Genomic DNA, 55,455 nt, shown 5'->3' with positions numbered 1-55,455 from the left:
CCACCGACCGAAAGGCCCGCCTCTTCACCCGTGAAGGTTTGCGCCCGCCGTGTGCGGCTGCGCCCCTCGTCGATCCAGATATTCCGCATGATCCTGTACATCCAGCTGTCGAGTCGCGTGCCATCCTGCCACTGTGTGCGGGAAGCCAGCGCCCGTTCCACCGTCAGTTGGACTAGGTCGTCGCCATCGACGCGGTCGCGCGCCAGCCCGACTGCAAAGCGGCGCAGCCTGGGGAGCAATGCGACCATCTCGTCTTCAAAGCCGCTGGCGATGGGTCCTGGCCTTCCTATTCGGCGCTTCGTGTGGATGAAACGGGTGGCCCGCGTCGTTCCATCCCTGTTAAGCGCAAAAAAGTCACCGGGTGAACGATGAACCGCCGCAATTACCACCTTGTCCTGGCTTCGCTGCTGCTCGCCGCTCCCGCGGCGGCACAGCTTTCGGTGCCCGGCGTTCCGCTGCCCACCGGGCCGGTCGGACGCGTGATCGACGGAGTGACCGGTGCGATGGATCCGGTGCTGGCCGATGCGGGGCGGCAACTCGCCTCGCTTCGCGCAACCCGGTTCGAGAAGCTGGTGCGCGCAAATCCTCAGTCGCTTGAGCTGACGCGCGACGGCTACCCGGCCCGGCGCGGAGAGATCCTCGTGTTCGATCCCAATCCGATCGCGCTCGAAGGGTTGAAGGCTGCAGGGTTCCGAGTTCTCGGCACCGAAACGTTCGACGGGCTCGATGTCAGCACCATGCGCCTCGCCGTACCGGGCAGTGCGAAGCTGCGCGATCTGGAAGTGATCATCGGCCGCGTTGCGCCGGGAATCGAGTGGACCCCGGACCATCTATACGAGCAATCCGGCCGCGGCGGCGCGGCGGTAGCCGCAACGACGAGCGCGCCGATCAATACCCGGATCGGCATCATCGACGGAGCGCCCGGCGCCGGCCTCGCGGTCGCGGCCAGCAAAGGATTCGCCAAGGGCGCGCCGGTCGCCAGCGACCACGGCAGCGCGGTGGTGTCGCTGCTCAAACGGGCGGGCGCGCGCAACATCGCTGTGGCCGATGTCTACGGCAACGACCCGGCGGGTGGCAGCGCCACTGCGGTCGCTCGCGGGCTGGGTTGGCTGGTTACGGGAGGCGCCAAGGTCGTCACCGTATCGCTGGTCGGGCCGAACAACGCCTTGCTCTCCCGCGCGATCGCTTCCGCCTCGGCGAAGGGCGTCGTGGTGGTGGCCGCCGTCGGCAACGACGGACCTGCCGCGCCCCCGGCTTATCCGGCCAGTTATCCATCGGTGGTCGCGGTGACGGGTGTCGACGGACGGAACCGGGCGCTGATCGAGGCTGGTCGGGCGCTCCATCTGGATTATGCGGCGCCGGCTGCCGACATCTCGGGCACCGACGCGCGGGGCCGCGCGAAGAAGCTGCGGGGCACCTCGTTCGCCGCTCCACTGGTCGCCGCCCGTATCGCCGCGGCGGGCGGCTCGAACTGGCGCTCCAGGGTCGATGGAGAAGCCCGCGATCTCGGCAAGAAGGGCCCCGACGGCACATACGGGCGCGGGCTTGTTTGCGAAAAGTGCCGCTGAAATTCAGTTGGTTAGCAAAAATTTTTGAATGGTGATGGATGGATCGGAACGCCCCTTCCGTTTTCTCTTCGACGGCCGGTCAGTGAACTGGCCTTCGGACTGAGAATAACGAAGGAACGCACCATGAAGATCATTCTCACCACGACCGCCGCGCTGCTCCTGACCGCAGTGCCCGCGCAGGCCCAGCTCCTCGGCGGCGGCGGCCTCGGCGGAAATATCGGCGGTAGTATCGGTGGCACGCTCGGCGGCATGGGTTCGCTCGATATGCCCACTCGCTCGGTCGAGAGCGTGACGCGCGGGGCCGGGTCCGCCACCGGTTCGACCGAGGGTTCGCAGTCGGTCGATCGCAAGTCGGGCCGCGTCTCGGCCAACCGCAAGGGTTCGGCGCAGGGCTCGGGTTCGCTCGACCAGACCGTCGCCAGCCCGGTCGGCAACCTCGCCGGATCGGGTTCGGGCAGCGCGCAGGGTAGCGGCGCTGTCGGCGCCGACGCGCAACTCATCGGAACCGACGCGGTTCGCGGACTGGGCCAGAGCGCGGTCGGCACGGCCCGCGGCGTTGCCTCGACGGCGCGCGGCACTGTGAGCGGGGCGGCGAGTGCCGCCGGTAGCGCAAGCGGTTCCGCTTCGGGTGCCGCCAGCGGGATGTTCTCCGGCGCTGCGGGTCAGCTCGCGCTGGCCGGTAGTGCAGCCGGGCAGGCGGCCGGGACGTTCGACATCTCGCGCGGAATGCCGGTGACGGACGACGACGGCGACCGGATCGGTGTGGTGAAGCAGGTCATCGCGGACGGCCGCGGGCGGGTGCAGCATCTCGTCGTCCAGACCGAGGACGGCCCGGCGACGGTGCCGGCCGGCAACTTCACCGGCTCGGGCTCGCTGCTGATCTCGGCCATGGGTGAAGGCAAGCTCGAAAAGACCGCGCGCAAGCAGGCGGAAGCCACTGAAGCTGCGGAATAAAGCAAGTACCCGCGGCTCCGCCGCCCACCTTCCCGTAAGGCGGGGCCACTCCCGGGAAGCCCGGGTCGACCACGCGGTCGGCCCGGGCTTTTCACGTCATGTCGCAAAACTCGCGACAAACATCTTGAATCGCAGCGTTAACTGTGATTCTGTCGCTTTCGTGACACGGGAAGGGCATCGCATAGAATCGCCGAAGGAACGGTTGGCGCGGGGCATCGCGCTGGCCGTGCTCCTGATCCTGGGCGCCATGGCAATCCTGGGGCCGAGCGGACTGCTCGCCTGGGGGGACAACCTGCGCCTGCTCGACGAGCGCCGGGCGCAGATCGCCTCGCTGACCCACCAGCGCAACGAACTGAAGCTGCAAGTCGATGCGCTCAACCCGAACCACGCCGATGCCGACTTCGCGGGCGAGTTGATCCGCGAGAAGCTCAACGTCCTTCACCCGGACGAAGTCGTCATCCTGCTCAAGCCCGAAGGCGAACGCTAGGCGCCACCGCGCCCGACGCTACGTCGGGCGGGTTTTCGTATGCACGCGCATTGCGCCCCGCCATGGCTTGCGCCATAGGCGCGCAGTACCTCGCTGCCTCCCCAGCAGCCCCAAAGTCGAGGAACCGAACACTTGGCCAAGACCGCCAGCAAGGGCACCGCGCCCGCAAAGTCCGCCGCCGCGAAGAAGGCGAAGATCACCGACCAGGCGAAACTGGATTTCGTGCTGCACTCCCTGCAGGAAGAGCATGCGAAATCGTTGCGGTACAACGCGAAGGACGAGGAACTTCTCAACTTCTACGAGCAGATGCTGCTCATTCGCCGCTTCGAGGAGCGGGCGGGGCAGCTCTACGGCCTCGGACTGATCGGCGGCTTCTGCCATCTCTATATCGGGCAGGAAGCGGTCGCGGTCGGGCTTCAGTCCGCGCTGACCGAGGGCCTCGACAGCGTCATCACCGGGTACCGCGACCACGGGCACATGCTCGCCTACGGGATCGATCCCAAGGTCATCATGGCCGAACTGACCGGGCGCGAGGCCGGGATCAGCAAGGGCAAGGGCGGCTCGATGCACATGTTCTCGACCGAGCATCGCTTCTACGGCGGGCACGGCATCGTCGGCGCGCAAGTCTCGCTCGGTGGCGGTCTCGCGCTCGGCCACCAGTATCGCGGCGATGGCGGCCTGTGCCTCGCATACTTCGGCGACGGCGCGGCGAACCAGGGGCAGGTCTACGAGACGATGAACATGGCGGCGCTGTGGAAGCTGCCGATCGTGTTCGCGATCGAGAACAACCAGTACGCGATGGGCACGGCCGTTTCGCGCAGCTCGGCGGAAACCGAATTCTACCGCCGCGGCACCGCCTTCCGCATTCCCGGCATGGACGTGAACGGGATGGATGTGCTCGAGGTGCGCCAGGCTGCCGAAGTCGCCTTCAAGCACGTGCGGGACGGCAAGGGTCCGGTTCTCATGGAGCTCAACACCTATCGCTATCGCGGCCACTCGATGTCCGACCCTGCCAAGTACCGCACGCGCGAGGAAGTGCAGGACCAGCGCGAACACAACGATCCGATCGAACGGGCGAAAAAGGAACTGATGGAGCGCGGCGTGGCCGAAGAGAAGCTGAAGGACATCGACAAGCGCATCCGCACCGCCGTGTCCGAATCCGCCGATTTCGCCGAGAGCTCGCCTCAACCCGGGACCGCCGAACTCTACACCGACGTTCTGGTGGAGTCCTACTGATGGCGCTCGAACTCAAGATGCCCGCGCTCTCGCCGACGATGGAAGAGGGCACGCTCGCCAAGTGGCTGGTCAAGGAAGGCGACAGCGTTTCCGCCGGCGACATCCTCGCCGAGATCGAGACCGACAAGGCGACGATGGAATTCGAAGCGGTCGATGAAGGCACGATCGGCCAGATCCTCGTCGCCGAGGGAACCGAGAACGTGAAGGTCGGCGCGGTTATCGCGACGATGGCGGGAGAGGTCGGTGAGGTCGCAAGCGCTCCTGCTGCGCCCGAACCGGCGGCGGCGCCTGCCCCCGCTCCCGCTCATGCCGATGCACCGGCGGCCGACGCTCCGGCACCCGCGAAGCGCGAGCCAGTCAGCGATCCCTCCGTCCCGACCGGCACTGCGATGAAGTCGGTGACTGTCCGCGAGGCCCTGCGCGACGCGATGGCCGAGGAAATGCGCGCCGACGACCGCGTGTTCGTGATGGGCGAGGAAGTCGCTCAGTACCAGGGCGCCTACAAGGTGACCCAGGGACTGCTGGACGAATTCGGGCCGAAGCGGGTGATCGACACCCCGATCACCGAATACGGCTTTGCCGGTATCGGCACCGGAGCCGCGATGGGCGGCCTGCGCCCGATCGTCGAATTCATGACGTTCAATTTCGCCATGCAGGCGATCGACCACATCATCAATTCGGCGGCCAAGACCAACTACATGTCGGGCGGGCAGATGCGCTGTCCGGTGGTGTTCCGCGGACCCAACGGCGCGGCGAGTCGCGTCGGCGCGCAGCACAGCCAGAACTACGGACCGTGGTACGCCAGCGTCCCCGGCCTGATCGTGATCGCGCCCTACGATGCGGCCGATGCCAAGGGCCTGCTCAAGGCCGCGATCCGCAGCGAAGATCCGGTCGTCTTCCTCGAGAACGAACTCGTTTACGGCCGCAGCTTCGACATTCCCGATCTCGACGATTACGTCCTGCCGATCGGGAAGGCGCGTATCGTTCGCGAGGGCAGCGACGTGACGATCGTCAGCTATTCGATCGGCGTCGGTCTTGCGCTCGATGCCGCGGAAACCCTCGCCGGCGAGGGCATCGAAGCCGAAGTGATCGACCTGCGCACGCTGCGCCCGCTCGACAAGGAAGCGATCCTCACCTCGCTCGCCAAGACCAATCGCCTGATCATCGCCGAAGAAGGCTGGCCGACCTGCTCGATCGCATCCGAAGTGATGGCGATCTGCATGGAGGACGGCTTCGACCATCTCGATGCACCTGTCCTGCGGGTTTGCGACGAGGACGTTCCGCTGCCCTATGCCGCCAATCTCGAGAAGCTCGCGCTGATCGATGCCCCGCGGATTGCCGAGGCGGCGCGCAAGGTCTGCTACCGCAACTAGCCGTAGTAGTCGGCGATACCTTCGAACCGGTCGCACTCCGCGACCGGTTCGAAGATGGATGTGGCGAGCCGCGAGAGTGCGCCGCGAACCTGCTTCATAATTGAATAGAGGTGTGTGCGATCAACCGCCGGCCGCCGATCGCCTTGATCAAACGGAATGGTGGATACGCTAGACCTGTCGCCACGGGGCGATCAGATCTCCACGAACAGCGACCGGGTATATTCCAGTTCTGGACCGTCGATGCCGACCACGCCAAGGAAAGACGGGGTCTGGTAATTGATCGTCAGTGTCATCTTGCGCGTGCCCGGGATCAGTTGCGCCGGAACACCGGCCTTGTTGACCGTGACCTGGGTGTGTTGAAGGTTTAGCATGTATGGCTTTGTCGTCGCGACTGCGAGGCCGACGTCCTGGATCTGCGAATCAGTCAATTTGTTGTCGGTCTGATATTCGACCGAGATGTTGCGCGCGGTTTCAGCGATCGAATCGCGCATCGCATTGTAGGACTGCATCCAGATGCCCACCTGGAATACGCCAAGCAGCATCACGAGGAATGCGGGCGCGATGAGCCCGAATTCCACCACGACCGATGCACGGTCGTCGGCGGCGAGGCGATGAAGGCGGTGCGCAATCACGACACCTGCACCGTTCGTTCGACGTTGTAATCGAAACCGCTGCCGATGCCGAAATCGGTCCACAGGGGCTCATAGTAATCGGACAGTTCGATGTGCAGGTAGGTCGCGAGCATATCCTCGCTGCACCCGATCGGAACCGTCGTCGAAAGCGTCGTTTCGGTGCCGCAGCGATACTGGAACTGCACCTGGATCGACGCATTTGCGGGCAGGGCTTGCGACAGTTCGGTCTGGATTGCCAGCCGCTCACCATCCGTATCGGGGGCGGTGACGGTCACGATTTCGGTCGCCAACTCGGCGGTCGACTGCAGGCGGCTCTGCTTGGCGACCATGGTCGCCACTTCGAACCCGCCGATCGACAGAGTCAGGAGCGCGGGCGCGATCACTGCGGTTTCGATCAACATCGTCCCGCGCAGGTCCCGGCGAAGGCGCTTAAACAGGCGCAATGGAGCGATCACGCGACGAGCCTCACTCGGTCGTTGGTCGTGAGCACCGCGTCGCTTTCGCTCATGCCCGCGGGGCAGAAGCTCGTCATTTCGACGTTACCGGTCAGCGTGATCGTGTTGGCCACGAGCATGAGGCACTGGCTGGTAACACCGGCCGAACCCATGATGTCGAGGTTGCTCACGGGCAGGTAGACCGTGCCATTGAGGATGGTGCTCGAATTGCCATTGATCTTGTTGTGCGCGTTGCCGGAGGAGTTGCGATCCTCGAAGATCAGCATCCCCGCGAGTTTCACTGCCTGCTCGTTGGTCAAGCCAGCCGCCTCGAGCTGCGAAACCGTCATTGCCGTCAGACTGACGTTCGCGCCGCCGTTCACTTGGAGACCAGCGCCGTTCTTGAGGACGAACAGGACACCTGCGCCGGTTACGTTGTATTGTGAGTGGATCACCAACGAGCCGCCGCTGATCACATAGATGCCCGAGTTGAACACAGTATCGCAACGGAGTGTGAGGTCGCTGTAGGTGCCCGGCTCGAGGATGGCGGGGCTACCCTTACCCTCGGTCGTAACGGCACGAGCGTTGACATAGGTCTTCGTGATCGTCGTCGTGGACTGCTCGTAGATCCTGCTGTTGCCCGATCCCGACACAACCACCATGGCGCTTTGCGTCGGACCGGTGACTTCCGTGTTGGACGCGGGGAGGCCAGACAACGTGACGTTGGTCTGGGTTTGCGTGTCATCAACGTTAGTCTTGGCACCAGCGTAAGATTGGCCGGTGTAGTTGTTGCCGTTCCTCTTGTAGTACGCGTAGCTCACTTGGGTTCGTGTCGAGATCGAATCCGCAATATATGTCGTTGTCGCCTTGCCCTTCGGGCAGGCGTAGGTCCGCGGCGTATCGTTGGTCGGCGGCGTCAGTCCCGCGAACGGGTCGGTAAGCCCTTCCTGGTTCTCGAGAACGGTATCGTTGGAATTATCCGGGTTGTCGAACCAGTCGTCGATCCCGCCTGCCGCGAGCAGCCAGCCCGCGTCGATCGTCGGGCTGCCGTTGACCTTGATTGCAAGTTCGTCGGTCGACAGTGCCGCGATGCCGCAGCCCGCGATGAACTCCGCGCTACCGCCGATAGTAACTGCACCTTCCGCGTCCGGATCGACCGCGACGAGGCAGCTGGTGTAGGTTGTGCCTTTCTCGAACGCGGCTTGCGCGCTGACGCTGACGGTCGTGCCGCTACCGGTCAGGAAGCTCGAGAATGGCAATGTGTGCGTGACCGAAGCGCTGACGGTGACGCTGTTGTTATGACCCGTCGCCCAGTCCTCCAGCGATACTTCGGCAACCGGATCGGTCTCGTCGTCGAGCGCGGCCGTGCGATCAAGGTTCGCGGCGAACTCCTGCCGGGCGCGCGTCTCGTAAGTATCCTTGGTCTCATCGCTCGTTCGCGCATGGGCACCGGCAAGCGCGGCCTGGTCGACCGCGAACTGCAACTCGGCTTTCCACATGTACCATTGCGTCATGTCGACCGCGAAACCGGCCCCGCCGATCAGCGCGGGCATCCCCGCCGCCATGATCAGCAATGCGTTGCCGCTGCGGTTCCTGCGCAGGCGCCCGAGAAAGTCGGCAAGTGCCCCCATGGTCAGCATTCCCTGTGATAGCTGCGGCCGTTCACCGGGTGCCTTAGCGGACGCAAGGTAAGCAGAATGCCAAACGACAGGGTTAATAAGGTGTTGCCACCTCGGCGGAGCGCTTGACACGGGCGGCGGCGACACCGGAAGGGCGGGCGGTGACTTTGCCCGATCCCTTGCATCCGGCCTTGCGGCTAGCCTTGGCTTGGCAACCCGCAGCGCACCGCGAAATGCTCGCCACGCTGTTCCTGTTCGATGAACGGCTTGGAACGCTTGTGGCCGGAGTGAGCGAGCCGGTTCTCGGCCAGTTGCGCCTTGCGTGGTGGCGCGAGCGCCTGAGCGAAGCGCCCGGCAATCGGCCGCGCGGCGATCCCGTGCTCGATGCCATCGGGATTCATTGGGCTGGTTCCGATGCTGCGCTCGGCGCGCTCGTCGATGGTTGGGAGGAGCTTCTGGGCGATGCCCCCCTGTCGGAAATCTCCATCGCAAAATTTGCCGATGCGCGCGCCAGCGCGTTGGCAGCTTTCGCGCGAACGGCCGATGGCTGCTCCGATGTCCGCGAGGTGGCCGATGCCGGCAAGCGCTGGGCACTCGCAGACTTCGCACTCCGAACATCACACCCGCTCGAGCGTGATCGCGCGCTTGGCCTCACGCTGGCGATCGCGCAGGGCAGACCGATGCCAAGGTCGGTGCGCGGGGTAGCGGTCCTCGATGCGCTTGCGAGGCGCTCGATCGAACGCGGGGAGCCGCTTTGCCACGGACGCGGGGCCGCAATCACAGCGTTGCGGGTTGGCATCTTCCGCCGCTAACCTATGACAGCGAAAGTGATTTCAGTTCAGGGGCGCGCATGAACAAGCTGGTACTCGGGGCATTGCTGGCGCTCGTGATGGTCGGCATCGGGTTGTTCTGGTGGCAGGGCCGGGCCGAAGTGGAGGAGGGCGCCCCGCCCCCCATCCAGCAGCCCGTCACGTCCGATCCAGCGAGCCTGCCCACGACGAACGCCGGGGACCTCAGGGGACCAGCGCCGCCCGAGGCGACCGAACTCACCCGCGAGGAGCAGCGCTTCTTCCGCTACGATCGTAATCGCGACCGGCGGGTGACCCGCAACGAGATGCTCTCGACGCGCAGCGAGGCGTTTCGCAAGCTCGACAAGGACGGCAACAACCTGCTCGACTTCGAGGAGTGGGCGGTCGCGACGGTCAATCGCTTCGAGAAGGCCGACGCGAATAGCGACCGGGAACTCGACATGGCCGAATTTCGCTCGACCGCGCCGCGTCCGACGGCACGAAAGCCGGCCTGCCGCTGCTAGGCGGGCAGGACCTCGCGACCGTCCTTCCACTCGGCCAAGTCGGCCTTCGCGCGGTCGGTATAGGCCTCCTTGCGAGCCTTCTTACGCACGTCATGCAGCGGCGGGAACAGACCAAAATTGATGTTCATCGGCTGGTAGGTCTCGGCCTCGGCATCCCCGGTTATATGCGCCAGCAGCGCGCCGAGCGCCGTCGTGCGGGGAGGGGAGCTCCAGGGTTCGCCTGTCACCTCGGCGGCGGTCATCAGGCCCGCGAGCAACCCCACCGACGCGCTTTCTACATAGCCTTCGCAGCCGGTGATCTGACCCGCGAAGCGCACGTGCTCTGCGCCCTTCAGGCGGAGCTCGCGGTCGAGCACCAGCGGTGAGTTCAGGAACGTGTTGCGATGGAGACCGCCGAGACGGGCGAACTCCGCGTTCTCGAGGCCGGGAATCGTGCGGAACAGGCGCACCTGCTCGGCGTGCTTCAACTTGGTCTGGAAGCCGACCATGTTGAACAGCGTGCCGAGCTTGTTGTCCTGCCGCAATTGCACGACTGCATAGGGCCAGCGGCCGTTGGGGTGCTCGGGCGTGGCGGCGTGCGGATTGTCCAGGCCCACCGGCTTCATCGGCCCGAAGCGCAAGGTCTCGGGGCCTCGCTCGGCCATGACCTCGATCGGCATGCACCCCTCGAAGTAGGGCGTGTTCTCTTCCCACTCGCGGAATGCGGTTTTCTCGCCGTCGAGCAAGCCCTGCACGAATGCCGCGTATTGCTCGCGGGTCATCGGGCAGTTGATGTAGTCCTTTCCTCCTTTGTCCCAGCGTGCAGCCATCCAGGCGACGTGCATGTCGATCGTATCGCGATGGACGATCGGGGCGATGGCATCGAAGAAGGCGAGGCTGTCCTGCCCCGTGGCCGCAGCGATGCTTTCCGCGAGAGCCGTCCCGGTGAGAGGACCGGTGGCGACGATGGTGCGGCCTGACGCAGGCAGGGCATCGATCCGTTCGCGCACGATCTCTACGTTGGGGAGCGCTGCCAGTTCACGTTCGATGGCGGCAGAGAAGACGTCGCGGTCGACAGCCATCGCCGATCCCGCCGGGACCCGCGCTTCCTCGCCGGCCCGCATCACCAGGCTGTCGAGGCGACGCATTTCGTGGTGGAGCAGGCCGACCGCATTTTTCGCATCGTCGTCCGAACGGAACGAGTTCGAGCACACCAGCTCCGCAAGGCCATCGCCCTGATGTGCAGGCGTGGTGCTGCCACTGCCGCGCATTTCGGACAGCCGCACCGGGATGCCGCGCTTTCCGAGCTGCCACGCCGCTTCGCTGCCCGCGAGCCCGCCGCCGATGATGTGAACCGTATCCATCCTCGCCCGTTATCGCCCGTGAGGCCCATTGACGAGGAGATTTCCCATGCCCGTGAACCACCTTGGCATTCCGGTGTCCGACATCGAACGGTCGAAGCGCTTCTATTCCGCCGCGCTCGCGCCGCTGGGTATGAAGATCACGATGGAATTCGGCCCCGGCCAGACCGAAAGCGGCGGGACCGCCGTCGGCTATGGCGAGGAAGGCGACAACGGACTGTTCTGGATCGGCGACAACGAGAAGGTAGGCGAGGGGATCCATGTCGCGTTCGACGCCGACAGTCACGAAGCCGTGCGCGCGTTCTACGACGCGGCCCTTGCCGCTGGCGGCCGCGACAATGGCGCACCCGGCCCACGCCCGCACTACGGATCGAACTATTACGCAGCCTTCGTTTACGATCCGGATGGAGCGAACATCGAGGCGGTCTGCGACAAGCCCGTCTGACGCCTCGACAATGCCCGCCGCTGCCAGCTAGGCACGCGGAAAGCAATCGAGGGGGGATTTGCGGACGTGGCCAGACGCACATTGATTGACAGCCGCCCTTGGCTCCTCGCCGGGCTCGCGATGGCGATCGCGTTCTGGGTGCTCAGCGACAGTGCGCTCGGCGGGTGGTTCCTGATCGCGCTGAAGGGCGGTTCGGTGGCGGCATTGGCTATCTATGCCCTCACTCGCGGGAAGGGACGCGATGCGAGGCTGGTAGCCGCGGTGATGGCGATCGGGGCCGCTGGCGACGTCGGGATCGAACTGTCGACCGTGGCAGGAGGAGCGCTGTTCCTGCTCTCCCACCTCGTCGCGATCACGCTCTATCGCTTCAACGCGCGGCCGCATCCGACGGCAAGACAGATCGGCGCTGCGACCTCGCTGCTGGTAGGCGTGCCGCTGGCCGCCTGGCTGCTCGCCAACGACGTCCTGGCGGTGATCTACGCGCTCGCACTCGGCGCGATGGCCGCAACGGCGTGGCTCAGCCGGTTCAGCCGCTACCATCTCGGCATTGGCGCATTGCTGTTCGTGGCGAGCGACCTGCTGATCTTCGCCCGGCTCGGCGGCGTGCTCGACCAGTCGCTCACCGAATGGTTCGTCTGGCCGCTCTACTACGCGGGACAGTTCCTGATCTGCACGGGGGTGATCCGCACCATTCGCCGCGACCATCGGGTCTGAAGACCAGGCCCGATGGTCGCAGGGCGGCCGGAGGTTACTCGTCTGGCTCGCCTACGATGTCGTCGTCCGACTGCGGCGGAGTGTAGATTTCGGTCACCTCGGAGCCCCGAGCCTCCATCTCTTCCGCGATCGCCTCTTCGGCAGCGTTTTCGGGACCTTCCTCCTCATCGAGGCGGACAGCGCTCACGACGTGCTCGTTGTCGGCGACGTTGAACAGGCGGACGCCCGCCGAACCGCGACCGATCACGCGCAGGCTTTCGAGCGGCAACCGGATCAGCTTCGCTTGGTCGGTCACCAGCATCAGCTGGTGCGCCTGCGTGGCAGGGAAGCTGGCGACCACGGGGCCGTTGCGCTTGATGTTGTCGATGTTGGTGATGCCCTGTCCGCCCCGGCCGGTACGCCGGTATTCGTAGGCGGACGACAGCTTGCCGTAGCCGTTGGCGCAGACGGTAAGGATGAACTGCTCGCGATCGGCCAGTTCGGCGAAGCGTTCCGGCGCGAGTTCGGGCTCGCCTTCCTTCTCCGCCTTCCATGGGGCGAAGCGGAGATACTGTTCGCGCTCCTCTTGTCCGGTTCCGACCTTGTGGAGGATCGAGAGCGAAACGACCTCGTCGCCGCCGAGCAGGCGCATCCCGCGTACGCCGGTACTGGTCCGGCTCTGGAATTCGCGCACGTCCTCACCATCGAAGCGGATCGCCTTGCCGCCGCGCGAGGCGAGCAGCACATCGTCGCCTGGCTCGAGCAGCGCCACGCCGATCAAACGGTCGGCGCTGCCGTCCTCGAACTTCATCGCGAACTTGCCGTTCGACGGCACGTTGGCGAACGCGTCCATCGAGTTGCGGCGCACGTTGCCCTTGGCGGTGGCGAACACGACGTTGAGCGCGCCCCAGGTGCTTTCGTCCTCCGGCAGCGGAAGGACGGTGGCGATCGTCTCGCCGTCGTCGAGCGCCGGGAGCAGGTTCACGATCGGCCGTCCGCGCGTCGTCGGACCGCCCTCGGGCAGCTTCCACACTTTCAGGCGATAGACCTTGCCCGCGGTCGAGAAGAACAGCACCGGGTTGTGCGTCGAAGTGACGAACATCTCCGACACCGCGTCCTCTTGCTTCGTCGCCATGCCCGCGCGGCCCTTGCCGCCGCGATGCTGGGCCCGGAAGGTCGAGAGCGGGGTGCGCTTGATGTAGCCGTCGAGCGTAACCGTCACGACCATTTCGTCGCGCTCGATCAGGTCCTCGTCCTCGAGGCCGTCCCACGCAGGGGCGATCTCGCTGAGGCGCGGGGTCGCGTAGAGGTCGCGGATTTCGCGCAGCTCGGCGCGCATCACGTCGTAGAGCTTGGTTCTGTCGGCCAGGATCGAGAGATACTCTTCGATCGCGGATGCAAGTCCCTTGAGTTCGTCGCCGATCTCGTCGCGGCCGAGCGCGGTGAGGCGGTGGAGCCTGAGTTCGAGGATCGCACGGACCTGCCGCTCGGAAAGCTGGTAGGTACCGCCGTGTTCGGCATCGGTCGGTTCGATCGCCTCGACCAGTGCGATGTACTGCGCGATGTCGCCGATCGGCCATTTCTTGGCGAGCAGCTTCGCCCGTGCATCGGCCGGATTCGACGAACCGCGGATCATCGCCACCACCTCGTCGAGGTTGGAGACCGCGACCACGAGGCCGAGCAAGATGTGCGCGCGGTCGCGCGCCTTTGCGAGTTCGAACTTGGTGCGGCGAGTGATCACCTCCTCGCGGAAGGTCACGAACGCCTGCAGGATGTCCTTGAGGCCGAGCGTTTCGGGGCGGCCGCCGCGGATCGCCAGCATGTTTGCCGGAAAGCTCGCTTGCGCCGGAGTGTGGCGCCAGATCTGGTTGAGCACGACCTCCGCTGTGGCATCGCGCTTCAGATCGACGACCACGCGCACTCCTCCGCGGTTCGACGTCTCGTCGCGGATGTCGGAGATGCCCTCGATCCGCTTGTCCTTCGCGGCCTCGGCGATCTTCTCGACGAGGCCCGACTTGCCGACCTGGTAGGGGATCGAAGTGAAGACGATCGATTCGCGGTCGCCGCGGGTTTTCTCGATCACGTGCCGCGCACGCATCAGGATCGATCCGCGCCCGGTCATGTAGGCGTTGCGCGCACCCGTCTGGCCGAGGATCAGCGGCGCGGTCGGGAAATCAGGCCCCGGAATGATCTGCATGAGCGCCTCGGGCGTCATCAGCGGATCGTCGATCAGCGCGAGACAGCCGTCGATCACTTCGCCGAGATTATGCGGCGGGATATTGGTCGCCATGCCGACGGCGATTCCACCCGCGCCGTTGACGAGCAGGTTGGGGAATCGCGCCGGCAGGACCGTCGGCTCCTTGCGGCTGCCGTCGTAATTCTCGGCGAAATCGACCGTGTCCTTGTCGAGATCGTCGAGTAGGCTGTTGGCAACGCGGGCAAGCCGTGCCTCGGTATACCGCATCGAGGCCGGCGGATCGGGATCCATCGAGCCGAAGTTGCCCTGACCGTCGATCAGCGGAACGCGCAGGGACCACGGCTGCACCATGCGAGCGAGCGCATCGTAGATCGCGCTGTCGCCGTGCGGGTGATAGTTGCCCATCACGTCGCCGACGATCTTGGCGCTCTTGCGATAGGGGCGTCCCGCGACGAAGCCGCCTTCATTGCTTGCGAACAGGATACGCCGGTGAACCGGCTTCAGGCCATCGCGCACGTCGGGCAGGGCACGCGCCACGATCACGCTCATCGCGTAATCGAGGTAGCTCGTTTTCATCTCGTCGACGATGTCGACGCGAGCATATTCTTCCGGCGAGGCCGGCGGGGTCAGGGTGTCTGTATCGTCGCTCAATGGTCTGCCGTTTCGGTGGCGCGCGCACAGGCGCGGAGGGCTAAGATTTGCCTAGGGGACGGGGCGCAAATTCGCCAGTTCGGTCGGCCCCATGTGGGGCTCTGGCGGGCCCTTTTCCACATATGTTTAGTGTTCGCCGACCGCAAGCTCTGACGGCTTGCTGAAACCATCGTTCAATACGCGTTCACGCCCGAATCCCTAGTTCGAATTGCATTGTCGTTCGCACCGCGTCAGTAGCGCCTGGTGTTCGGCAATCGGCTCGCCTGCGGGCCAAGCTCATCCTTGGGAGACCACTCTATGCCCACGATTCGCCCGGCCGCCTCGCGGCTTGCTCTTGCCCTTGCGCTTGCGACCACTGCCGCTGCCGGCATGACCGCGGCTGCCACGCCTGCCATCGCCCAGAAGAAGGACAAGGAGCAGCCTGCCGCGAAGGCCAATTACTCCAAGCCGTTCGTCGCGGCGTACCAGCCGCTAGCGGCCGCTCTCAACGCCGGTGGCGACCTGACCCCGCTCAAGGCTCAGGTTGCCGGGATGGTTGCTGCCGCGTCGACCCCCGATGATAAGTTCGCCGCCGGTCAGGTGACCTACAACATCGGTGCGAAGACCAGCGACATCGCCTTGCAGGAGCAGGGCCTCGACATGATGCTCGACAGCGGCCGCACCCCGGCTGCCGACCTTGCGCGCAATACCTTTGCATCGGCCCAGCTTGCCTACAACGCCAAGAACTACGCCAAGGCGCGGACCCGCGCGCAGGCGGCGATCGCGGCGGGTTACACCGGCGATGCCGAACTGATCATCGCGGAAACCTATTTCGCCGAGAACCAACCGCAGGCCGGCGTCGCGGAAATCGACAAGGCGATCGCCAAGAAGACTGCAGCGGGGCAGCCGGTGCCCGAAGCGTGGCTGAAGCGCGCGCTTGCGCAGGCTTATCAGGCCAAGCTCGACCAGGTGTCGGTGAAGTACGCGGGCCAGTACGCGCAGTACTATCCCTCGCAGACCAGCTGGGGCGATGCGATCGCCATCCAGCGGAACCTGTACAACTTCGAGGGTCAGGAACTTCTCGACCTGATGCGACTTGCTTCGCGTACCAACGCATTGCGCTCGGAGCGTGATTACGCAGATTACATCACCGCCGCCGATGCGCGCCGCCTTCCGGGCGAAGTGGACAAGGTGATCGGTGCCGGCATCGCCGCAGGCAAACTGAAGTCGAACGACGTGTTCATCGCCGAAGCCCGCACGATTGCTTCGGGCCGGGTGAAAGCCGACACGGCGGACCTGGCTGGCCTGGAGCGGGACGCCAGGGCCGGCGGAGCGACTGCGGCGACCGCGATGGCGGCGGGGGATGCCTTCCTGAGCTATGGCCAGCCGGCCAAGGCGGAGGAGTTCTACACGAGCGCTCTCGGGAAGCCGGGCGTCGATTCGGCGCGGGTTCTCACCCGCCTCGGTATCGCGCAGGTCGATCAGGGCAAGACGGCCGAAGCCAAGGCGAACTTCGCCAAGGTCCAGGGCCCGCGTGCCACGATCGCCCAGTTGTGGAGCATCTACGCCGGTCAGAAGGGCGCCTGAACCTTTTCAGACGAGTAACTCGGAGGGCGCGTGGTCGAAAGACTGCGCGCCCTCTGCGCGTTCAGCGCTGGCGCTTGGCGCGTTCAGCGCAGGCGCTTGACCCAAAGTTGGCCGCCCTCGCGCTGTTCGACCTTGAAATTCTCGAGCGATCTGAACAGGTCGCTCAAGCTCTTGAAGCCGTAGTTGCGGACGTCGAAGCTCGACCGGTTACCGGCGATCTGTCCGACCTGCTGGAGCTTGGCATAGCCCGTCTCGTCGCGCCTAGCCTCCTTGTACGCAGCGCCGATCAGCTCGATCAGATCGTCGTCCACTGTTACCGTGTCTTTCGACCGGGGTGAAACGCTGTCTTCGGTCGAAGCGGCGCGGATGAGCTGGTCGATATCGATGAAGCGCGTGCACGCGCTCTTGAAAGGTTGCGGAGTCTTGTCGCTGCCAAATCCGTAGACGACCAGACCATCCTGCCGCAGCCGGGTAACCAAGGGTGTGAAGTCGCTGTCCGAGCTCATGATCCCGAATCCGTCCACCTTGCCTTGATAAAGAAGGTCGATCGCATCGATGGTCATTGCCATGTCGGTGGCATTCTTGCCCTTCGACACGTCGAATTGCTGCTGCGGGCGGATGCCGTACTTGTTGGTGATCTCGCCCCATTTCGAGAGGCCCTGCTTGGCAAAGTTGCCATATGCGCGGCGGATGTTGACCTGGCCGAGCTCGGCCATGACGGTGAGGACAGGGTCAATCCCGGCTGGCGTCGTGTTGTCTGCGTCGATCAGCAGGGCGATGTTCTTCAGGTTATCGTTATTGTTTTCCATACGCGGTCAGATGGGCCGCTCCGCGCAGTTACGCAACCGGCTCGAACTCGCCGCTTCCCTCGTGAAGCAGGTGAAGCACGCCGTCCGAAATCGCAAAAAACGCGCCGCGCAGCCGCAGCTTCCCGCGCGATTCCAGTTCCTGGACACACGGGAAGGTGCGCAGGTTGGCGAGGCTGACCTTGACCCCTGCCATCTCCATCGCCCGCTCAGCCTCGCGGCCTTCGGTACCGTGCTTGGCGACGACATCCTCGCGCGCTTCGTCGAGCAGGTCGATCCAGTCCGCGATAAAGCCACCGTTGCCGGGTTCGGTCCCGTGCATCGACTGTGTGAGCGCCGCCTTGCACCCGCCGCACAGGCCGTGGCCCATGACAACGATCTCGCGCACCTTGAGGAACTGGACCGCGAATTCGAGAGCCGCCGACACGCCGTGATGGCCGGGCGTGGTCTCGAACGGCGGCACCATCGCCGCGACGTTGCGGACGACAAAGATTTCGCCCGGCGCGACGTCGAAGATCTGCGCAGGATCGACCCGGCTGTCGGAACAGGCGATCACCATGATTTTGGGCTCTTGCCCCGTGCCCAGCGCCGCCCAACGTTCGAGGCGCGGAGTCCAGGCGTTCTGGCGGAAGCGGCGATAGCCTTCGACAAGGCCGGCGAGCTCGAGCGAGGGAGTCGTATTCATCGCGCTGCCGATGCCGCACGGGATTGCACCTGACAACCCCCGAGCCTAAGTGCGCATCATGAACGATCTCGCGTCCGCACCGCCGATCCCCGCGCGCCCAGAGCGCCAACGCAAGCCCGAATGGATCCGGGTAAAGGCGCCGGTGAGCAAGGGCTACAACGAAACGCGTCAGCTCATGCGCGACCTGTCGCTTAACACCGTGTGCGAGGAAGCGGCCTGCCCGAATATCGGCGAGTGCTGGACCAAAAAGCACGCCACGGTGATGATCCTCGGCGACGTGTGCACGCGCGCCTGTGCCTTTTGCAACGTCAAGACAGGTATGCCGCGCATGGTCGATCCGCTCGAGCCAGAACACGTCGCCACCGCCGCTGCAAAGTTGGGCCTCGAACACATCGTCGTCACCAGTGTCGACCGCGACGACCTGCCGGACGGCGGGGCGGGGCAGTTCGTGAAGGTCATAGAGGCGCTTCGGCGCGAGACGCCGAACACGACGATCGAGATCCTGACGCCGGATTTCCGCAACAAGATGCGCCCTGCGGTCGAGGCGATCGTCGCGGCGGGCCCCGACGTCTACAATCACAACCTGGAAACGGTGCCCCGGCTCTATCCCACGATCCGGCCAGGCGCGCGCTACTACGCCTCGCTCCGATTGCTCGAGGAAGTGAAGTCGCACAATCCGCGCATCTTCACCAAGAGCGGGATCATGCTGGGCCTCGGCGAGCAGCGCCTTGAGGTTCACCAGGTGATGGACGACATGCGCAGTGCCGACATCGATTTCATCACCATGGGCCAGTACCTGCAGCCCACCCCGCGCCATGCGAAGGTCGAGGATTTCGTCACACCCAAGGCGTTCGCCGCCTATGGCGCGATCGCGCGGGCCAAGGGGTTCCTGCAGGTCGCCGCGAGCCCGCTGACACGATCGAGCTATCATGCCGGAGACGACTTCGCGGCCATGCGCGCCGCGCGCGAGGAGAAGCTGGCCAAGCTGTCGCGCTAATGCCGGGGATCCACGAAGTCTACGCGCTGCCCTATTCGGCGGAGCAGATGTTCGACTTGGTGGCCGATGTCGGTCGCTACCAGGAATTCCTGCCGTGGGTCATCGCCACGCGCGTCAAGTCGAACAGCGAGACCGAGTTGGTCGCCGACATGCTCGTGGGTTTCAAGCATTTGCGAGAGAAATTCACCTCGCGGGTCGAGAAGGAGCGACCACGCCGGATCGAAGTGTTCTACCTCGACGGGCCGATGAAGGACCTCGACAACTGCTGGAAATTCCGTCCGCTGCCAGACGGTGGGTGCGAGGTCGATTTCCGCGTTGATTTCACCTTTCGCAACGCGGTGTTCGAGGCGCTTGCGGGTCAGTATTTCGACCGGGCGTTCCGCAAGATGGTAGCCGCGTTCGAGGCGCGGGCGCACGAGCTTTACGGCAGCAGCAGCGAGAGCGCTTCAAGCGTCGCCTGACGGCGGATTTCCGACCGCGTCTGCCCGTCGAACTGCTTCATCTCGCCTTCGGGTTCCCCATCGCCTTCGCGGCAGGCGCGCGCGAACACCACCGTGCCGACCGGTTTGAGCGCTGTACCGCCATCCGGTCCAGCAACGCCGCTGATCGCGATTGCGACATCCGCGGACGAGTGGGTGAGGGCGCCCTGCGCCATTGCCCAGACGCACGCGATCGAGACTGCGCCGAACGTCTCGATGATCTCGCTCGATACGTCGAGCTCTTGCACCTTGGCATCGTTCGAATAGGTCACGAACCCGCGATCGAGGACTGCCGACGACCCAGGGATCTCGGTCAGCGCGGCTGCGACCAACCCGCCGGTGCAGCTTTCGGCGAGCGCTACGCGCCGGCCGATCGCGGCGTTCTCCTCGACGACGCGGCGGGCGAGGTCGACGATCTCGGCGGGGAGCAGGCCGCTCACGAAGCGGCCGGGCAGATCGGTGTGTTCTTGGGCTTGGTCATCGCCAGCACGAAACCGATCATCGCGCCGCTGTCGCGCGGGTTCATCACCGACGCGAGCTGCATCCCGCGTTCGACGTTGGTGCAATGCTCAGGCTTCACCGCCTCGCCGACCTTTTGCGAGATCATCGCGTCCACCAGCGGACGGACGGACTCGTCGGGGAGGGCGGCGAACATGGCGATGGGGTCGTTCGCCTTGGCCGCACCCGCCTTGCCTCCGACGTACTTCAGGATCGCCGACTTTGCGACCGGCCAAGTCTCGCCCTGGAGGGCCGCATACTTCTGCGCGAAGGTGTCGCCGCGCGTGGCGAGGAAACCGGACTTTGACAGGCGAGCGGAACACTTGCCTCGAACTCCCTCGACCACGGCGGGCACCGAATAGATCGCCATCTGCGCGACCTCGCGCTCGGTCAGGCAGGCCTTCGCCGCCTGCGCCTGAACCTGGGCGGGTATCAGCGCAGCGAGGGCAGCGGCAGCGAGCAGGGCGGGAGTGCGTTTCAAGGAAAACCTCATGCGTTGCGGATGACGGTCGCGACGGCCTGCGCGGCGATCCCTTCGCCACGGCCCGCGAACCCGAGCCGCTCGGTGGTAGTGGCCTTCACATTTACCGCGCCTGCATCGACCTCGGCAAGCTCCGCGAGCCGCTGGCGCATGGCATCCCTGTGCGGGCCGACCTTGGGTGCCTCGCAGATCAGCGTTACGTCGATGTTCCCGACCCGGTAACCCGCCGCTTTGACGAGCGACACGGCATGCTCGAGAAAGCGCGAGGAGGGCGCGCCCTTCCACTGCGCATCGCTCGGTGGGAAGTGCTGGCCGATGTCGCCCGCTCCCACCGCACCGAGCAGGGCGTCGACGAGCGCGTGGATGCCGACGTCGGCATCGGAATGACCGGCAAGGCCGAGCGTGTGGGGCACCTGCACACCGCAGAGCCACAGCTCCTCGCCCGGCGCCAGGCGATGGACGTCAAAGCCGGTGCCTGTCCGGATGGCTGGGAGCGCGTCCACGAAATCTCCTGCGAATGTCAGCTTGGCGAGCGCTTCGTCGCCCTCGACTAGCATGACGCTGCCTCCCGCCGCATGCAGGACTTGCGCATCGTCGCCCGCATCGCTCTGGTCTTGCCAATCGCGGTGCGCGGCGAGGATGTCTGCGAAGCGGAATGCTTGCGGGGTCTGGACCCGACGAAGCGCGGCCCGGTCGGTCGATCCGGCCATCGTCCCGCCGTCGTCTACCGCGAGGCTGTCGACCACCTGCAAGACCGGAATGGCGCCGGGATGCTGGTCGAGTGCGGACAGCAGGCGATCGATGACAGGGCCGCGCAACCCGGGGCGGGCCGCATCGTGGATCAATACCCGCTCTGCATCTCCGAGTGCTTCAAGCGCGAGCCGGACGGAGTCCTGCCTCGTCGCTCCGCCCGTCACCATGACGACGGGCAGTCCATTGAGCGCCGCTGCAGCCACTTCCTCGCCCCCGTGCGGGATCGCCACGAGGATTGGATCAGCCCCTGCGGCCGCCAGCGCCTCGACCGAATGCCGCACCACCGGCTTGCCGCGCCACTGCGCGAACTGCTTCGGCACCGGTTGTCCCGCGCGCAAACCTTGCCCGGCGGCAACGACGATCGCGGCGAAGGGGGGGAGGGCAGTCATCGGTGACCGCGCGCTACCGCCTTGCGCCGACCCCTTCAATCCACTATGCGCTGCCCAAATTTTAGGCATTCCACCGGACCATGAGCGCGCTACCCTCTCCGCCCCCGTTGCGGCCGATCCATGTCGGCCCCGTCACCGTCGACACGCCGGTCGTGCTCGCACCGATGACGGGCGTGACCGACATGCCGTTTCGCACTCTCGTGCGGCGCTATGGCTCAGGCCTCAACGTGACCGAGATGATCGCCAGCGAAGCGGCGATCCGCGAAACGCGCCAGTCGATCCAGAAAGCCGCATGGGCGCCTGTCGAGGATCCGGTTTCGATGCAGCTAGTCGGGTGCGACCCGGTCTCGATGGCCGAAGCCGCGCGGATGCAGGAAGCCAACGGCGCTGCAATCATCGACATCAACTTCGGTTGCCCGGTGCGCAAGGTCGTCGGCCAATATGCGGGTAGTGCGCTCATGCGCGAGGTTCCGCTTGCGGTCCGGCTGATGCAAGCGACCGTGAAGGCGGTCAACGTGCCCGTCACGGTCAAGATGCGGATGGGCTGGGACCACGACTGCCTCAACGCCCCGGAACTTTCGCGCATCGCCGAGGACCTGGGCGTCAAGATGATCACCGTTCACGGCCGCACGCGCAACCAAATGTACAAGGGCAGCGCCGACTGGGCCTTCGTGCGCAAGGTCAAGGACGCGGTGTCGATCCCGGTCATCGTCAACGGCGACATCTGCTCGATTGCCGACGCGGCGAAAGCACTCGAACAGTCGGGCGCGGACGGCCTGATGATCGGGCGGGGCGCTTATGGCCGTCCGTGGCTGCTCGGCCAGGTCATGCAATGGTGGCGGACGGGCGAGGCTCTCGCCGATCCAGGCATGGACGAACAGCACGCGACGCTTGTCGAACACTACCGCGCTATGCTCGATCACTACGGCGAGTACACCGGCGTGAAGATGGCCCGCAAGCACGTCGGCTGGTACACGAAGGGCCTCCACGGATCGGCCGAGTTCCGCAACAAGGCGAACTTCATCGACGACGCGGCGCAAGTCCTCGGCGAGATCGGCCGCTTTTACGAACCGCTCCTGCTGCGTCAGGCGGCGTGACCACGCTTTCGGGCCGACCGGGACCGCGCGAACAGCTCGCCGGCCTGGTGTTCGCGACGCTGCTGCTCGATCCTGAACTCTTCATCGTCGAGGCCAACCCGGCCAGCGAAGAGATGCTCGGCCGCAGCGCGCATCGGATCATCGGTCGTCCACTGTTCGACATCGTCCAGATCGACGATCCGCGGGTGACTGCGCATTCCCGCGACGAAACCGCGCCAGTCGTGGCGCGGGGCGTAATGATCCGTGCTGGCCAGCAGGTTCACCGCGTCAATATGTCGGTGTCGCCGTTGCCCACTCATCCGGGCTGGCGTGTGGTGACTCTATCGGAAGCCGGACAGGGCGAGATGGACGACGACGATCGCGGGGCGGGCTCGCTCGGCGCACCCGCAGTCCTGGCCCACGAGATCAAGAACCCGCTCGCGGCAATTCGCGGGGCGGGGCAGCTTATCGCTCGCAAGCTGGAGCAAAAGGACCGCCCACTCGCCGACCTGATCGCGACCGAAGTTACCCGGATCGCATCCCTCATCGACCGGATGCAGCGCATCGGCGCACGCGGGGCTGAACCCAATGCGCCGCTCAACCTGCACGAAGGGGTCCGCCGGGCCATCGGAACGGTTCGTGGTGGCGGCCTGCGCGGGGTAGAACTGGTCGAGGAGTTTGACCCCTCGCTGCCGCCCGTCCTTGGCAACGAGGGCGCCTTGGAGCAGGTGATGATCAACCTGCTGGCGAACGCCCGCGACGCCTGCGCGGGAACGGAAGACGCCCGCATCACCGTGAAAACGCGCTATGTCAGCGGCCATATTTTCAATGCAATTCGTCCAGGCCGCTCGATCCGCCTACCGGTCGAACTGACCGTGAGCGACAACGGCCCCGGCATCGACCCCGAATTGCGCCCCCACGTGTTCGAGCCATTCGTGAGCAGCAAGAAGAGCGGGCAAGGGCTAGGCCTCGCGCTCGTCCGGCGGCTCGTCCAGGATATGGACGGCCGCATCGCCCACGAGCGCGACGACAAGGCAGGCCTCACCCATTTCCGCATCCACCTGCCATTGGCGAAGCAGGGATAATAACCGTGCCCAACCCTATCCTGCTGGTCGAGGACGACCCCGGCATCGCCACGGTGATCGTGACCGCGCTGGAAGACGAAGGCTTTTCGGTCGACCGCGTGGAAGGAATTGCGGAGCGCGACCGGCTTCTGGCAGACCGCGACTATCTCGTCATGTTGACCGATGTCGTGCTCGCCGACGGTGACGGGTTGGCATCCCTCGCCGAGGTGCGGGAACGGCGCCCCGACATGCCGGTGATCGTCCTCTCGGCCCAGAACACGCTCGACACTGCGGTGCGCGCGACCGAGCTTTCGGCCTTCGAGTATTTTCCCAAACCGTTCGACCTCGACGAACTGGTGCGCGCGGTCGTCCAGGCGGTGGGTCAGCGAAGCGGCAGCGACGATGCATTGGGCGAAGACACCGGCGACGCGCTTCCCCTCGTCGGGCGCAGCCGGGCGATGCAGGGCGTCTACCGCATGATCACCCGCGTCCTGCGCAACGACCTCACGGTCCTGGTGCTCGGCGAGTCGGGCACCGGCAAGGAACTGGTAGCCGAGGCGATCCACCAGCTCGGTCATCGCAAGACGGGTCCGTTCGTGGCGGTCAACGCCGCCGCGATCCCGCACGAGCTGATTGAAAGCGAACTGTTCGGGCACGAGAAGGGCGCCTTCACGGGCGCGATTGCGCAGGCGATCGGCAAATTCGAGCAGGCGAACGGTGGGACGCTGTTCCTCGACGAGATCGGCGACATGCCGCTCGAGGCGCAGACGCGGTTGCTTCGCGCGCTCCAATCGGGGCGCATCCGCCGGGTTGGCGGACGGCAGGAGATCGCCGTGGACGTGCGCATCGTCGCGGCGACCAACCGCGATCTTGCCCCGATGATCGCGGCGGGCACTTTTCGCGAGGACCTGTTCTACCGCCTCAACGTCGTCCCGATCGAGCTTCCGCCCTTGCGGGACCGACGCGACGACATTGCCGCGCTGGCCCGACATTTCCTCGGCCTCGCCGTTGCCGAAGGCTTGCCGCGCCGGCGCATCGCGGTCGACGCGATTGCAGCGCTGGAGCGGTTCCCGTGGCGCGGGAACGTGCGCGAACTGCGCAACGCGGTGTTTCGGCTGGCGCTGATCGCGCGCGACGAGACCATCGATGCCGAAACGGTGGAGTCTGTTCTCGGATCGCCGCCACCCTCCGCCGAGAGTCAGGCAGCGGTAGGCTTTGCGGGCGCCCTGGATCAGTGGCTGCGGGTGACGCCGGCCCGCAGCGGTCAGCTTTACCATGATGCGCTGGCGGAATTCGAACGACCGTTGCTCGCACATGCGCTCGCCGAGACGGGGGGTAACCAGCTGCGCGCGGCACGGTTGCTCGGCATCAACCGCAATACCCTTCGCAAGCGCCTCAACGACCTCGACATCGACCCAGAGGCCTGTGCCCGGCAGTGAGCGTCATCCTGCCGAAAATCGCTTGCAAATTTGCAACAGTAGAGTTGTAACCAAGCCACGATGGCTCCCGCGGATTCACTGACGACGTCTCGAGCCTCTACCCGCAGCCCGCGCTGGTGGCGCCGGTTCGTGGTCGCGAGCCGCAAGGCGAACTTTTTCCTGATCCTCGAAGTGCTGGCGGTCGTGGCGTTCGGCGGCATGGTGTGGACCACCTGGTACACATTCACCAGCGCGCCACCCGATGGCCAGCTGCTGCCTTCCCGGCAGGTCGCAGGGCTGCTGATCGCGACCTTGGTGCCGGGGATGGCGCTACTTGTCCTGCTCGGACGACGTCTCGCTTTGCGGCGCGCGGCCGGTACGACGGCGCGGCTTCACGTGCGGCTCGTGTTCTTCTTTTCGCTCGTCGCCGCAGTTCCGACGTTGCTGGTTGCCGGGTTCGCGGCCTTTCTGTTCCAGTCGGGCGTCGATTTCTGGTTCTCGGACAATTCGCGCGGGTTGATGCAGAATGCCAACAACCTGGCGCGTGGTTACTATGAACAGAACCAGGTTCAGGTGGCAAACCAGACGGTCGCGATGGCGAGCGACATGGGTTACTATCTGCAAAGCTTTGACCTAACCGACCCGGACCTGGCCGACGTCTATTTTCTGCAGGTCAAACAGCGCGAGATCAACGAATCGGCTATCCTCCAGCGGGTGAGCGATGGCTCTTTGCGGATTGCAGCCGTATTCGATCTGAACAAGGACAACAGCCCCGCTCAATTCGCCCAATCCGCCCTCGGTCGTTTGGGTAATGGCGAACAAGTGGTCGTGAGCGGTAATCCGACCCGCATCGAAGCACTGGCACCAGTCGATTCGAAAGCCGGGATTTACCTCTACAACGCGCGGAATACTGAATCCTTGGGGTTCAGCCAATGGTCGAGCGCCCAGTCGATCGTGGCTGCCTACGATGTGCTGACCAAGCGAGCCCGCGCCCTGCAACTCCGCTTCAACCTGGCGTTGTTCTTCGTCAGTCTCGCGCTCGTGGGAGTTGCGGTGTGGTTCGCATTGCGTTTCGCCGATCGGCAGGTCGAGCCGCTGACCAACCTCGTCGGCGCCGCGCGAAAGATCGGCGCGGGCGAGTTCGTCCGCGTAGAAGGCCGCACCGGGTCCGACGAGATCGGCATGCTCAACCGCGCGTTCAACCGAATGACCGGCCAGATCGAGCAGCAGACTGCCGCACTCCTCGGAGCAAACCGCCAGCTCGATGAGCGCCGCGCATTCATAGAGGCGGTCGTCGAATCCATTTCCGCCGGCATCGTCACCATCGACCACACCGGCCGCGTTCTCCTGATGAACAGCTCGGCGCAAGAACTGGTGCTCGGCGGCAAGGGGCCGGTGCCCGCCGCCGTTCAGCTTGGCGAGATCGCGCCGCAGCTTGCCACGCTCGTCGATGCGCGGCTGACCAACGGAATCGTCAACTGGACCAAGGGCGGCGAGCTTCTGACGCTAGCGGTCAAGGTCGCCGAAGCGCCCGACGGGCGCGTGATTACCTTCGAGGACATCACCCGCCAGATTCTCGACCAGCGACAGGCCGCCTGGTCCGACGTCGCACGCCGCATCGCGCACGAGATCAAGAACCCGCTTACACCGATCCAGCTCGCCACCGAGCGCCTCAAGCGGCGGTATCGCAAGCAGATCGAAAAAGACGGCGAGCTGTTCGACGAGCTCACCAATACGATTGTCCGCCAGGTTGGCGACCTGCGCAAGATGGTAGACGAGTTCTCCAGCTTCGCACGCCTGCCCAAACCGGTATTCCGTAGCGAGGATCCGCAGGACCTCGTCAAGCAGGCGCTGTTCCTGCAGGAAGTCGCCCATCCCGAAATCGACTTCGCTTACGCCTCCGACGACGAAGAGCCGATCGCCATAGCCTGCGACCGGCATCAAGTTGGGCAGGCGATGACCAACGTGCTCAAGAATGCTGTCGAGGCTATCGAGGCGCGCGCGCGAACGGCGGAGCCCGACTATCGCGGGCGCATTGCCGTGTCGCTGAGCAGTTCGGCGGACCTGGTCACCGTTGCGGTCGACGACAACGGCGTGGGCCTTCCGCATGACCGTGAACGGATCGTCGAACCCTACGTGACGACCCGCGAAAAGGGCACCGGCCTCGGCCTCGCGATCGTCAACAAGATCGTCGAGGAGCACGGCGGCGACATGACATTCGCCAACCTCCCCGGCGGCGGAACGGGCACGCGGGTGACCTTGCGGTTCGCGCGCGATCCCCTTGCGCAAAGCGGGACGGTGGCAGCCGAATGATTGAACTGGAGAATTGATGGCGCTCGATATTCTGATCGTCGACGATGAACGCGACATCCGCGAGCTCGTCGCCGGTGTCTTGAGCGACGAAGGCTACGATTGCCGCACGGCCGGCGACAGCACGGCCGCGCTGGCCGCGGTCGACTCGCGCAGGCCTAGCCTGGTGCTGCTCGACGTGTGGCTGCACGGCAGCCCGATGGACGGGCTCGAAGTGCTCGACGAGATCAAGAAGCGCGAACCCGAGCTGCCGGTGATCATCTTCTCCGGCCACGGCAACATCGACACCGCGGTCAGCGCGGTGAGCCGCGGGGCGATGGATTTCATCGAAAAGCCGTTCGAGGCGGAAAAGCTGCTGCTGCTCGTCCAGCGCGCCACCGAGACCGAGCGCCTCCGCCGCGAGAATACGCGCCTGCGCGAAGGGTTCGCCCGAGGCGAGGAGTTCACCGGCAACTCTGCGGCGATCAATGCCGTTCGCGCAACACTCAAGCGCGTTGCGAATACCGGCAGCAGAGTACTCATCAGCGGTCCCGCCGGCGCGGGCAAGGAAGTCGCCGCGCGATTGCTCCATTCCTGGAGTCCGCGGGCGGACGGGGCGTTCGTGATCGTCAACTCAGCGCGCATCACACCGGAACGGTTCGAACAGGAACTGTTCGGCGAAGAAGCGGATGGAAAGCTCGTCCGGCCCGGCTTGCTCGAAATGGCCGATGGGGGAACTCTCTATCTCGACGAGGTGGCCGATATGCCGCTCTCGACGCAGGCTCGCATCCTCCGTGTGCTCACCGAACAAAGCTTCGTACGCGTGGGCGGCAACCGGCAGGTGGGTGTCGACGTGCGTGTCGTGTCCTCGACCTCGCGCGACCTGGCGCGGGAAATGGAGGAGAAGCGCTTCCGCGAAGATCTGTTCTACCGACTCAACGTCGTCCCGGTGACAATCCCTTCGCTTGCCGAGCGGCGTGACGACATTCCTGCACTCGCAGGGCATTTCTTCACCCGCTATGCTTCGGAACAGGGCATCTCGCCGCCCGAAGTGAGCGCCGAAGCGATCGCCGCACTGCAGGCCTACGACTGGCCGGGGAACGTCCGCCAGCTCCGCAATGTGATCGAACGCACCATCATCCTCACCCCGCGAGATCGACTGGAAACGGTCGAGGCCGACATGCTGCCGAGCGAAGTGGCCGGAGGACGCGGGGGAGGGGGCGGTGGCGCCGCCTCGCTCATGGGTGTCCCATTGCGCGAGGCGCGCGAAAGCTTCGAACGCGAATACCTGACGATCCAGATCCGCCGCTTCTCGGGCAACATCTCCAAAACCGCCAGCTTCATCGGCATGGAACGCTCGGCGCTGCACCGTAAACTCAAGCTGCTCGGCATGGGTGACCGTCACGGCGAAGAATAGACGATCGCACCTTTTGGAACGCAGGTGCAGCAAAAGCATTTGCGAAAAGTGGCTGACGCGCCATATTCGGTAGCGATTGCGGCAACTGCTTCGGCAGTCGCCAGATTGCGGACCGCAAGCGCGGCCGCCAACAAAAGGAGACGTCAGAAGTGTCCACCACTCGTACCCTGAGCGCGCGTCCGAAATCGGCGAAGGAAGAAGCTCCCGCCTCCGCGCCCACCGGCGGCAAGCAGCAAAGCCTTCAGGACGCCTTCCTGAACCTGCTGCGCAAGAACAAGACCCCTGTCACGATGTTCCTCGTCAAGGGCGTGAAGTTGCAGGGCATTGTGACCTGGTTCGACAACTTCTCCATTCTGCTACGGCGCGACGGACAGTCGCAACTGGTCTACAAGCACGCTGTCTCGACAATCATGCCGGGCAATCCGATCGACGCTGCTCAGTTCGCGAGCCAGGGCTCGGGCGCCAAGCAGCGTCTGCTGCAGGACGTGTTCCTCAGCCGCGTGAAAGAGGCTGGCGTCCAGGTAACGATGTTCCTCGTCAACGGCGTGATGCTCCAGGGCAAGATCGCGGCATATGACCTGTTCTGCATGATGCTGGAGCGCGAAGGCTACGTCCAACTCGCGTACAAGCACGCGGTCTCGACCATCCAACCGGCGAGCGCGGTGGATCTGTCGGACGAATTTGAAGGCGACACCGACTGAGTTTCGACGAAAACCTGCTGGGCGAGGTGTCGCGCGGAGCGCGCGCCATCGTCGTCTGCCCCGACGTCCGCGGACGCCATCACGACCTCGAGCCGGAGGCCCGGCTCGAGGAAGCATGCGGCCTTGCGCTTGCGATCGGCATCGTCGTGGCGGAAGCGCAGGTCATTCCCGTGCGCGAGGTGAAGCCAGGCACCCTGTTCGGCGCGGGCCAGGTAGACAACATCGCGATCGCCTGCGAGCAGAACGAGGCGGAACTCGTCATCGTCGATGGCGCGTTGAGCCCGATCCAGCAGCGCAACCTCGAGGACAAGCTCAAGCGCAAGGTCATCGACCGGACCGGGCTTATCCTGGAGATATTCGGCGAACGCGCGGCGACGGCCGAAGGGCGGTTGCAGGTCGAACTTGCCCACCTCGATTACCAGCAGAGCCGCCTCGTCCGCTCATGGACCCACCTCGAACGTCAGCGCGGCGGCTTCGGCTTCCTCGGCGGGCCCGGCGAGACCCAGATCGAGGCGGACCGCCGGATGATCCGCCAACGCATGGGCCGGCTGCGCAAGGAACTGGAAGGCGTGCGCAAGACGCGCGCACTCCACCGCGAGCGCCGCGGCCGCGCGCCATGGCCCGTGATCGCGCTGGTTGGCTACACTAACGCCGGAAAATCGACGCTTTTCAATCGCCTGACGGGCGCAGAGGTCATGGCGGAGGACCTGTTGTTCGCCACGCTCGATCCCACCATGCGGGCGATCTCGCTGCCCGGTGTGGAGAAGGCCATCCTGTCGGACACGGTAGGCTTCATCTCCGACCTGCCGACCCAGCTCGTCGCCGCGTTCCGTGCGACGCTGGAGGAAGTGACCGGCGCCGACGTGATCCTGCACGTCCGCGATATCGCCAATCCTTCGACGCAGGCGCAGAAAACGCAGGTGCTCGAGGTTCTCGGCGATCTCGGTGTGACCGAGGGCGAGGAGGGCGGGGGCATCCCCATCATCGAGGTGTGGAACAAGCTCGATCTCCTCGATGCCGAAACGGCTGGCGAAGTGCGCGAAGCCGCGTCGCACGACGATACGGCTGTCGCGATTTCCGCGTTCAGCGGTGAGGGCGTCGATGCGTTATTGGAGCGGCTTGGCGATCAATTGACTCAGGGCGCGCACGTCCACGAACTGCTGCTCCCGGCGAGCGAGGGGCGGCGGATTGCGTGGCTGCACGCCCACGGCGAAGTGCTGGAAGAAGGCGATGCCGGGTCCGGTGCACAGGGACCGCTGCGGCGACTGGTTGTTCGGCTCAACGCCAAGGAGCTGGGCCAGTTCGAGACTCTGTGACTACTCGGCGGCCTTGACCGCCTGCCACAAGGCCTCCTGATCTTCGAGCGTGCGCTGTGGAAAGTCACCCCCTGCCAGCGCTTCCATCGCACGAAATCGGCGTTCGAATTTTGCATTCGCGGCACGCAGCGCGTCCTCTGGCCCGATGCCGTACGATCGGACGAGATTGACCGCCGCGAACAGCATGTCGCCCGCTTCCTCAAATTGGTCAGCCTCGGAGGCTTCTGCGAGTTCAGCCATCTCCTCGCGCAATTTGTCCGCAGGACCGTCGTGGTCGGGCCAGTCGAAACCGACGCGTGCTGCACGCTTCTGCAACTTGTCGGCGCGCATCAGCGCCGGGAGCGCAGCCGCTACACCGTGGAGCGCGCTCTGCGCGCCCTTGTCTGCGCGTTCGGCCGCCTTGAGCGCCTCCCAGCGGACTTCGCGGTCCTCGCCCGGCGCAGCGGCATCGCCAAAGATGTGCGGATGTCGGTTTTCGAGCTTGTCGGCGATCGAGCGCGCGACGTCCCCGAACGCGAACAGTCCGGCTTCTTCGGCGATGCGCGCCTGGAACACGACCTGGAACAGCAAGTCACCGAGTTCATCGCGGATATCGTCGATGTCGCCGCGCGCTACGGCATCCGCGACTTCGTAAGCTTCCTCGATTGTATGCGGGACGATCGTTTCGAAGCGCTGCGCGCGATCCCACTCGCAACCATGCTGCGGGTCACGGAGGGTGGCCATGATGGCGAGGAGGCGGCGGAGTTGATCTGACATATTGGATTGATAATATATATTATGTTAAATGATGGATGAACTCAGGAGATCCCTCATCCCATCAACAAGGAGAATACCAGTGCGACCGAAACGAAAATACCCGCCCAGACCAGCGCTAGCCGGATGTTCTCCTTCCAGCCAAGCCTGAAGCTTGCGAATGCGCTGGTTGCCAGCACGAGCCACGCGATCAGCGCGATAATCTGAACGACGCCGCCTTCGCTCACAAAACGATCTCCAGGCCGTCGTACCCGACTTCGACCCCGATCGGCATCTCCGCGACCAGCGTTCGGTAGTCCATCGACTTGTCGAGATGTGTGAGGACGGTGCGCCCGGCATCTACTGTCCGCGCGAACTCGAGCGCCATTTCGAGATGCGCGTGGGTCGGATGCGGGCGGCGCCTCAGACAATCGACGACCAGCAGGTCGACGCCTTCGAACAGATCAACCATCGCGTCCACGACCTCACTGAAGTCCGTCGCGTAACCGATTGATTTACCATCTGCTTCGAAACGAAACGCGGTAGATTTCGCCGGTCCGTGCGGCATCAGGCAATGCCCGACCGAGAAGCCCGCAAAGATACGCAGCCGCTCAAGTGTGTTGAGATCGCAAATAGTCGGATATCCGTACTCACCCGCGAAAACATAGCTGAAGCGCGCGCGGAGCCTGCGGACGGTTTCGTCTCCGGCGAACCCCGGCAGCGGCCCCGCGCGGTCGTAGCGCATGACGCGCAGGTCATCGATGCCGTGACAGTGATCGGCGTGGTCGTGCGTCCAGAACACGCCGTCCACGCGGTCGATCTTGTTGGCGAGCAGTTGTTGGCGAAGATCGGTCGAGGTATCGACCAATAGCCGCTTGCCCTCGTTGCTCTCGACCATGATCGACACGCGCGTTCGCCGGTTGCGCGGCTCGTTGGGGTCGCATTCGCCCCAGTCGTCGCCGATCCGCGGCACCCCGGTTGAGGTGCCTGATCCTAGCATGACCAGCTTCATGCCGCGGCCTTGCGGAACAGGCGAAAGAAGTTGTCCGTCGTCGTTTCGGCGAGTTCAGCAAGCTCCACGCCGCGCAATCCGGCCACGAAAGCGGCAGTGTCGCGCACGAAGGCAGGTTCGCACGGACGGCCCCGGTGCGGAACCGGTGCCAGAAACGGGCTGTCAGTTTCGACCAGCAGTCTCTCGTCCGGCAATTCTGCTGCGATCTCCTGCAGTTCGTGCGCATTCTTGAACGTCACGATGCCCGACAGGGAAATGGTCAGGCCGAGGTCGAGGACGGTTCGCGCGAACCCGGCGGACGCAGTGAAGCAGTGGATCAGCGCCGGGAAGGTGCCCTGCTCCATCTCGTCGGTGAGTATCGCGGCGGTGTCGTCCTCGGCATCGCGAGTATGAATTATGATCGGCAGGCCCGTCTCACGCGCCGCTCCGATGTGCATGCGGAACAGGTCGCGCTGCACCGCGCGGTCGGACTTGTCGTAGTAGTAATCGAGGCCGCTCTCGCCGATACCGATCACCTTCGGATGATCCGCGGCCGCTAACAGCGCCTCGCGTCCCAAATCGGCGTGGCCGTCGGCCTCGTGGGGATGAATGCCCACGCTGGCCCAGACGTCCGGCTCACGCTCGGCGGTCGCCACGACCGTCGCCCATTCGCGCTGGCGGGTCGAGATGTTGAGCATGCCGGTGACCCCGGCTGCCCTCGCCCGCTCCAGCACTCCATCACGGTCTTCGGCGACGCCTTCGTATTCGAGGTGGCAGTGGCTGTCGATCAGCCTCACGCAGCGTCCTCGATGGGTAGTTCGAGGCGCGGAAATACGCCGACGGGTTGCGACAGGCGGACGTCACCTAGACCCGCAATCCAATCTTTGTCGGCAAGCGCGGCGAAGTCGCGCGCATCGGCTGCGATGCCCATCTGGTCGAGAAGCGCATCGATGCTCGTCGGCACGATCGACCGGATCGCGATGGCGAGATCGCGCACCTGCCGAACGAGCGTCATGAGGACCGCCGCCATTCGATCGGGATCGGTCTTGCGCAGAGCCCACGGCGCCTGTTCATCGACATAGGCATTGCAAGCGAACACGGCCCGCATCCACGCTTCGATACCCTCGCTGAACGACAGTTCCTCGAAGCGCGCCTGCATCGCGGCGATTTCGCCTGCCACCAGCGCGGTCAGAACCGTGTCGGCCTCGGCCACCGGCAAGTCCGCGCGAAGTTCGCCGTCCAGGTTCTTGAAAATCATCGACAACACGCGCTGTGCCAGGTTGCCGAAGCTGTTGGCTAATTCGGCATTGCAGCGGGTGACGATCGCCTCGGCGGAAAAGCTGCCGTCTTTGCCGAATGGAACCTCCGCCAGGAGGAAGTACCGCAACTGGTCGACCCCGTACCGCTCGGCGAGTTCGAGCGGATCGACCACGTTGCCGGTCGACTTCGACATCTTCTCGCCGCGATGGAGCAGGAAGCCGTGACCGAAAATGGCCTTCGGCAGCGGCAGGCCGGCGCTCTTGAGGAATGCGGGCCAATAGACCGCATGGAAGCGGACGATGTCCTTGCCGATCAGGTGCAGGTTGGCGGGCCAGAAGCGGTCGAACTCCCCTTCCCGGTCGGGAAACCCGATCCCGGTGAGGTACGTCGTCAGCGCATCGACCCACACGTACATCACGTGGCCCGGACTGCCAGGGACCGGCACGCCCCAGTCGAAGCTGGTGCGGCTCACCGACAGGTCGCGCAATTCATTGCCCTTGAGGAACGCGAGAACCTCGTTGCGGCGGCTCTCGGGCTCGAGGAAGCCCGCGCATTCATTGAGTTCGATCAGAAAGTCGCGGTATTTCGACAGGCGGAAGAACCAGCTCTCCTCAACCGTCCATTCGACTGGCGTCCCTTGCGGCGAAAGCTTGGCGCCCCCTTCCCCTTCGACGATTTCCCCCTCCCCGTAGAAAGCCTCGTCGCGAACTGAATACCAACCCTCGTAGCGATCGAGATAGAGGTCGCCGCTGGCCGCCATCGCTTCCCAGATCGCGGTGCTCGCGGCGAAATGCTGCTCTTCCGTGGTGCGCCGGAATGCGCTGTAATCGATGTGAAGAGCGTCGCACATCTCACGGAAATAGTTCGACATCTCCGTCGCGAATTCAAGCGTGTCGCGCCCTGCGTCGCGCGCCGTCTTGGCCATCTTGAGGCCATGCTCATCGGTGCCGGTGACGAGGCGCACGTCGTAACCCTGCGCCTTCTTGACCCGCGCGATCACGTCGGCCGCGATCGCCTCGTACGCATGGCCGATGTGCGGCCGTCCGTTGGGGTAGCTGATCGCGGTGGTAAGGTAATATGGCTCAGGCATCGACGCGCTCGCTAGCGGCGGCAGCCGAAGCGAGCAAGCCACCGATCTGCATCACGAGGATGCCGGGGTCGAAGTTGTGCGTCGGCGCCTGCGCCGAAAGCCGCACGAGGTCGGCATGCGCATCCACTAGCGCGGGCAAGCCGCTCCGCGGCACGCCATCGGTCATGCGGACGAGGGTCGCGCGGGCAAGGTCGAGCACGGCCGCCATCCGCTCGCGATCGGGGCGCGCGCCGACTTCGGCCGCGAGCTTTCCCCGCAAGGAGAAATCCCCGTCACCGCCGCGGACGATCTGCTGCATCAGCGCGTCGACCGGCCCCAGGTCCTGCGCCACGAAATCGAGCGCCGCGCCGGGCGAACCTGCCGCCGCTGCCACCGCCGCTGCGCGGGTCGCAGGGTTTGCCTCGGGCGCTTCGGCGGCAAGAATACGAGATATAGTCTCGTCTTCGAGCACCGGAAACCGCAGCAGGCGGCAGCGAGAGCGGATCGTCGGCAGCAGTCGGGCCGGACGATGCGCGACGAGCAGGAAGAACGTGCCCACCGGCGGTTCCTCAAGGCTTTTCAGCAGCGCGTTCGAGGAGCCTGTCTCCATGTCGTCCGCGGGATCGATGATCACGGCCCGCCGGCTGCCGAGCGTGGGGCGGGTCGTCAGCCGCCGCTGCATCTCGCGAATCTGTGAAATCTTGATGTTGCGCGCGAGTTCGTAGTCCTTGCCCTCGTCGCGCTTTTTCTCCTCCTTGTCGTCCTTCGGCAGGTGCGACAGCACGAGGATGTCCGGATGCTGGCCCTCGGGCTGCGGAACGCCCGGCTCGGCAACCAGTTCGCGCGCGGCGGCAAGGGCAAAGGACATCTTGCCGAGACCCTTCTTTCCCGCGAGCAGCCAGGCATGGTGCATCCGCTCCCCGCCAAGTCCCTCGCGCCACTCCCGCCAGGCCGCATCGTGACCGTCGAAATTCATGCTGCGCCATTCACCAACGGCGCGATCGCTTCCCAGACCGCGCGGTGGACCACTTCGGGCTCAGCATCTCCAGCGATGACGGCAAATCCGTCCGGATCGGCAGCGGCGAGCGCGGCGAAGGTTTCAGCGACTGCGCGGTGATAGGCAGCATTGCGACCGCCGATGGCATCGGACACCGCGCCGTCGCGCGCGCTCGTCCGCTCGAGGGCAGTGGCGGGATCCACGGTTAGGAGGATCGTGAGGTCGGGACGAAGCCCTCCGCTGCCGATTTGGTGCAGCTGGCGCACCACTTCATCGCCTACCCCGCCCGCACCGCCCTGATAGGCACGGCTCGAATCGACGAACCGGTCGCAAACGACCCATTTCCCTTCGAAGAGCGAAGGACGGATGAGGCGCGCAACATGATCCGCGCGGGCGGCAGCGAACAGCAGCGCTTCGGCCTGCGGCCCCCACCCCTCGCCAACCGGATTGAGCAGGAGCGCGCGGATCTCTTCCGCTCCGGGAGTGCCGCCCGGCTCGCGGGTCAGCACCACGCTCTCACCGCATTCGCGAAGTGCCTGGGCAAGCAGGCGCGCCTGCGTCGACTTGCCGCAGCCTTCGCCGCCTTCGAAGGCGATGAAGCGCCCTTGGGCCATCAGAACAGCCCGACGACGCCGTTCAGCAGGCGCTCGGCTGCGTTCGCCTTGTCGACCGCCTCGCCCGCCATGAGAGGCACCCGTGAGGGCCGCATCCCGTCTACCGCGATTTCCAGCTCGGCAACTTGCTCGCCCTTAGCGATCGGAGCCCGGAGGGGGCCTTGATAGTGCACGGTAAGAACCGCCTTGCCCGATTGGCCGGCCGGGAGATCGTAGCCGATCGACCGTGCCGCGACGAGGCCGACATTCCGGGCCGAGCCACCTTGCACTTCGGCCTCGCCGACCGATTGCCCGCGCGCGAACAGGGGGTGCCCGTCGAAGGCACTGAAGCCCCACTCCATGAACGAGCGCGATGCCGACTTCTGGGTGCGGGACGTCGGAGCCCCGCCGATCACCATCACGAGCCGGCGGCCGTCCCGCTCGGCGCTGCCGAGAAAGCCGTATCCGGCTTGGTTGGTGAACCCGGTCTTGATCCCGTCCGCACCCGCCACGATGCCGGTGACGGGATCGTGATTGCGCTGCTCGAACCCGTTGAACTTCAATCGCTTGTGACCGAAATACCGTTTGTAGAGGTCCGGGTGACGAGTGATCATCGCGTCGGCGAGGGTCGCAAGGTCGCGTGCGGTGGTGAACGTGCGTCCTTCGTCCATCCACCCATTGGGCGTCCCGAAGTGGCTGTCATGCATTCCGATGGAACGCGCGGTCGCGTTCATCTGGTCGACCCATTTTGGCAGTGATCCGGCGAGTCCTACGCCGAGAACCGCGGCACCGTCGTTCGCCGAAACCGTTGTCACGCCGTGGAGCAGCGCGTCGATGCTCACGCGCTGGCGATGCTCGAGGAACATCGTGGATCCCACCCCGTGCCAGTCGGTCCAGGTCTGGTCGTCGACCAGCACGAGTTGCTCGGGAGTGACCTTTCCTGCGCCGATCATCTCGAACGCGGTGAATACCGTCATCACCTTGGTGATCGAGGCCGGCATGAAGCGCCGGTTCGGTTCCCGCGCATAGAGCGTCTGCCCCGAGGACAGGTCAACGAGTAGCGCGATGGGCACCTCGACGGGCGGCGTGACCGGCTCGATGGCCATGGGATCGGCGCTCGCCGCGGCCACGCTCAACGAGAGCGCGGCAACAAGCGGCAATGACATCAGAAGAGGTTTCAACTGCACTCCCGCCGCCGGGCGAGAGCCGACGGTTCAACCTGCTGTGGTGACTCGCGCGTCGCTATAACCGGCGGCCCGCACCTTGGCGAGCGCGGCATCCGCCTGTCCACGGCTGGTGAACGGCCCGGTCCTGACGCGATAGAGTTTGCCTGCGGGTGTCACATGCCCACCCAGCGCCTGCGCCGCGCGCTTCGCATTGTCCTGGCTGGCGAAGGTACCGGCCTGGATGACAAAATCGCCGATCGCCGGACTGACCGCAACTCCAACGTCCTTGGCAGGAATCGGTGTCGGCGCTGCGATTTGCTTCGTGGCAAGTGGCGGCAGAGGGTAGGCCGATCCGGCCTTCGGCGCGACAACGACGGCGCGCGCAGGTTCGGCCTTCGGAGCGACTGAAGCCAGTTCTCCGACCTGGTTCGCCGGAACCTGCGGCTTGAGACTGGCCGCGCCCGAAGTCGGCAGTTTGCGGCGAAGCACGTCGACCAGCGCCTTCGGCGTATCCATCCGGTCGGGAACCGAACGCCCGGCGCGCAATTCAGCACGGTCCTTTTCGAGCGGATTGACCCGCCGCACGCGCACGGCAGCCCCCTCTTCCGCCCCGAGCTGGCTTGCGGCGCCCGCTGACAGCGCAACGAACTGCGAACCGGCCATCGGACCGCGCCGCTCTACCCGCGCGAGGATCGTCTTTCCGGTCCCGAGAGAGGTTATCTCGACATAGCTCGGCAAGGGCAGCGTCCGGTGGGCGATCGTCACGCCCTCCCCCGCATCTCGACCGGCATAGCCGACCACGTCGTAGTTCATCGTGTCAGCGGGTGTGTACTGCGTGCCGTCGACGGTAAACACCTCGCCCAGAATGACCGGATAATCGGCCGCGGGACCCGTGATGTCGCGAGCCAGCGAACCGTTCGCGCCAAGCGATGTGGCCGGACGATCACCGCCACCGATCACCCCGCAAGCGGCGAGCGCGGCAGTCGTCAGGCCGAGGGCAAGGAACCGGAAACCGGCATCAACGGGCAATCTCATCTGCAAGCAATCCCACACTCATGGCGTAGTAGTTCGAGCAGTTATATTCGAGGATGACCCGATAATTTGTCGTTAAGAGCCAAGCACGCGTCCCCGGTCCATCGGGCTGGAACAGTGACGCCGTGACGTCATCGGCAAGGGGAACCTGCGGCTGCACGCCCATGCGGCGCCATTCGCCGACGCTCATCCACCGGCTGTGCCGCCCGTGTACGGCCGAGCACGCGGGAGCGTTCATGCCGGACTTCAATCCGTTCCAGTCGAGACCTGCGGGGACGTAGGCCTGGACGCCCCAGGGCTGGCCGCGCCTCCAGCCCGCGTCCTTGAAGTAATTGGCGATCGAAGCGAGCGTATCGGCGCGGCTGTTCCAGATGTCCCGGCGACCGTCTCCGTCGCCGTCCTGTGCCAGGCGCAGGTAGATGCTCGGCAGGAACTGCGGATTGCCGAAAGCCCCCGCCCAGCTGCCCTTGAGGGTCGAGCGGTTGACGCCGAGGTCCGCGATCTTGAGCAGGTCCACGAATTCGGTGGCGAACAATTCGCGCCGACGACCTTCCCACGCCAGCGTCGCGAGCGAGCGCGCCAGGTCGAAATCGCCGGTGTAGCTGCCGTAGTTCGTCTCGTGCCCCCAGATCGCGACGACGATCTTCGCAGGTACGCCATATCGGCTCTCGAGCTGCGCGGCGATCGGGCCGAGCGCCTGGTAGTTGCGCCGCCCGCCATTGATACGTGCAGCATCGACATGGGTATCGAGATACGGCTGCAGCCGCGAGTAACTGCCTGTGTTTGTCGGTGCCCCCGGCTGCGAGCGGTCGAGCTCGATCACGCGGCTGTTCGGCGTGAGGTCATAGGTCATCCGCTGGATCGTCGGCTCGCTCACGCCCTCGGCACGGGCGCGCGCGATCAGCAGCTGGAGATAGGCATCGAACGGCATCGACTGGGCCGCGACGGGTGAAGCGATCAGGGCAGCAAGCAAAGGCAGGAGTTTCAGGCGCATGGTAGTTTGTCGCATAGCCGATACAACGGCGCAAACCGCAATCGGTTCGTGACAACCGCATTCCGCCCCGCTAGCCGCTCGCCTCACCGGACAGGTGGCCGAGTGGTTTAAGGCAGCGGTCTTGAAAACCGCCGTGGGTTCACGCTCACCGTGGGTTCGAATCCCACCCTGTCCGCCAGACCCTTGGAGGATCCCAGTGGCCCGTTTTCTCATCGTCGAAGCCCGGTTCTACGACCACCTGAATGATATGCTGATCGCGGGCGCTCGCGGCGAGTTGGAGCGGAGCGGGCATCAATTCGAAGTCATGACCGTTCCGGGCGCGCTGGAAATTCCCGGCGCAATCGCGATGGCGTCCGAAAGCGGCCAGTATGACGGGTTCGTCGCGATCGGCGTGGTCATTCGCGGCGAGACATATCACTTCGAGATCGTCGCCGGCGAAAGCGCGCGCGGCATCATGGCGCTGACGATGGACGGCGTGCCGATCGGCAACGGCATCCTGACGGTCGAGGACGAAGCGCAGGCGCTCGTCCGCGCCGATCCGGCGCAGAAGGACAAGGGCGGCGAAGCGGCCAAGGCTGCGATGGCACTGCTGACCGTGAGCCAGCAGTTCGCGTGAGCGGGTACGCCTTTATCGCCGGCCTGCCGCTCGTTCTGGGCGGCAATGTCTTCGGGTGGTCGGCAAACGAAGACGAATCCTTCGCGGTTCTCGACGCCTTTTACGAAGCTGGCGGGCGGATGATCGATACCGCCGACGTCTATTCGGCATGGGTCCCAGGTCACCGAGGCGGCGAATCCGAGACCGTGATCGGCAACTGGTTAGCCAGCCGGGGCGTGCGCGACGATATGCGCATTCACACCAAGACCGGAATGCTCGGCGGCAGCGAACTCTATGAGCCTGCGCGCATCCTGCAGTCGCTCGATGCCTCGCTCGACCGGCTGCAGACCGACCGGGTCGATCTGTATTACGCGCACAAAGATTATCCTGAGTTGCCGATCGCAGAAATCGTCGCCGGGTTCGGCAGTGCGGTTGCCAGCGGGAAAGTGCGCGCCATTGGAGCGTCGAATTTCACGGCGGAACGGCTGAGCGCCGCGCTCTCGACCGCAGAGGCGGATGGCACTGCCCGATTTGCAGCACTGCAGAACCAATACAACCTGGTCTCCCGCAGCGCCTACGACGCTGCATTGCAGGACACGGTAGCCGCGCAGGGCCTCGTGATGCTGCCCTTCTTCGGCCTCTCGTCGGGCTATCTCACCGGAAAATATCGGACCGAGGCCGATTTCGCACAGTCGGTTCGCGGCGATCGGGCGAGGAAGCTGGCCGGAGGCAACGGTGCCGCCGTGCTCGCGGTAATGGACGAGGTAGCTGCGGAAACGGGCGCCAGCCTCGCCGCGATCGCACTTGCGTGGCTTGTCCGCCAGCCCGGCATCCCTGCACCGATCGCGAGCGCGAGAACGCCCGCGCAACTGGCCGAACTGCTCGAATTCACGACTGTCGAGTTGAGCCCCCACCAAATCGCGCGGCTTACCGCAGCCGCCTGATCCGGAACGCCTTCTCACGCGGATGCTTTGCTCTTCAAAGGAGCAAGGGAAAGCGCATGAACGGACCGCTGGAATGGATCGCCGCGATCGGCACGATGATCGCAGCGGGCCTCATCGCCTTCGATCTTGGCCGCAAGGCAACCGGTTGGGGCTTCGTGCTGTTCTGTGCCGTATCGCTCACTTGGATCGTGTCGGGCCTGACCACGGACGCAATGCCGATCGTCGTGATGAACGCCGCGCTTCTGCTCGTGAACGCCTGGGGCGTCTGGCAGTACCTTGTTCATCCCAAAAACAAACGCGATGATGGGGTGAAATCCAAGAAGGAAGCCTGATGCCACGCAAGACAATCGGTGAGATCGAGTTCGCCAAGGTCTATCCGATGTATGTGACCAAGGTCGAACGGAAAGGCCGAACCCGCGGTGAACTCGACGAAGTGATCCGCTGGCTCACCGGTTACGACCAGCCGGCGATCGAGCGGTACGCTGCAGGCACTGCCAATTTCGCCGAATTCTTCGGTTCCGCCCCCGCCATCAACCCGAACGCGGATAGGATCACCGGCAAGATATGCGGCATCCGGGTCGAGGAGATCGCCGACCCGATCGAAAAGCAGGTGCGCCAGCTCGACAAGGTTGTCGACGAGCTGGCGCAGGGCAAATCGATGGAGAAGATTCTCCGTTAACCGTTGTTGCGGCTTACCAGACCTTCACGCGCTGGTCGGGAGCGAGGTAGAGCTTGTCGCCTTCCTTCACGTCGAACGCATCGTACCACGCCTGCATGTTGCGCACCGTCAGCGCGCGGTATTGCGCCGGGGCGTGGCCATCGGTCGCTATCCGCTGGCGCATCGCCGCTTCGCGCATCTTGCTGGCCCATGCCTGCGCGTAAGCGATGAAGAACCGCTGGTCGCCGGTGAAGCCATCGATAACAGGCGCTTCCTTGCCACCGAGCGAGGCACGGTACGCGTCATAGGCAGCCTGCAGGCCCGCAAGATCGGCGATGTTCTCGCCCAAAGTGAGGTCGCCCTTCACCTTGAGACCGGGATAGGGTTCATAGGTGCTGTACTGCGCGGCCAGCGCCTTGCCCGCCTTGTCGAACTCGGCCTTGTCGGCTTCGGTCCACCAGTTGCGCATCGCGCCGGATGAATCGAACGCCGCGCCATTGTTGTCGAAGCTGTGGCTGATCTCGTGCCCGATAACCGCGCCGATCGCGCCGTAGTTGAACGCCGCGTCGGCCTTCGGATCGTAAAACGGCGGCTGAAGGATCGCAGCCGGGAAATTGAGCGCGTTCTGGACCGGCAGGTTCACCGCGTTGACGAGCTGCGCGTTCATCCACCATTCGCGCTTGTCGAGCGGCTTGCCGATCTTGGCGAGCTGCGTGGCGTAGCGCGCCTTGTCGGCGGCAACGACCGCCGCATAGGGATTGCCCGGCGCGATCTCGAGGTTGGCGTAATCGGTCCACGTATCGGGAAAGCCGACGCCGACCTCCATCGTCTCGACTTTCTTGGTCGCCTCCGCCTTGGTCTCGGGCGCCATCCAGTCGAGTGCGTCGATCCGCTTTGCGAAGGCGGCCTTGATGTTGTCGACCATGCCCTGGATCGCGGTCTTGTTGGCGGCCGGGAAATACTTGTCGGTGTAGAGCTTGCCGAGAGCATCGCCCATGTGCTCGTTCACCGCGGCAAGCGCACGCTTCTCGCGCGGGCGCTGCGCTTCCTGGCCCGACATCTCCTTGCCGTAGAAAGCGAAATGAAGCTGGTCGAGCTTGGTCGGCAGCACATCGGCGTGGGCGTTGATCTGGTGGAATGCCAGCCAGTCCTTCCACGCGTCGAGCGGCTCACTCGCGACCAGAGCCGACAGCTTCGTGATCGCGCCCGGATGGTAGGCGTCGAAGGTCTGATACCCTGATAGCTGCGCCCCCTTGAAGAACGCAGACCAGTCGAGGCCCGGCGCCTTGCTAGCGAAATCGGCCTGCTTCCACAGACTTCCCGCCGTGGTCCAGTCGTCGCTCTCGTCGCGGCTGGCGTGCGCCTGCGCGATCTTCATCTCGAGGTCGTAAATCCGCTGCGCCTTGGCGTCAGCGTCGGCGACACCAGCGGCCTTCAGCAGGTCGGCGATGTAGGTGCGATACGACGTGCGCAGCCCCGCCATCTTGGCGTCGGACGAGAGGTAGTATTCTCGTTCGGGCATACCGAGGCCGCCCTGCAGGATGTAGGGCACCACTTCCCCGCCCTTGAGCGCCTGCGTCACGAACACGCCGAACAGGTTCTCAGTCTCAAAGTTGGTGCTGTTGAGGGGGTCGACATCGGCGCGGACCTGGCTGCCGAGCACTTCGGAAAGCGCCTTTTTATCCGCGATTGCCGCGAACCGCGCGAGGTCGGCCTCCACCGGTTTCATCCCGGCAGCATCGATCGCGGCGGTATCGAGGTAGGCCTCGTAGAATGCCTTGACCTTGGCGGCGTCGGTTCCGGCCTCGGGTTCGGACGCGGTTATTTCCTTCACCAGCGCTTCGAGGTTCTTCTCGGTTTCCTGGTCGGCAATCCAGAACCCGCCGATGTTCGAACGGTCGGCGGGAATCTCGGTACCGGCGATCCACTTACCGTTGGCATAGGCAAACCAGTCGTCGCCGGGCTTGGCGGCGATGTCCATCCAGTCCTTGCGAATGCCGAGCTCGGTTCCCGGTGCGAGAGCTGCCTCGTTACCCGCGTTCGGAATATCACAGGCGACGGGGCCGAGCGTTGCGGTGGCTACGCCCAGCATGAGGGCGGCGACAAGACGGGTTTTCATGGACGAAGGCACTCCCGGAACGGTTGGTTGCATGCGCAACCGTCTAGGGGTGCCGTCGGTTCCGTAAACCCGCTTCGTCAGCCGTGCGGGGCCGTTGGTCGAAATCCTTACCCGGAAAGGCGGCCGAAGCATCCTTTGCCCGCGTAATGCGAACTGACGCCCAGTTCTTCCTCGATACGGATGAGCTGGTTGTACTTCGCGAGCCGGTCGGACCGAGCAAGGCTGCCGGTCTTGATCTGGCCGCAGTTGGTGGCGACCGCGAGATCGGCGATCGTCGCGTCTTCGGTTTCCCCCGAACGGTGGCTCATCACCGCCGTATACCCGGCGCGCTGGGCGACACTGACCGCCTCGAGCGTTTCGGTGAGCGTGCCGATCTGGTTGACCTTCACGAGCAGCGAGTTGGCGAGACCCTTGCCGATGCCCATCGTGAGGCGCTCAGGGTTGGTCACGAACAGATCGTCGCCGACGAGCTGGACTTTCCCGCCGATGAGGTCGGTCAGCGCCTTCCAACCTTCGAAATCGTCCTCGCTCATCCCATCCTCGATCGAGCGGATCGGATAGGCGCTGCAGAGGTCGGCAAGCCAGGTGGCGTTCTCCTCGGGCGAGAGCGAGATACCCTCCCCCGTCATCTCATACTTGCCACCCTTGAAGTATTCCGTGGCTGCGCAGTCGAGCGCGAGAACGATGTCCTCACCGGGCGTGAAACCGGCCTGCTCGATCGAACCCATGATGAAGTCGAGGGCGGCGCGCGTGCTGGCGAGATTGGGCGCAAAGCCGCCCTCGTCACCCACTGCGGTCGCCAATCCCTTGTCGTGCAGCGCCTTCTTGAGCGTGTGGAAGACCTCCGCGCCCCAGCGCACGCCCTCGGCCAGGCTGTCTGCGCCGACCGGCATGATCATGAATTCCTGGATGTCGATCGGGTTGTCGGCGTGCTCGCCGCCATTGATGATGTTCATCATCGGCACCGGGAGGACGTGGGCCGAAACACCGCCGACGTAGCTGTAGAGCGGCAGGCCGCGCGCATCGGCGGCGGCCTTGGCGATTGCCAGACTTGCACCCAGGATCGCGTTGGCGCCGAGGCGGCCCTTGTTGTCGGTCCCGTCGAGGTCGAGCATGGCGATGTCGACGTCGCGCTGGTCCTCGGCATCGAATCCGACAAGGAGATCGCGCAACTCGCCGTTCACCGCGGCGACGGCCTTGGTCACCCCCTTGCCGAGGTAGCGACCCTTGTCCCCGTCACGCAGCTCGACCGCTTCGTGCGCGCCCGTCGAGGCGCCCGAGGGCACCGCCGCTCGCCCGAAACTGCCGTCTTCCAGCAGCACGTCGACCTCGACGGTCGGGTTGCCGCGGCTGTCCAGGATTTCTCGCCCATGCACGTCGATGATCGCGGTCATGTACCACTCCGTAGAAAGGGTGTTGTATTTGACTAGGACACTCCCATAATGAGAGGCAGCCGCCCTCTATGCGGCGGAACTATGCGGCGCAAGTTGCGTTGCAGCATCGAGCCGTCCGAACCCCGTCGGACGCGATGATTATTGCAATCGAGGGCAAAAGGAAAAGATCATGGCTGAAGCCACTACCCCCAAACCCAAGACCGCCCGCAAGCCGGCTGCCAAGCGCACCGCCGCTGCCACGCCCGTCGCCGCGAAAGCCGCGACCGCACGCGCTTCACGCAAGCCGGCCAACACCGATCTCGCCAAGAGCCGCTTCAATGCCGCGCTCGAGGAAGCGAAGGCCGGTGCTGCCGCCCTGCGCTCCGAGGCAGGCGAGCGCGCTGCCGCCTATCGCAACCAGGCCCGCGCGCAGAGCGAAGACTGGGTCGCGCAGGCCAAGGACTACGGTGTACAGGCCAAGGGCCGCGCCGGTGAACTTGCCGTGGATGGCAAGGGCAAGGTCGCCGAGGCCCTCTCCGCGCTGGGCAAGGCCGTGTTCGACACCGCGCCCACCGTCGACGACAAGCTGGGTGCCAAGTACGGCGACTACGCCCGCACCGCCTCGCGCTCGCTGCAGGACGCTTCGACCAAGCTCGACACCAAGAGCGTCGAGGAACTGGGCGAGGACGCTCGCGAATTCGTCCGCAAGAGCCCCGGCCTAGCGGTGGGTATCGCCGCCATCGGCGGGTTCCTGTTGGCACGGCTGTTCCGTAGTTCTAACGACTGATCCCTCCTGACCGGAGGGGCGGTTTGAACACACACGATCCTGATTTCGATGCGTCCGTCGACGATATTTCGTCGGCGGACGATGTCGTGCCGGAAACCCGTTCGCTCACCGACGATATCGTCGCCTTGCTCGACGACGGGCGAACGATGGTCGAGGCGGAGGTGCAGTACCAGAAGACCCGCGCCGCCTTTGCGTTCGACCGCGGACGCGCTGGGGCTCTGTACGGGATCATCGCCTTCGCATTGATCCATCTCGCGCTGGTTGCGCTCGTCGTGGGATCGGTGTTCGCGCTCGCCCCGGTCATCGGCGCGTGGGGTTCCACGGGGGTCGTCATGGGCATTCTGGTGGTAGTGGGCGGCCTGTTCGGCCTCGCCGCCAAGCGCCGTTTCGCGCGCATGGCTTCCGCCTATGCCGAGACCCGCGCCGAGGTCCGCGAATGAGCGAGGCACTGGAGCAGCAGCTGCGTGAGGACCGCGCGCTGCGCAACGCGGCTCGGGCGCTGTTCGAAGCGGACATCGCGAACTTGCGCGCCAACCTGTCCGGCAAGAGCATCTCGAGCCGCATCGTCGACCGGATCGGCGAAGGTGCCGCCGAAGTCCTCGACGAGGCGATCGAGGTGGCAGATAACAACAAGGGCGTGATCGCCACGCTCATCGCCGCAATCATCCTGTGGTTTGCCCGCCATCCGCTGATCGAGCTTATCACCGGCGATGACGCCGACGGCGCGGAACGGAACGACCGCCCAGCCCGTTGATCGGCGTACAATTCACCTGGGAGTCGCACATGGCCGCCACAAAAACCAACTCGAACAAGCGCACCGAACTAAAGGGCAAGGTTGCCGCCGGACAGAAGCGCAACAAGGAACGGTCCATGGGCGATTACGCCCGGGATGCGGCCGATGGGGCGACGTCGTTCGTCAAGCAGCACCCGATCGCCACTGTCTTCGGTGGACTGGCCCTCGGGGCGATCGTCGCCTCTTTCCTTCCCGGAGGACGCAAGGTGCGCAAGCAGGCTAGCGCCAAGAGCGCGGTGATCGCGACTGCGCTTGCCGATCTGGCGCTTACCTACGGAACACAGTTCCTCGACAGCGCCGGAAAGGCAACAAAGGCGGGTCAGGACCGCCTCGGCGACCTGGGTGAGACCTTGGGCGACAGCGCGCGGAGTTTCGGCCGGAGTGCAGGCGAAACCGCGGGGAATGCCCGCGATGGAGCCTCGTCGCTCGGCAGCGAGATCGGCAAGGTCGCAACGCGCACGATCCGCGACCTGCGCTCGCGCATCCACTGATCGAGGCAACAATTGTAGCGATAGCGGTGCGGCGGGGTTCCCCTGCCGCGCCGCTTTCCGTATGGGCGCGCCGACTCCTCCCCAAGGACCTGACATGACCGAAGCCAAGAAGCAGTTGCCGCACCTCGTCATGGGCGGTCGCGTGACCGATCCGATGACCCTCCAGTTCGAGGACCTGTCCAAGATCGACGTCGTGGGCGTCTTCCCCGACTATACCAGCGCGCTCGATGCCTGGCGCGGCGCGGCTCAGCGCACCGTCGACGATGCCGCGATGAAGTACGTGATCGTCCATCTGCACAAGCTGCTGGACCCCGGCGCGCAGGGCGCCTGAGGCGGGACCATCGCTTCACAACGTGAGGAGCGCGGAGACCGCGCCCCGACGTCTCAGATGAACTCGATCTTCTCGACGAGGTAGAACTTGTCGCCCGAGGGAACGGTGACCTCGATCTCGTCGCCGACCTTCTTGGTGATCAGCGCACGGCCGAGCGGCGAGTTGTAGCTGATCCGCCCGACCTTCGCGTCCGCCTCGGTCTGGCCGACGATCTGGTACTTCACCGGCTTGTCGTGCTCGTCGAGCAGGGTCACGGTCGCGCCGAAGACGATGCGATCGCCCGAAAGCGAGGCGGGATCGATGATCTGGGCGCGGCTGATGCGATCTTCCAGATCGGCGATCTGCGCCTCGACCTGGCCCTGACGCTCCTTCGCGGCGTGATATTCGGCGTTCTCCGACAGATCGCCGTGCGCGCGGGCTTCCTCGATCGCGTCGACGATCTTGGGGCGTTCGGCGCGCAGGACCTTGAGGTCGGCGGCGATCCGCTCGTACCCTTCGGCCAGCATCGGCACCTTTTCCATCGTAGCCATCCTGTTTACGTGTCCCTGTTCACGCCGTTCGGGACAATTCGATGCCGGGCCGTCCGTGGGGGCGGCTGATTGACCGGTCGACTTGTCGGGAAAAACGCAGCTTGTCTGTCAGCTATAATAGTCTTGCAGTGGCCGCACTTCAAGTTGGTCGGCCGAAACCTCGGTAATCGCCTTCGCCGCGGCGACGCTGGCGGCCGCCGTGGTGTAGTACGGAATGCGGGTTTCGAGCGCGCCTGCGCGAATCGACTTGCTGTCGATCAGCGACTGCCACCCTTCGGTGGTGTTGAAGATCAGCGCGATGTCGCGGTCGATGATCCGGTCGACGATGTGCGGCTGCCCTTCGGCGACCTTGTTGATCCGCTCGACCGGCAGGCCGGCTTCGGCAAGGAAGCGCTGGGTGCCGCCGGTGCCGATGGCGGTGAAGCCGTGGTCGATCAGCGCTTTCACGGCCGGCAAGATTGTCGCCTTGTCGCTGTCCTTGACCGAGACGAACAGAACGCCCTTTTCAGGCAACGCGCTGCTCGCGCCGATTTGCGACTTCAGGAATGCGGTCGCGAAATCGCGGTCGATCCCCATGACCTCACCGGTCGACTTCATCTCGGGCGTCAACACCGGGTCGGCCCCGGGGAAGCGGCTCCACGGGAAGACCGCTTCCTTGACCGCCATGTAGTCGAGGTCGCGGCGGAACGGCTCGAAGTTGGACAGCGGTTCGCCCGCCATCACGCGCGCGGCGATCTTGGCCACCGGCTGGCCGATCGCCTTGGCGACGAAGGGCACCGTGCGGCTGGCGCGCGGGTTGACCTCGATCAGGTACACTACGCCGTCCTTGACCGCGAACTGGACGTTCATCAGGCCCTTCACGCCCAGCGCCATGGCAAGCGCCTCTGCCTGGCGTTCCATTTCGGCGATGATGTCGGCGGGCAGCGAATAAGGCGGGATCGTGCAGGCGCTGTCGCCGGAGTGGACGCCGGCCTCCTCGATGTGTTGCATCACCCCGGCGATGCGGACTTCGGTCCCGTCGCACAGCGCATCCACGTCGCACTCGATCGCGTCGCGCAGGTACTGGTCGACGAGGACGGGGCTGTCGCCCGCCACGTTGACCGCGGTGGCGATGTAGTTGTCGAGCTGCGCTTCGCTGTCGACGATCTCCATCGCCCGCCCGCCGAGCACGTAGCTCGGGCGCAGCAGCACCGGATAGCCGATACGCGCGGCAGCGGCGGCGGCCTCGTCGCGGCTGTAGGCAATGCCGTTGCGCGGCTGGTTGAGCTTCAGCTTGTTGACCAGCTTGGCGAACCGCTCGCGGTCTTCGGCAAGGTCGATCGCATCGGGGCTGGTGCCGAGGATCGGGATCCCTTCATCCTCAAGCGCCTGCGCCAGCTTCAGCGGGGTCTGCCCGCCGAATTGGACAATTACGCCGACAAGTTCGCCCTTCGACTGTTCGACGCGCAGGATCTCCAGCACGTCCTCGCCCGTCAGCGGCTCGAAATAGAGGCGATCGGAAGTGTCGTAGTCGGTGCTGACCGTTTCAGGGTTGCAGTTGACCATGATCGTCTCGAACCCGGCCTCGCTGAGCGCGAAACAGGCGTGGACGCAGCAGTAGTCGAACTCGATGCCCTGCCCGATCCGGTTCGGACCACCGCCGAGGATGACGATCTTCCTGCGGTCGCTCGGCTGCGCCTCGTCCTCGGGCTCGCCGAAGCTCGGCGCCTCGTAGGTCGAGTACATGTACGGCGTCACCGCCTCGAACTCGGCGGCGCAGCTGTCGATGCGCTTGAAGACGGGGAACACGCCGAGCTTGCGGCGCAGCTCGCGCACTTCCTTTTCGGACGTGGCCCCCGCCATCGCGCGCAGGGCATCGTGGAGCAGGCCCGAACGCTTGGCCTGGGTCTCGCCCAGCCCGCCCGCGACGTTGACCGAACGGACGGCCAGCGTGGCGAGGCGCTTGTCGGAAAAGCCCATCGCCTTCAGGCGGCGAAGCTGGGCGGCATCGGCGGGCAGGCCGCGCTCCTGCACCACGGCCTCGCAGGCGATGATCTCCTCGATCTGGCGCAGGAACCACGGGTCGTAGCCGGTGATCGCGTTGATCGCATCGACCGTGAAGCCCTCGCGGAATGCCTGGCCGACCTGCAGCAGCCGGTCGGGGGTGCGCTTCGACAAGGCAGCACGGATTTCGTCCTCGGGCTTGCCCTCCAGCTCGACCACGCGGTTGAACCCGTCGAGCCCGGTCTCGAGCCCGCGCAGGGCCTTCTGCAGCGATTCCTGGAAGTTGCGGCCGATGGCCATGACCTCGCCGACCGACTTCATAGCCGTGGCGAGTTCGATCTTGGTGCCCTTGAACTTCTCGAAGGCGAAGCGCGGGATCTTGGTGACGACGTAGTCGATCGTCGGCTCGAACGCCGCCGGTGTAGCGCCGGTGATCTCGTTGGTGATCTCGTCGAGCGTGTAGCCGACCGCCAGCTTCGCCGCGACCCGCGCGATGGGAAAGCCGGTGGCCTTCGATGCCAACGCTGAAGAACGCGAGACGCGCGGGTTCATCTCGATGACGATCAGCCGCCCGTCCTTGGGATTGACTGCGAACTGTACGTTCGAACCGCCTGTTTCCACACCGATTTCACGCAGCACGGCGATGCTCGCCGAGCGCATGATCTGGTATTCCTTGTCGGTCAGCGTCAGCGCCGGGGCGACGGTGATGGAATCGCCCGTGTGGACGCCCATCGGATCGACGTTCTCGATCGAGCAGATGATGATGGCGTTGTCGGCGCGGTCGCGGACGACTTCCATTTCGTATTCCTTCCAGCCGAGCAGCGATTCCTCGATGAGGACCTCGGTGGTCGGGCTGGCGTCGAGGCCCTCGCGGACGATCTTCTCGAACTCGGCCTTGTTGTAGGCGATGCCGCCGCCGGTGCCGCCCAGCGTGAAGCTCGGGCGGATGATCGAAGGCAAGCCGGTTCTCTCAAGCACTTCAAAGGCTTGCTCGACGGTGTTGGCAACGCCGCTGCGCGCGGATTCTAGCCCGATCTTGTCCATCGCCTCGCGGAAACGCTGGCGGTTCTCGGCCTTGTCGATCGCATCGGCATCGGCACCGATCATCCTCACGCCGAACTTGTCGAGCGTGCCGTCCTCGAACAGCGCCAGCGCAGTGTTAAGTGCGGTCTGTCCACCCATCGTCGGCAGCAGCGCATCGGGCCGCTCCTTTTCGATGATCTTGGCGACGATCGCGGGCGTGATCGGCTCGACATAGGTCGCGTCGGCGAACTCGGGATCGGTCATGATCGTGGCCGGGTTGGAGTTCACCAGGATCACCCGGTACCCCTCCTCCTTCAGCGCCTTGATCGCCTGCGTGCCCGAATAATCGAACTCGCACGCCTGTCCGATGATGATCGGCCCGGCACCGATGACGAGGATCGAGGAGATGTCAGTGCGTTTGGGCATTAGTTTGCTGTCGTCAAAACGTAGAAGGTTTTCTCGGGCGGCACGCGGAAAAATCGTTCGTAAAGGTCCGGCTGGCTTTGAGCCAACGCCTCGCAAAGGAGAAAAAGCGCTTTGAAGCCTCGTAGGCGCGGATCGCGATCATCTCGCATCTTAAGAAGGTTCTCCAATGAGATTTCAGCTATCAGATCAGTGATGAGGGCGACGGCTGCCTGATCAGCCTTAATCTTTTCCGCCTTCATCATCCGACCGTACTGCGGGATGAAAGGGCGTATTATTGCGTTCAGGTCCTTCCGCAAATCGTCAGGAGCCTTCGCGCAACGCAAGAAGTAATCGACGGAGCCTGCCACTCGAGACCCTTCAAACATTCGACCGGTCCAACATCCCCACAAACTTCTCGAAAAGGTAAAAGCTGTCCTGCGGCCCCGGGCTAGCCTCCGGATGATACTGCACTCCGAACGCCTTCTTGCCCTTGATCGCGATGCCGCAGTTGCTGCCATCGAACAGCGAGACGTGGGTTTCCTCGACGCCTTCGGGCAGCGCGGTGTTGTCGACCGCGAAGCCGTGGTTCATCGAGGTGATCTCGACCACTCCGTCGGCCAGCCGCTTGACCGGATGGTTCGCGCCGCGGTGCCCCTGGTGCATCTTGCTCGTCTTCGCGCCCGCGGCCAGGCCGAGCATCTGGTGGCCCAGACATATGCCGAACACCGGTGTTCCATCCTCGATAAAGCGCTTGATTGACGGGACGGCGTACACGCCCGTTGCCGCCGGATCGCCCGGTCCGTTGCTGAGGAACACCCCGTCGGGCTTCAGCGCCATGACCTCTTCATAGGTCGTCTGCGCCGGAACCACCGTCACCCGCGCACCCGCCTTCACGAGGTTGCGGAAGATGTTGTCCTTCGCGCCGTAGTCGATCGCGACGACGTGCTTCTGGTTCTTCCACGGAGCGCGGCTGTAGCCCTTGCCGAGCTCCCAGTAGCCCCCGCCCCAGTCCTCCTGCGCCTCGCGGCTGACCTTCACGGCGAGGTCCATCCCCTCGAGCCCCGGCCATTCCTGCGCCCGCTTGAGCAGCTTGGCGATATCGAACTTGCCGCTTGGACTGTGCGCGATGACCGCATTGGGCGCACCCTGCAGCCGGATGCGGCGGGTCAGCGCGCGGGTGTCGATGCCCGAGAGGCCGACGCGGCCCTTGGCGGCGAGCCAGTCGCCGAATTCCTGCTCGGCGCGGAAGTTGCTGCTCGGCGTCACCGAGTGGCGCACCACGCAGCCCACCGCGCCATCGACCTTGCTCTCGACGTCCTCGAAATTCGCGCCGACGTTGCCGATGTGCGGGAAGGTGAAGGTGACGATCTGCGCGGCGTAGGAGGGATCGGTCATCACCTCCTGGTAGCCGGTCATCGAGGTGTTGAAGCACACCTCGCCCACCGCTTCGCCGACATGGCCGAAGCCCTTGCCCCAGACCACGGTACCGTCCGCAAGCACCAATACGCCTGTCGCTCCTTCGGGTTGCGCAAGGCTATTGGCGGGGACGGCCATTGGGGGCTCTCCGAGTCAGGGGTTTTCCGGCGATGTCGCTAAGACCCAGCCGCTAGGCCCGGTTCCCCATCCCGTCAACCCGCGCTAGGGGCCGATGCATACTTATCCGTAGAAGGCTGACCACAATGATCCGCGATACCATCAAGCAGGCCCAGATCGACGCGATGAAAGGCGGCGACAAGGAGCGGCTCGCCGCCGTCCGGCTGATCCTCGCCAAGCTGAAGGACCGCGATATCGAGTTGCGAACCGCCTCGCAGAAGCCCGAGGACGACGCCCTCGTGGTCGAAACCCTGCAAAAAATGGCGAAGCAGCGGCGCGAGTCGATAACCATGTATGTTGACGGCAATCGCGAGGAGCTGGCCGAGCAGGAGCGCAAGGAACTCAAGGTTATCGAGGAGTTCCTGCCCCAGCAGCTGTCCGAAGATGATACCCGCGCCGCGATCGCCGACATCAAATCAACCTTAGGTGCTGATTCCATTAAGGATATGGGCCGCGTGATGGCGGAACTAAAGGCGCGCCACGGCACTGTCCTCGACATGCAGACCGCCAGCAGGCTGGTCAAAGAGGCGTTGTCATAAGGGGAAGACCCATGAGGATTCTTGCAACGATCCCGGCGCTCGCGCTGGCGATGTCGCTTGCCGCTTGTTCGGACGAGCCGACCACGGCCGAGGTGAGCGACAAGGAAGTCACCGACCTCAACTCCGCCAATACCGACGGGAAAGCCTATGCGCAGGCGAAGGCGCTGCCCGCAGGCGACCTCACCGAGCTGCGCCTCGGCGGGCGCACGGCGGAGCGCACGACCGCGATGGCGAACGACTCCGGCAGCTTTGCAGACCTTCGCAGCTATGTCGCGTGTCCCGCTGGCATGGACCCGTGCGATCCGGCGAATGCCCCGGCGGGCACCGTCTTTACCTATGTCTTCGTCGTCTATCCGGGCGGCGACAACAACGACGACACTGGGATCGGGTCCAACAACACTGCGAGCGACATCGAGCGGGCGACCGCATTCCGCATGGTCATGCCCGCGCACGGCTTCACCGGGCAGGCGGGATACGCCAAGCCCGAGGCACTAGCCGCGATCGGCCCGAAGGCGGACGTGGTCGTCACCTGCGACCAGGGCGGCCTGATCTGGACCGTCAGCGCGGGGGACGGCGGCAACCAATGGGAGCAGAAGGAGCCGCTGACCTTCTACTGGCAGACCACCCAGCCCCCGTCGGGCACCGCGAAGGCCTATGTCTTCGATGCCGACAGCACTTTCTCCACCGGCAGCGGCGCTTATCCGGCGGCGAAGGAAGGCGCGCAGAACGCCTGCACCTGACCTTGCATCGCGGGCCGATTCGCCCGCATTGAGGGAGCATGGCGCTCTCCCCGCAATGGCTTGATGAACTGCGCGCGCGGGTGACGCTGAGCAGCGTGGTGATGCGCACCACCAAGCTCACCCGCGCAGGCCGCGAATGGAAAGCGTGCTGCCCGTTCCATGACGAGAAGTCGCCCAGCTTCACCGTCAGCGACGAGAAGGGTTTCTACCACTGCTTCGGCTGCGGGGCGCACGGCGACGTGATCCGCTGGATGACCGACCAGCGCGGCCTCGCCTTCATGGATGCGGTCAAGGAGCTGGCCGCCGAGGCCGGGATGGAAGTGCCTGCCGCCGACCCCCGCGCGGCGCAGGTGGCCGAGCAGCGCGCGGGCCTTACCGACGTGATGCAGGCCGCGCAGGACTTCTACCGCGCCAGCCTGGCCACGCCCGCCGGGGCGAAGGCACGCGAATACCTCTCCTCGCGCAAGTTCGATGCCCCCACGATGGAGCGTTTCGGCTTTGGTTACGCACCCGCCGAGCGGCAGGCGCTGAAGAAGGCGCTTGGCCAGTTCGACGAACCGATGCTGATCGAGGCGGGCATGCGCATCGCGGTCGACGACAAGGAGCCTTACGACCGGTTCCGCGACCGGCTGACGATGCCGATCCATGACGCGCGCGGGCGCGTCATCGGGTTCGCAGCGCGTATCCTCGACGCCGACAAGAAGGACGCGCCGAAATACCTCAACAGCCCCGACACGCCCCTGTTCGACAAGGGCCGGACACTGTTCAACCTCCACCGCGCCGGTCCTGCCTCGCGAAAGACCAACCGGATGGTGGTGGTCGAAGGGCAGATGGACGTGGT

58 protein-coding genes and 1 tRNA gene (2 of these 59 cut by a window edge) are annotated in these 55,455 nt (G+C 65.0%); 32 read left to right on the top strand and 27 right to left on the bottom strand.

Going from position 1 to position 55,455, the window contains the following annotated elements:
- A protein-coding gene (locus ACWPMX_RS05850; protein ID WP_455699097.1) for an RNA polymerase sigma factor crosses the window boundary here: on the bottom strand, nucleotides 1–248 show its 5' portion. 217 nt of this gene lie to the left of the window's left edge; only the first 248 of its 465 coding nucleotides appear in the window; its start codon is at nucleotides 246–248; its stop codon lies beyond the left edge, outside the window.
- 120 nt (nucleotides 249–368) lie between these two features.
- On the opposite strand from ACWPMX_RS05850, the gene ACWPMX_RS05845 reads away from it, so the two are divergent.
- The 5 genes from ACWPMX_RS05845 to ACWPMX_RS05825 all read left to right on the top strand — a co-directional run bounded on the left by ACWPMX_RS05845 (nucleotide 369) and on the right by ACWPMX_RS05825 (nucleotide 5,618).
- Entirely contained in the window at nucleotides 369–1,568 is a 1,200-nt protein-coding gene (locus tag ACWPMX_RS05845) for a S8 family serine peptidase (RefSeq protein WP_455699096.1), read from the top strand.
- Nucleotides 1,569–1,691: 123 nt separating this feature from the next.
- Nucleotides 1,692–2,522 (top strand): PRC-barrel domain-containing protein, encoded by an 831-nt coding sequence (locus tag ACWPMX_RS05840; RefSeq protein ID WP_455699095.1) that lies wholly within the window; start codon nucleotides 1,692–1,694, stop codon nucleotides 2,520–2,522.
- Between the two features lie 202 nt (nucleotides 2,523–2,724).
- Nucleotides 2,725–3,009 (top strand): FtsB family cell division protein, encoded by a 285-nt coding sequence (locus ACWPMX_RS05835; protein WP_455699094.1) that lies wholly within the window; start codon nucleotides 2,725–2,727, stop codon nucleotides 3,007–3,009.
- A gap of 195 nt (nucleotides 3,010–3,204) precedes the next feature.
- Entirely contained in the window at nucleotides 3,205–4,245 is a 1,041-nt protein-coding gene (gene pdhA / locus ACWPMX_RS05830; RefSeq protein WP_455700739.1) for a pyruvate dehydrogenase (acetyl-transferring) E1 component subunit alpha, read from the top strand.
- Nucleotides 4,245–5,618: a pyruvate dehydrogenase complex E1 component subunit beta gene (locus ACWPMX_RS05825; protein WP_455699093.1), complete on the top strand. Its 1,374-nt coding sequence runs from the start codon at nucleotides 4,245–4,247 to the stop codon at nucleotides 5,616–5,618. Before pdhA ends, ACWPMX_RS05825 begins: the two co-directional genes overlap by 1 nt.
- Before the next feature lie 191 nt (nucleotides 5,619–5,809).
- On the opposite strand, the gene ACWPMX_RS05820 is transcribed toward ACWPMX_RS05825, so the two are convergent.
- The 3 genes from ACWPMX_RS05820 to ACWPMX_RS05810 are packed head-to-tail and all read right to left on the bottom strand — an operon-like array spanning nucleotide 5,810 to nucleotide 8,315.
- Entirely contained in the window at nucleotides 5,810–6,250 is a 441-nt protein-coding gene (locus tag ACWPMX_RS05820; RefSeq protein ID WP_455699092.1) for a TadE/TadG family type IV pilus assembly protein, read from the bottom strand.
- Nucleotides 6,247–6,705, bottom strand: a complete 459-nt coding sequence (locus tag ACWPMX_RS05815; RefSeq protein ID WP_455699091.1) for a TadE/TadG family type IV pilus assembly protein — start codon at nucleotides 6,703–6,705, stop codon at nucleotides 6,247–6,249. Before ACWPMX_RS05815 ends, ACWPMX_RS05820 begins: the two co-directional genes overlap by 4 nt.
- Nucleotides 6,702–8,315, bottom strand: coding sequence for a TadE/TadG family type IV pilus assembly protein (locus ACWPMX_RS05810; protein WP_455699090.1), 1,614 nt, complete (start codon nucleotides 8,313–8,315; stop codon nucleotides 6,702–6,704). The genes ACWPMX_RS05815 and ACWPMX_RS05810 overlap by 4 nt, the downstream gene beginning before the upstream one ends.
- A gap of 191 nt (nucleotides 8,316–8,506) precedes the next feature.
- On the opposite strand from ACWPMX_RS05810, the gene ACWPMX_RS05805 reads away from it, so the two are divergent.
- Together ACWPMX_RS05805 and ACWPMX_RS05800 are read left to right on the top strand one after the other, a co-directional pair.
- Nucleotides 8,507–9,115: a hypothetical protein gene (locus tag ACWPMX_RS05805; RefSeq protein ID WP_455699089.1), complete on the top strand. Its 609-nt coding sequence runs from the start codon at nucleotides 8,507–8,509 to the stop codon at nucleotides 9,113–9,115.
- Between the two features lie 38 nt (nucleotides 9,116–9,153).
- The gene (locus tag ACWPMX_RS05800) at nucleotides 9,154–9,615 is read left to right on the top strand and encodes a hypothetical protein (RefSeq protein ID WP_455699088.1); all 462 of its coding nucleotides are present in this window, start codon (nucleotides 9,154–9,156) and stop codon (nucleotides 9,613–9,615) included.
- Here ACWPMX_RS05800 and trmFO read toward each other — a convergent pair.
- A complete protein-coding gene (gene trmFO, locus ACWPMX_RS05795; RefSeq protein WP_455699087.1) occupies nucleotides 9,612–10,958 on the bottom strand; it encodes a methylenetetrahydrofolate--tRNA-(uracil(54)-C(5))-methyltransferase (FADH(2)-oxidizing) TrmFO in 1,347 nt (448 codons plus the stop codon). The genes ACWPMX_RS05800 and trmFO overlap by 4 nt on opposite strands.
- A gap of 46 nt (nucleotides 10,959–11,004) precedes the next feature.
- Here trmFO and ACWPMX_RS05790 point away from each other — a divergent pair, with 46 nt between their 5' ends.
- Both ACWPMX_RS05790 and ACWPMX_RS05785 read left to right on the top strand, forming a co-directional pair.
- Entirely contained in the window at nucleotides 11,005–11,400 is a 396-nt protein-coding gene (locus ACWPMX_RS05790) for a VOC family protein (protein ID WP_455699086.1), read from the top strand.
- Between the two features lie 66 nt (nucleotides 11,401–11,466).
- Nucleotides 11,467–12,114, top strand: coding sequence for a lysoplasmalogenase family protein (locus tag ACWPMX_RS05785; protein WP_455699085.1), 648 nt, complete (start codon nucleotides 11,467–11,469; stop codon nucleotides 12,112–12,114).
- Nucleotides 12,115–12,148: 34 nt separating this feature from the next.
- On the opposite strand, the gene gyrA is transcribed toward ACWPMX_RS05785, so the two are convergent.
- Nucleotides 12,149–14,941 (bottom strand): DNA gyrase subunit A, encoded by a 2,793-nt coding sequence (gyrA, locus tag ACWPMX_RS05780; protein ID WP_455699084.1) that lies wholly within the window; start codon nucleotides 14,939–14,941, stop codon nucleotides 12,149–12,151.
- 297 nt (nucleotides 14,942–15,238) lie between these two features.
- Between gyrA and ACWPMX_RS05775 the strand changes: the two genes are divergently transcribed.
- On the top strand, nucleotides 15,239–16,507 hold the full coding sequence (locus ACWPMX_RS05775) for a hypothetical protein (protein WP_455699083.1): 1,269 nt from the start codon (nucleotides 15,239–15,241) through the stop codon (nucleotides 16,505–16,507).
- An 83-nt stretch (nucleotides 16,508–16,590) separates the two neighbouring features.
- Here the strand turns inward: ACWPMX_RS05775 and ACWPMX_RS05770 are convergent, their stop codons facing one another.
- Complete coding sequence (locus ACWPMX_RS05770; protein ID WP_455699082.1) at nucleotides 16,591–17,316, bottom strand: NYN domain-containing protein; 726 nt, start codon at nucleotides 17,314–17,316, stop codon at nucleotides 16,591–16,593.
- Nucleotides 17,317–17,344: 28 nt separating this feature from the next.
- Nucleotides 17,345–17,998, bottom strand: coding sequence for a carbonic anhydrase (locus tag ACWPMX_RS05765; protein WP_455699081.1), 654 nt, complete (start codon nucleotides 17,996–17,998; stop codon nucleotides 17,345–17,347).
- A 58-nt stretch (nucleotides 17,999–18,056) separates the two neighbouring features.
- Between ACWPMX_RS05765 and lipA the strand changes: the two genes are divergently transcribed.
- Nucleotides 18,057–18,995, top strand: coding sequence for a lipoyl synthase (gene lipA, locus ACWPMX_RS05760; RefSeq protein WP_455699080.1), 939 nt, complete (start codon nucleotides 18,057–18,059; stop codon nucleotides 18,993–18,995).
- Complete coding sequence (locus tag ACWPMX_RS05755; RefSeq protein WP_455699079.1) at nucleotides 18,995–19,456, top strand: type II toxin-antitoxin system RatA family toxin; 462 nt, start codon at nucleotides 18,995–18,997, stop codon at nucleotides 19,454–19,456. Before lipA ends, ACWPMX_RS05755 begins: the two co-directional genes overlap by 1 nt.
- Here ACWPMX_RS05755 and ACWPMX_RS05750 read toward each other — a convergent pair.
- From ACWPMX_RS05750 to ACWPMX_RS05740, 3 genes are read right to left on the bottom strand one after another with little or no spacing between them, the layout of a single operon-like run.
- On the bottom strand, nucleotides 19,417–19,914 hold the full coding sequence (locus ACWPMX_RS05750) for a CinA family protein (RefSeq protein WP_455699078.1): 498 nt from the start codon (nucleotides 19,912–19,914) through the stop codon (nucleotides 19,417–19,419). The two genes, ACWPMX_RS05755 and ACWPMX_RS05750, sit on opposite strands and share 40 nt — an antisense overlap.
- A complete protein-coding gene (locus tag ACWPMX_RS05745; protein WP_455699077.1) occupies nucleotides 19,911–20,453 on the bottom strand; it encodes a hypothetical protein in 543 nt (180 codons plus the stop codon). Before ACWPMX_RS05745 ends, ACWPMX_RS05750 begins: the two co-directional genes overlap by 4 nt.
- A gap of 8 nt (nucleotides 20,454–20,461) precedes the next feature.
- Nucleotides 20,462–21,595, bottom strand: coding sequence for a bifunctional 2-C-methyl-D-erythritol 4-phosphate cytidylyltransferase/2-C-methyl-D-erythritol 2,4-cyclodiphosphate synthase (locus ACWPMX_RS05740; RefSeq protein ID WP_455699076.1), 1,134 nt, complete (start codon nucleotides 21,593–21,595; stop codon nucleotides 20,462–20,464).
- 80 nt (nucleotides 21,596–21,675) lie between these two features.
- On the opposite strand from ACWPMX_RS05740, the gene dusB reads away from it, so the two are divergent.
- From dusB to hflX, 7 genes are all read left to right on the top strand, one after another.
- Nucleotides 21,676–22,692, top strand: a complete 1,017-nt coding sequence (dusB, locus tag ACWPMX_RS05735) for a tRNA dihydrouridine synthase DusB (RefSeq protein WP_455699075.1) — start codon at nucleotides 21,676–21,678, stop codon at nucleotides 22,690–22,692.
- On the top strand, nucleotides 22,689–23,756 hold the full coding sequence (locus tag ACWPMX_RS05730; protein ID WP_455699074.1) for a two-component system sensor histidine kinase NtrB: 1,068 nt from the start codon (nucleotides 22,689–22,691) through the stop codon (nucleotides 23,754–23,756). Before dusB ends, ACWPMX_RS05730 begins: the two co-directional genes overlap by 4 nt.
- A gap of 5 nt (nucleotides 23,757–23,761) precedes the next feature.
- Nucleotides 23,762–25,174 carry a sigma-54-dependent transcriptional regulator gene (locus ACWPMX_RS05725; protein WP_455699073.1) on the top strand — a complete coding sequence of 471 codons (1,413 nt, stop codon included), beginning with the start codon at nucleotides 23,762–23,764 and terminating at the stop codon, nucleotides 25,172–25,174.
- A gap of 60 nt (nucleotides 25,175–25,234) precedes the next feature.
- Complete coding sequence (locus ACWPMX_RS05720; protein ID WP_455699072.1) at nucleotides 25,235–27,466, top strand: sensor histidine kinase; 2,232 nt, start codon at nucleotides 25,235–25,237, stop codon at nucleotides 27,464–27,466.
- Nucleotides 27,467–27,482: 16 nt separating this feature from the next.
- On the top strand, nucleotides 27,483–28,859 hold the full coding sequence (ntrX, locus tag ACWPMX_RS05715; RefSeq protein ID WP_455699071.1) for a nitrogen assimilation response regulator NtrX: 1,377 nt from the start codon (nucleotides 27,483–27,485) through the stop codon (nucleotides 28,857–28,859).
- Between the two features lie 149 nt (nucleotides 28,860–29,008).
- A complete protein-coding gene (gene hfq, locus ACWPMX_RS05710; RefSeq protein WP_455699070.1) occupies nucleotides 29,009–29,560 on the top strand; it encodes an RNA chaperone Hfq in 552 nt (183 codons plus the stop codon).
- 26 nt (nucleotides 29,561–29,586) lie between these two features.
- Complete coding sequence (gene hflX, locus ACWPMX_RS05705; RefSeq protein ID WP_455699069.1) at nucleotides 29,587–30,876, top strand: GTPase HflX; 1,290 nt, start codon at nucleotides 29,587–29,589, stop codon at nucleotides 30,874–30,876.
- On the opposite strand, the gene mazG is transcribed toward hflX, so the two are convergent.
- From mazG to ACWPMX_RS05655, 10 genes are read right to left on the bottom strand one after another with little or no spacing between them, the layout of a single operon-like run.
- Nucleotides 30,877–31,632 (bottom strand): nucleoside triphosphate pyrophosphohydrolase, encoded by a 756-nt coding sequence (gene mazG / locus ACWPMX_RS05700; protein ID WP_455699068.1) that lies wholly within the window; start codon nucleotides 31,630–31,632, stop codon nucleotides 30,877–30,879.
- A gap of 53 nt (nucleotides 31,633–31,685) precedes the next feature.
- On the bottom strand, nucleotides 31,686–31,856 hold the full coding sequence (locus ACWPMX_RS05695; protein WP_455699067.1) for a hypothetical protein: 171 nt from the start codon (nucleotides 31,854–31,856) through the stop codon (nucleotides 31,686–31,688).
- Nucleotides 31,853–32,620 (bottom strand): MBL fold metallo-hydrolase, encoded by a 768-nt coding sequence (locus tag ACWPMX_RS05690; protein WP_455699066.1) that lies wholly within the window; start codon nucleotides 32,618–32,620, stop codon nucleotides 31,853–31,855. Before ACWPMX_RS05690 ends, ACWPMX_RS05695 begins: the two co-directional genes overlap by 4 nt.
- Nucleotides 32,617–33,396 carry a TatD family hydrolase gene (locus tag ACWPMX_RS05685; protein WP_455699065.1) on the bottom strand — a complete coding sequence of 260 codons (780 nt, stop codon included), beginning with the start codon at nucleotides 33,394–33,396 and terminating at the stop codon, nucleotides 32,617–32,619. The genes ACWPMX_RS05690 and ACWPMX_RS05685 overlap by 4 nt, the downstream gene beginning before the upstream one ends.
- Nucleotides 33,393–34,949, bottom strand: coding sequence for a methionine--tRNA ligase (gene metG / locus ACWPMX_RS05680; protein WP_455699064.1), 1,557 nt, complete (start codon nucleotides 34,947–34,949; stop codon nucleotides 33,393–33,395). The genes ACWPMX_RS05685 and metG overlap by 4 nt, the downstream gene beginning before the upstream one ends.
- On the bottom strand, nucleotides 34,942–35,904 hold the full coding sequence (locus ACWPMX_RS05675) for a DNA polymerase III subunit delta' (RefSeq protein ID WP_455699063.1): 963 nt from the start codon (nucleotides 35,902–35,904) through the stop codon (nucleotides 34,942–34,944). Before ACWPMX_RS05675 ends, metG begins: the two co-directional genes overlap by 8 nt.
- Nucleotides 35,901–36,539: a dTMP kinase gene (tmk, locus tag ACWPMX_RS05670; RefSeq protein ID WP_455699062.1), complete on the bottom strand. Its 639-nt coding sequence runs from the start codon at nucleotides 36,537–36,539 to the stop codon at nucleotides 35,901–35,903. Before tmk ends, ACWPMX_RS05675 begins: the two co-directional genes overlap by 4 nt.
- Entirely contained in the window at nucleotides 36,539–37,684 is a 1,146-nt protein-coding gene (locus ACWPMX_RS05665) for a D-alanyl-D-alanine carboxypeptidase family protein (RefSeq protein WP_455699061.1), read from the bottom strand. The genes tmk and ACWPMX_RS05665 overlap by 1 nt, the downstream gene beginning before the upstream one ends.
- Before the next feature lie 48 nt (nucleotides 37,685–37,732).
- Nucleotides 37,733–38,719, bottom strand: a complete 987-nt coding sequence (locus ACWPMX_RS05660; protein ID WP_455699060.1) for an SPOR domain-containing protein — start codon at nucleotides 38,717–38,719, stop codon at nucleotides 37,733–37,735.
- Nucleotides 38,703–39,710, bottom strand: coding sequence for a lytic murein transglycosylase (locus tag ACWPMX_RS05655; protein WP_455699059.1), 1,008 nt, complete (start codon nucleotides 39,708–39,710; stop codon nucleotides 38,703–38,705). The genes ACWPMX_RS05660 and ACWPMX_RS05655 overlap by 17 nt, the downstream gene beginning before the upstream one ends.
- Before the next feature lie 88 nt (nucleotides 39,711–39,798).
- Here ACWPMX_RS05655 and ACWPMX_RS05650 point away from each other — a divergent pair.
- The 5 genes from ACWPMX_RS05650 to ACWPMX_RS05630 all read left to right on the top strand — a co-directional run bounded on the left by ACWPMX_RS05650 (nucleotide 39,799) and on the right by ACWPMX_RS05630 (nucleotide 41,928).
- A tRNA-Ser gene (locus ACWPMX_RS05650) sits at nucleotides 39,799–39,888 on the top strand.
- Between the two features lie 18 nt (nucleotides 39,889–39,906).
- Nucleotides 39,907–40,326, top strand: coding sequence for a 6,7-dimethyl-8-ribityllumazine synthase (gene ribH / locus ACWPMX_RS05645; RefSeq protein ID WP_455699058.1), 420 nt, complete (start codon nucleotides 39,907–39,909; stop codon nucleotides 40,324–40,326).
- Complete coding sequence (locus ACWPMX_RS05640; RefSeq protein WP_455699057.1) at nucleotides 40,323–41,249, top strand: aldo/keto reductase; 927 nt, start codon at nucleotides 40,323–40,325, stop codon at nucleotides 41,247–41,249. The genes ribH and ACWPMX_RS05640 overlap by 4 nt, the downstream gene beginning before the upstream one ends.
- 56 nt (nucleotides 41,250–41,305) lie before the next feature.
- A complete protein-coding gene (locus ACWPMX_RS05635) occupies nucleotides 41,306–41,581 on the top strand; it encodes a hypothetical protein (protein WP_455699056.1) in 276 nt (91 codons plus the stop codon).
- On the top strand, nucleotides 41,581–41,928 hold the full coding sequence (locus ACWPMX_RS05630; RefSeq protein WP_455699055.1) for a DUF2200 domain-containing protein: 348 nt from the start codon (nucleotides 41,581–41,583) through the stop codon (nucleotides 41,926–41,928). Before ACWPMX_RS05635 ends, ACWPMX_RS05630 begins: the two co-directional genes overlap by 1 nt.
- 13 nt (nucleotides 41,929–41,941) lie before the next feature.
- Here ACWPMX_RS05630 and ACWPMX_RS05625 read toward each other — a convergent pair whose 3' ends face one another.
- On the bottom strand, nucleotides 41,942–44,026 hold the full coding sequence (locus tag ACWPMX_RS05625; RefSeq protein ID WP_455699054.1) for a M13 family metallopeptidase: 2,085 nt from the start codon (nucleotides 44,024–44,026) through the stop codon (nucleotides 41,942–41,944).
- A 107-nt stretch (nucleotides 44,027–44,133) separates the two neighbouring features.
- Nucleotides 44,134–45,420 carry a phosphopyruvate hydratase gene (gene eno, locus ACWPMX_RS05620; RefSeq protein WP_455699053.1) on the bottom strand — a complete coding sequence of 429 codons (1,287 nt, stop codon included), beginning with the start codon at nucleotides 45,418–45,420 and terminating at the stop codon, nucleotides 44,134–44,136.
- 169 nt (nucleotides 45,421–45,589) lie between these two features.
- On the opposite strand from eno, the gene ACWPMX_RS05615 reads away from it, so the two are divergent.
- The 5 genes from ACWPMX_RS05615 to ACWPMX_RS05595 all read left to right on the top strand — a co-directional run bounded on the left by ACWPMX_RS05615 (nucleotide 45,590) and on the right by ACWPMX_RS05595 (nucleotide 47,801).
- On the top strand, nucleotides 45,590–46,186 hold the full coding sequence (locus ACWPMX_RS05615; protein WP_455699052.1) for a hypothetical protein: 597 nt from the start codon (nucleotides 45,590–45,592) through the stop codon (nucleotides 46,184–46,186).
- Nucleotides 46,187–46,209: 23 nt separating this feature from the next.
- A complete protein-coding gene (locus ACWPMX_RS05610; protein ID WP_455699051.1) occupies nucleotides 46,210–46,626 on the top strand; it encodes a phage holin family protein in 417 nt (138 codons plus the stop codon).
- A complete protein-coding gene (locus tag ACWPMX_RS05605) occupies nucleotides 46,623–46,940 on the top strand; it encodes a hypothetical protein (protein WP_455699050.1) in 318 nt (105 codons plus the stop codon). Before ACWPMX_RS05610 ends, ACWPMX_RS05605 begins: the two co-directional genes overlap by 4 nt.
- Before the next feature lie 29 nt (nucleotides 46,941–46,969).
- Entirely contained in the window at nucleotides 46,970–47,470 is a 501-nt protein-coding gene (locus ACWPMX_RS05600; RefSeq protein ID WP_455699049.1) for a hypothetical protein, read from the top strand.
- A 94-nt stretch (nucleotides 47,471–47,564) separates the two neighbouring features.
- Nucleotides 47,565–47,801 (top strand): DUF4170 domain-containing protein, encoded by a 237-nt coding sequence (locus ACWPMX_RS05595; RefSeq protein WP_455699048.1) that lies wholly within the window; start codon nucleotides 47,565–47,567, stop codon nucleotides 47,799–47,801.
- Between the two features lie 53 nt (nucleotides 47,802–47,854).
- Here the strand turns inward: ACWPMX_RS05595 and greA are convergent, their stop codons facing one another.
- The 4 genes from greA to carA all read right to left on the bottom strand — a co-directional run bounded on the left by greA (nucleotide 47,855) and on the right by carA (nucleotide 53,296).
- Entirely contained in the window at nucleotides 47,855–48,331 is a 477-nt protein-coding gene (gene greA, locus ACWPMX_RS05590) for a transcription elongation factor GreA (protein ID WP_455699047.1), read from the bottom strand.
- A 108-nt stretch (nucleotides 48,332–48,439) separates the two neighbouring features.
- The gene (carB, locus tag ACWPMX_RS05585) at nucleotides 48,440–51,763 is read right to left on the bottom strand and encodes a carbamoyl-phosphate synthase large subunit (protein WP_455699046.1); all 3,324 of its coding nucleotides are present in this window, start codon (nucleotides 51,761–51,763) and stop codon (nucleotides 48,440–48,442) included.
- Nucleotides 51,763–52,110 (bottom strand): hypothetical protein, encoded by a 348-nt coding sequence (locus tag ACWPMX_RS05580; protein ID WP_455699045.1) that lies wholly within the window; start codon nucleotides 52,108–52,110, stop codon nucleotides 51,763–51,765. The genes carB and ACWPMX_RS05580 overlap by 1 nt, the downstream gene beginning before the upstream one ends.
- Before the next feature lie 10 nt (nucleotides 52,111–52,120).
- Entirely contained in the window at nucleotides 52,121–53,296 is a 1,176-nt protein-coding gene (carA, locus tag ACWPMX_RS05575) for a glutamine-hydrolyzing carbamoyl-phosphate synthase small subunit (protein WP_455699044.1), read from the bottom strand.
- 125 nt (nucleotides 53,297–53,421) lie between these two features.
- On the opposite strand from carA, the gene ACWPMX_RS05570 reads away from it, so the two are divergent.
- The 3 genes in view from ACWPMX_RS05570 to dnaG are tightly spaced (at most 38 nt apart) and all read left to right on the top strand, a layout consistent with a single transcriptional unit that may run on beyond the window.
- Complete coding sequence (locus tag ACWPMX_RS05570) at nucleotides 53,422–53,874, top strand: GatB/YqeY domain-containing protein (protein WP_455699043.1); 453 nt, start codon at nucleotides 53,422–53,424, stop codon at nucleotides 53,872–53,874.
- A gap of 11 nt (nucleotides 53,875–53,885) precedes the next feature.
- Nucleotides 53,886–54,614: a hypothetical protein gene (locus ACWPMX_RS05565; RefSeq protein ID WP_455699042.1), complete on the top strand. Its 729-nt coding sequence runs from the start codon at nucleotides 53,886–53,888 to the stop codon at nucleotides 54,612–54,614.
- Nucleotides 54,615–54,652: 38 nt separating this feature from the next.
- A protein-coding gene (gene dnaG, locus ACWPMX_RS05560) for a DNA primase (RefSeq protein ID WP_455699041.1) crosses the window boundary here: on the top strand, nucleotides 54,653–55,455 show its 5' portion. The gene runs 1,087 nt beyond the window's last position; only the first 803 of its 1,890 coding nucleotides appear in the window; its start codon is at nucleotides 54,653–54,655; its stop codon lies off the right edge, out of view.

Source organism: Tsuneonella sp. HG094 (genome assembly GCF_053819285.1).
The sequence above is the reverse complement of the archived record's forward strand: the minus strand, read 5'-3'. Positions and strand labels throughout refer to the sequence as shown.

Excerpts from the sequence above, each read along its gene's own strand:
- ACWPMX_RS05845 (WP_455699096.1), top strand. The coding sequence starts at position 369 with ATGAACCGCCGCAATTACCACCTTGTCCTGGCTTCGCTGCTGCTCGCC.
- ACWPMX_RS05840 (WP_455699095.1), top strand. The coding sequence starts at position 1,692 with ATGAAGATCATTCTCACCACGACCGCCGCGCTGCTCCTGACCGCAGTG.
- ACWPMX_RS05825 (WP_455699093.1), top strand. The coding sequence starts at position 4,245 with ATGGCGCTCGAACTCAAGATGCCCGCGCTCTCGCCGACGATGGAAGAG.
- ACWPMX_RS05810 (WP_455699090.1), bottom strand. The coding sequence starts at position 8,315 with ATGGGGGCACTTGCCGACTTTCTCGGGCGCCTGCGCAGGAACCGCAGC.
- ACWPMX_RS05800 (WP_455699088.1), top strand. The coding sequence starts at position 9,154 with ATGAACAAGCTGGTACTCGGGGCATTGCTGGCGCTCGTGATGGTCGGC.
- trmFO (WP_455699087.1), bottom strand. The coding sequence starts at position 10,958 with ATGGATACGGTTCACATCATCGGCGGCGGGCTCGCGGGCAGCGAAGCG.
- ACWPMX_RS05790 (WP_455699086.1), top strand. The coding sequence starts at position 11,005 with ATGCCCGTGAACCACCTTGGCATTCCGGTGTCCGACATCGAACGGTCG.
- ACWPMX_RS05775 (WP_455699083.1), top strand. The coding sequence starts at position 15,239 with ATGCCCACGATTCGCCCGGCCGCCTCGCGGCTTGCTCTTGCCCTTGCG.
- ACWPMX_RS05770 (WP_455699082.1), bottom strand. The coding sequence starts at position 17,316 with ATGGAAAACAATAACGATAACCTGAAGAACATCGCCCTGCTGATCGAC.
- ACWPMX_RS05765 (WP_455699081.1), bottom strand. The coding sequence starts at position 17,998 with ATGAATACGACTCCCTCGCTCGAGCTCGCCGGCCTTGTCGAAGGCTAT.
- lipA (WP_455699080.1), top strand. The coding sequence starts at position 18,057 with ATGAACGATCTCGCGTCCGCACCGCCGATCCCCGCGCGCCCAGAGCGC.
- ACWPMX_RS05755 (WP_455699079.1), top strand. The coding sequence starts at position 18,995 with ATGCCGGGGATCCACGAAGTCTACGCGCTGCCCTATTCGGCGGAGCAG.
- ACWPMX_RS05740 (WP_455699076.1), bottom strand. The coding sequence starts at position 21,595 with ATGACTGCCCTCCCCCCCTTCGCCGCGATCGTCGTTGCCGCCGGGCAA.
- dusB (WP_455699075.1), top strand. The coding sequence starts at position 21,676 with ATGAGCGCGCTACCCTCTCCGCCCCCGTTGCGGCCGATCCATGTCGGC.
- ACWPMX_RS05720 (WP_455699072.1), top strand. The coding sequence starts at position 25,235 with ATGGCTCCCGCGGATTCACTGACGACGTCTCGAGCCTCTACCCGCAGC.
- ntrX (WP_455699071.1), top strand. The coding sequence starts at position 27,483 with ATGGCGCTCGATATTCTGATCGTCGACGATGAACGCGACATCCGCGAG.
- mazG (WP_455699068.1), bottom strand. The coding sequence starts at position 31,632 with ATGTCAGATCAACTCCGCCGCCTCCTCGCCATCATGGCCACCCTCCGT.
- ACWPMX_RS05690 (WP_455699066.1), bottom strand. The coding sequence starts at position 32,620 with ATGAAGCTGGTCATGCTAGGATCAGGCACCTCAACCGGGGTGCCGCGG.
- metG (WP_455699064.1), bottom strand. The coding sequence starts at position 34,949 with ATGCCTGAGCCATATTACCTTACCACCGCGATCAGCTACCCCAACGGA.
- ACWPMX_RS05675 (WP_455699063.1), bottom strand. The coding sequence starts at position 35,904 with ATGAATTTCGACGGTCACGATGCGGCCTGGCGGGAGTGGCGCGAGGGA.
- tmk (WP_455699062.1), bottom strand. The coding sequence starts at position 36,539 with ATGGCCCAAGGGCGCTTCATCGCCTTCGAAGGCGGCGAAGGCTGCGGC.
- ACWPMX_RS05665 (WP_455699061.1), bottom strand. The coding sequence starts at position 37,684 with ATGTCATTGCCGCTTGTTGCCGCGCTCTCGTTGAGCGTGGCCGCGGCG.
- ACWPMX_RS05660 (WP_455699060.1), bottom strand. The coding sequence starts at position 38,719 with ATGAGATTGCCCGTTGATGCCGGTTTCCGGTTCCTTGCCCTCGGCCTG.
- ACWPMX_RS05655 (WP_455699059.1), bottom strand. The coding sequence starts at position 39,710 with ATGCGCCTGAAACTCCTGCCTTTGCTTGCTGCCCTGATCGCTTCACCC.
- ACWPMX_RS05635 (WP_455699056.1), top strand. The coding sequence starts at position 41,306 with ATGAACGGACCGCTGGAATGGATCGCCGCGATCGGCACGATGATCGCA.
- ACWPMX_RS05630 (WP_455699055.1), top strand. The coding sequence starts at position 41,581 with ATGCCACGCAAGACAATCGGTGAGATCGAGTTCGCCAAGGTCTATCCG.
- ACWPMX_RS05625 (WP_455699054.1), bottom strand. The coding sequence starts at position 44,026 with ATGAAAACCCGTCTTGTCGCCGCCCTCATGCTGGGCGTAGCCACCGCA.
- eno (WP_455699053.1), bottom strand. The coding sequence starts at position 45,420 with ATGACCGCGATCATCGACGTGCATGGGCGAGAAATCCTGGACAGCCGC.
- ACWPMX_RS05615 (WP_455699052.1), top strand. The coding sequence starts at position 45,590 with ATGGCTGAAGCCACTACCCCCAAACCCAAGACCGCCCGCAAGCCGGCT.
- ACWPMX_RS05605 (WP_455699050.1), top strand. The coding sequence starts at position 46,623 with ATGAGCGAGGCACTGGAGCAGCAGCTGCGTGAGGACCGCGCGCTGCGC.
- ACWPMX_RS05600 (WP_455699049.1), top strand. The coding sequence starts at position 46,970 with ATGGCCGCCACAAAAACCAACTCGAACAAGCGCACCGAACTAAAGGGC.
- ACWPMX_RS05595 (WP_455699048.1), top strand. The coding sequence starts at position 47,565 with ATGACCGAAGCCAAGAAGCAGTTGCCGCACCTCGTCATGGGCGGTCGC.
- greA (WP_455699047.1), bottom strand. The coding sequence starts at position 48,331 with ATGGCTACGATGGAAAAGGTGCCGATGCTGGCCGAAGGGTACGAGCGG.
- carB (WP_455699046.1), bottom strand. The coding sequence starts at position 51,763 with ATGCCCAAACGCACTGACATCTCCTCGATCCTCGTCATCGGTGCCGGG.
- carA (WP_455699044.1), bottom strand. The coding sequence starts at position 53,296 with ATGGCCGTCCCCGCCAATAGCCTTGCGCAACCCGAAGGAGCGACAGGC.
- ACWPMX_RS05570 (WP_455699043.1), top strand. The coding sequence starts at position 53,422 with ATGATCCGCGATACCATCAAGCAGGCCCAGATCGACGCGATGAAAGGC.
- ACWPMX_RS05565 (WP_455699042.1), top strand. The coding sequence starts at position 53,886 with ATGAGGATTCTTGCAACGATCCCGGCGCTCGCGCTGGCGATGTCGCTT.